The 48,975-nt window shown below is 64.6% G+C and carries 56 protein-coding genes, 1 tRNA gene and 1 pseudogene; 23 read left to right on the forward strand and 35 right to left on the reverse strand.

The annotated features are described in order from the left end of the window. Window positions 1–919 precede the first annotated feature (919 nt). From MKI88_RS15405 to hflK, 6 genes are all read right to left on the reverse strand, one after another. Window positions 920–2,863, reverse strand: coding sequence for an OPT family oligopeptide transporter (locus MKI88_RS15405; RefSeq protein WP_241632284.1), 1,944 nt, complete (start codon window positions 2,861–2,863; stop codon window positions 920–922). A gap of 57 nt (window positions 2,864–2,920) precedes the next feature. After that, window positions 2,921–3,562 carry a hypothetical protein gene (locus tag MKI88_RS15410; RefSeq protein WP_241632285.1) on the reverse strand — a complete coding sequence of 214 codons (642 nt, stop codon included), beginning with the start codon at window positions 3,560–3,562 and terminating at the stop codon, window positions 2,921–2,923. Beyond that, the gene (locus MKI88_RS15415) at window positions 3,562–5,181 is read right to left on the reverse strand and encodes a helicase HerA-like domain-containing protein (protein WP_241632286.1); all 1,620 of its coding nucleotides are present in this window, start codon (window positions 5,179–5,181) and stop codon (window positions 3,562–3,564) included. Before MKI88_RS15415 ends, MKI88_RS15410 begins: the two co-directional genes overlap by 1 nt. Before the next feature lie 79 nt (window positions 5,182–5,260). Then, window positions 5,261–6,793, reverse strand: a complete 1,533-nt coding sequence (locus MKI88_RS15420; protein WP_241632336.1) for a Do family serine endopeptidase — start codon at window positions 6,791–6,793, stop codon at window positions 5,261–5,263. 107 nt (window positions 6,794–6,900) lie between these two features. Further along, window positions 6,901–7,767 carry a protease modulator HflC gene (gene hflC, locus MKI88_RS15425; RefSeq protein ID WP_241632287.1) on the reverse strand — a complete coding sequence of 289 codons (867 nt, stop codon included), beginning with the start codon at window positions 7,765–7,767 and terminating at the stop codon, window positions 6,901–6,903. Further along, entirely contained in the window at window positions 7,764–8,867 is a 1,104-nt protein-coding gene (gene hflK / locus MKI88_RS15430) for a protease modulator HflK (protein ID WP_407073365.1), read from the reverse strand. The genes hflC and hflK overlap by 4 nt, the downstream gene beginning before the upstream one ends. Before the next feature lie 70 nt (window positions 8,868–8,937). On the opposite strand from hflK, the gene MKI88_RS15435 reads away from it, so the two are divergent. Both MKI88_RS15435 and MKI88_RS15440 read left to right on the forward strand, forming a co-directional pair. After that, the gene (locus tag MKI88_RS15435; protein ID WP_281063747.1) at window positions 8,938–9,906 is read left to right on the forward strand and encodes an Mrp/NBP35 family ATP-binding protein; all 969 of its coding nucleotides are present in this window, start codon (window positions 8,938–8,940) and stop codon (window positions 9,904–9,906) included. A gap of 31 nt (window positions 9,907–9,937) precedes the next feature. After that, a complete protein-coding gene (locus tag MKI88_RS15440; protein WP_241632288.1) occupies window positions 9,938–10,366 on the forward strand; it encodes a CoA-binding protein in 429 nt (142 codons plus the stop codon). Here the strand turns inward: MKI88_RS15440 and MKI88_RS15445 are convergent, their stop codons facing one another. The 4 genes from MKI88_RS15445 to ubiA are packed head-to-tail and all read right to left on the reverse strand — an operon-like array spanning window position 10,367 to window position 14,177. After that, window positions 10,367–11,152 (reverse strand): TSUP family transporter, encoded by a 786-nt coding sequence (locus MKI88_RS15445; protein ID WP_241632289.1) that lies wholly within the window; start codon window positions 11,150–11,152, stop codon window positions 10,367–10,369. Window positions 11,153–11,160: 8 nt separating this feature from the next. Then, window positions 11,161–11,940 carry a 3'(2'),5'-bisphosphate nucleotidase CysQ gene (locus MKI88_RS15450; protein ID WP_241632290.1) on the reverse strand — a complete coding sequence of 260 codons (780 nt, stop codon included), beginning with the start codon at window positions 11,938–11,940 and terminating at the stop codon, window positions 11,161–11,163. Next, a complete protein-coding gene (locus MKI88_RS15455; protein WP_241632291.1) occupies window positions 11,933–13,279 on the reverse strand; it encodes a TldD/PmbA family protein in 1,347 nt (448 codons plus the stop codon). The genes MKI88_RS15450 and MKI88_RS15455 overlap by 8 nt, the downstream gene beginning before the upstream one ends. Before the next feature lie 31 nt (window positions 13,280–13,310). Continuing rightward, a complete protein-coding gene (ubiA, locus tag MKI88_RS15460; RefSeq protein WP_407073366.1) occupies window positions 13,311–14,177 on the reverse strand; it encodes a 4-hydroxybenzoate octaprenyltransferase in 867 nt (288 codons plus the stop codon). A gap of 98 nt (window positions 14,178–14,275) precedes the next feature. Between ubiA and MKI88_RS15465 the strand changes: the two genes are divergently transcribed. Both MKI88_RS15465 and MKI88_RS15470 read left to right on the forward strand, forming a co-directional pair. Next, complete coding sequence (locus MKI88_RS15465; RefSeq protein WP_241632293.1) at window positions 14,276–15,028, forward strand: 16S rRNA (uracil(1498)-N(3))-methyltransferase; 753 nt, start codon at window positions 14,276–14,278, stop codon at window positions 15,026–15,028. A gap of 100 nt (window positions 15,029–15,128) precedes the next feature. Further along, window positions 15,129–16,502, forward strand: a complete 1,374-nt coding sequence (locus MKI88_RS15470) for a glutamate--cysteine ligase (protein WP_241632294.1) — start codon at window positions 15,129–15,131, stop codon at window positions 16,500–16,502. 91 nt (window positions 16,503–16,593) lie between these two features. Here MKI88_RS15470 and MKI88_RS15475 read toward each other — a convergent pair whose 3' ends face one another. After that, window positions 16,594–17,907 (reverse strand): isoprenylcysteine carboxylmethyltransferase family protein, encoded by a 1,314-nt coding sequence (locus tag MKI88_RS15475; protein ID WP_241632295.1) that lies wholly within the window; start codon window positions 17,905–17,907, stop codon window positions 16,594–16,596. 55 nt (window positions 17,908–17,962) lie between these two features. Next, window positions 17,963–18,742, reverse strand: a pseudogene (locus MKI88_RS15480) (N-acetylmuramoyl-L-alanine amidase); the annotation flags it as partial. 546 nt (window positions 18,743–19,288) lie between these two features. Between MKI88_RS15480 and MKI88_RS15485 the strand changes: the two are divergent. From MKI88_RS15485 to MKI88_RS15495, 3 genes are all read left to right on the forward strand, one after another. Further along, on the forward strand, window positions 19,289–21,970 hold the full coding sequence (locus MKI88_RS15485; protein WP_241632296.1) for an Rne/Rng family ribonuclease: 2,682 nt from the start codon (window positions 19,289–19,291) through the stop codon (window positions 21,968–21,970). Between the two features lie 97 nt (window positions 21,971–22,067). After that, window positions 22,068–23,441, forward strand: a complete 1,374-nt coding sequence (locus MKI88_RS15490) for a M48 family metalloprotease (RefSeq protein WP_407073364.1) — start codon at window positions 22,068–22,070, stop codon at window positions 23,439–23,441. Between the two features lie 23 nt (window positions 23,442–23,464). Next, window positions 23,465–24,187, forward strand: coding sequence for a DsbA family protein (locus tag MKI88_RS15495; protein ID WP_241632297.1), 723 nt, complete (start codon window positions 23,465–23,467; stop codon window positions 24,185–24,187). Window positions 24,188–24,197: 10 nt separating this feature from the next. Here MKI88_RS15495 and MKI88_RS15500 read toward each other — a convergent pair whose 3' ends face one another. The 21 genes from MKI88_RS15500 to MKI88_RS15600 all read right to left on the reverse strand — a co-directional run bounded on the left by MKI88_RS15500 (window position 24,198) and on the right by MKI88_RS15600 (window position 35,615). After that, entirely contained in the window at window positions 24,198–25,562 is a 1,365-nt protein-coding gene (locus MKI88_RS15500; protein ID WP_241632298.1) for a cell wall metabolism sensor histidine kinase WalK, read from the reverse strand. Then, on the reverse strand, window positions 25,559–26,278 hold the full coding sequence (locus MKI88_RS15505) for a response regulator (RefSeq protein WP_241632299.1): 720 nt from the start codon (window positions 26,276–26,278) through the stop codon (window positions 25,559–25,561). Before MKI88_RS15505 ends, MKI88_RS15500 begins: the two co-directional genes overlap by 4 nt. A gap of 71 nt (window positions 26,279–26,349) precedes the next feature. Further along, entirely contained in the window at window positions 26,350–26,946 is a 597-nt protein-coding gene (locus MKI88_RS15510) for an EF-hand domain-containing protein (protein ID WP_241632300.1), read from the reverse strand. A gap of 123 nt (window positions 26,947–27,069) precedes the next feature. Further along, window positions 27,070–27,143 (reverse strand) — tRNA-Gly (locus tag MKI88_RS15515). A gap of 115 nt (window positions 27,144–27,258) precedes the next feature. Then, window positions 27,259–27,552, reverse strand: a complete 294-nt coding sequence (locus tag MKI88_RS15520; RefSeq protein WP_241632301.1) for a hypothetical protein — start codon at window positions 27,550–27,552, stop codon at window positions 27,259–27,261. Then, the gene (locus MKI88_RS15525) at window positions 27,542–27,793 is read right to left on the reverse strand and encodes a hypothetical protein (protein WP_241632302.1); all 252 of its coding nucleotides are present in this window, start codon (window positions 27,791–27,793) and stop codon (window positions 27,542–27,544) included. The genes MKI88_RS15520 and MKI88_RS15525 overlap by 11 nt, the downstream gene beginning before the upstream one ends. Beyond that, the gene (locus MKI88_RS15530) at window positions 27,790–29,082 is read right to left on the reverse strand and encodes a hypothetical protein (protein WP_241632303.1); all 1,293 of its coding nucleotides are present in this window, start codon (window positions 29,080–29,082) and stop codon (window positions 27,790–27,792) included. Before MKI88_RS15530 ends, MKI88_RS15525 begins: the two co-directional genes overlap by 4 nt. A 341-nt stretch (window positions 29,083–29,423) precedes the next feature. Then, window positions 29,424–30,332: a hypothetical protein gene (locus MKI88_RS15535; protein ID WP_241632304.1), complete on the reverse strand. Its 909-nt coding sequence runs from the start codon at window positions 30,330–30,332 to the stop codon at window positions 29,424–29,426. Further along, entirely contained in the window at window positions 30,329–30,934 is a 606-nt protein-coding gene (locus MKI88_RS15540; RefSeq protein ID WP_241632305.1) for a hypothetical protein, read from the reverse strand. Before MKI88_RS15540 ends, MKI88_RS15535 begins: the two co-directional genes overlap by 4 nt. Beyond that, window positions 30,931–31,563 (reverse strand): HNH endonuclease, encoded by a 633-nt coding sequence (locus MKI88_RS15545; protein ID WP_241632306.1) that lies wholly within the window; start codon window positions 31,561–31,563, stop codon window positions 30,931–30,933. Before MKI88_RS15545 ends, MKI88_RS15540 begins: the two co-directional genes overlap by 4 nt. After that, entirely contained in the window at window positions 31,560–31,799 is a 240-nt protein-coding gene (locus tag MKI88_RS15550) for a hypothetical protein (protein ID WP_241632307.1), read from the reverse strand. Before MKI88_RS15550 ends, MKI88_RS15545 begins: the two co-directional genes overlap by 4 nt. Then, window positions 31,796–32,077: a hypothetical protein gene (locus tag MKI88_RS15555; RefSeq protein WP_241632308.1), complete on the reverse strand. Its 282-nt coding sequence runs from the start codon at window positions 32,075–32,077 to the stop codon at window positions 31,796–31,798. Before MKI88_RS15555 ends, MKI88_RS15550 begins: the two co-directional genes overlap by 4 nt. Next, entirely contained in the window at window positions 32,077–32,319 is a 243-nt protein-coding gene (locus MKI88_RS15560) for a DUF2312 domain-containing protein (RefSeq protein ID WP_241632309.1), read from the reverse strand. The genes MKI88_RS15555 and MKI88_RS15560 overlap by 1 nt, the downstream gene beginning before the upstream one ends. Before the next feature lie 14 nt (window positions 32,320–32,333). Continuing rightward, entirely contained in the window at window positions 32,334–32,822 is a 489-nt protein-coding gene (locus MKI88_RS15565; protein WP_241632310.1) for an ASCH domain-containing protein, read from the reverse strand. Beyond that, window positions 32,819–33,043: a hypothetical protein gene (locus MKI88_RS15570; RefSeq protein ID WP_241632311.1), complete on the reverse strand. Its 225-nt coding sequence runs from the start codon at window positions 33,041–33,043 to the stop codon at window positions 32,819–32,821. The genes MKI88_RS15565 and MKI88_RS15570 overlap by 4 nt, the downstream gene beginning before the upstream one ends. Beyond that, on the reverse strand, window positions 33,040–33,582 hold the full coding sequence (locus MKI88_RS15575; RefSeq protein WP_241632312.1) for a hypothetical protein: 543 nt from the start codon (window positions 33,580–33,582) through the stop codon (window positions 33,040–33,042). The genes MKI88_RS15570 and MKI88_RS15575 overlap by 4 nt, the downstream gene beginning before the upstream one ends. Then, the gene (locus MKI88_RS15580; RefSeq protein WP_241632313.1) at window positions 33,575–34,150 is read right to left on the reverse strand and encodes a hypothetical protein; all 576 of its coding nucleotides are present in this window, start codon (window positions 34,148–34,150) and stop codon (window positions 33,575–33,577) included. Before MKI88_RS15580 ends, MKI88_RS15575 begins: the two co-directional genes overlap by 8 nt. 295 nt (window positions 34,151–34,445) lie before the next feature. Then, a complete protein-coding gene (locus MKI88_RS15585) occupies window positions 34,446–34,625 on the reverse strand; it encodes a hypothetical protein (RefSeq protein ID WP_241632314.1) in 180 nt (59 codons plus the stop codon). After that, window positions 34,622–34,888 (reverse strand): hypothetical protein, encoded by a 267-nt coding sequence (locus MKI88_RS15590; RefSeq protein ID WP_241632315.1) that lies wholly within the window; start codon window positions 34,886–34,888, stop codon window positions 34,622–34,624. The genes MKI88_RS15585 and MKI88_RS15590 overlap by 4 nt, the downstream gene beginning before the upstream one ends. Before the next feature lie 89 nt (window positions 34,889–34,977). Then, on the reverse strand, window positions 34,978–35,247 hold the full coding sequence (locus tag MKI88_RS15595) for a hypothetical protein (protein WP_241632316.1): 270 nt from the start codon (window positions 35,245–35,247) through the stop codon (window positions 34,978–34,980). Further along, the gene (locus MKI88_RS15600; RefSeq protein ID WP_241632317.1) at window positions 35,244–35,615 is read right to left on the reverse strand and encodes a hypothetical protein; all 372 of its coding nucleotides are present in this window, start codon (window positions 35,613–35,615) and stop codon (window positions 35,244–35,246) included. Before MKI88_RS15600 ends, MKI88_RS15595 begins: the two co-directional genes overlap by 4 nt. A 151-nt stretch (window positions 35,616–35,766) precedes the next feature. Here MKI88_RS15600 and MKI88_RS15605 point away from each other — a divergent pair, with 151 nt between their 5' ends. Continuing rightward, on the forward strand, window positions 35,767–36,120 hold the full coding sequence (locus tag MKI88_RS15605; protein ID WP_241632318.1) for a hypothetical protein: 354 nt from the start codon (window positions 35,767–35,769) through the stop codon (window positions 36,118–36,120). Here the strand turns inward: MKI88_RS15605 and MKI88_RS15610 are convergent. Beyond that, a complete protein-coding gene (locus tag MKI88_RS15610) occupies window positions 36,117–36,524 on the reverse strand; it encodes a helix-turn-helix domain-containing protein (RefSeq protein ID WP_241632319.1) in 408 nt (135 codons plus the stop codon). The genes MKI88_RS15605 and MKI88_RS15610 overlap by 4 nt on opposite strands. Window positions 36,525–36,575: 51 nt before the next feature. On the opposite strand from MKI88_RS15610, the gene MKI88_RS15615 reads away from it, so the two are divergent. Further along, window positions 36,576–36,794, forward strand: a complete 219-nt coding sequence (locus MKI88_RS15615) for a helix-turn-helix domain-containing protein (protein WP_241632320.1) — start codon at window positions 36,576–36,578, stop codon at window positions 36,792–36,794. After that, window positions 36,791–37,033, forward strand: a complete 243-nt coding sequence (locus MKI88_RS15620) for a hypothetical protein (protein WP_241632321.1) — start codon at window positions 36,791–36,793, stop codon at window positions 37,031–37,033. Before MKI88_RS15615 ends, MKI88_RS15620 begins: the two co-directional genes overlap by 4 nt. Window positions 37,034–37,041: 8 nt before the next feature. On the opposite strand, the gene MKI88_RS15625 is transcribed toward MKI88_RS15620, so the two are convergent. Then, entirely contained in the window at window positions 37,042–37,257 is a 216-nt protein-coding gene (locus MKI88_RS15625; protein ID WP_241632322.1) for a hypothetical protein, read from the reverse strand. Window positions 37,258–37,466: 209 nt separating this feature from the next. Between MKI88_RS15625 and MKI88_RS15630 the strand changes: the two genes are divergently transcribed. From MKI88_RS15630 to MKI88_RS15690, 13 genes are all read left to right on the forward strand, one after another. Beyond that, window positions 37,467–37,682, forward strand: a complete 216-nt coding sequence (locus tag MKI88_RS15630) for a hypothetical protein (protein WP_241632323.1) — start codon at window positions 37,467–37,469, stop codon at window positions 37,680–37,682. Next, the gene (locus MKI88_RS15635) at window positions 37,679–38,092 is read left to right on the forward strand and encodes a hypothetical protein (RefSeq protein WP_241632324.1); all 414 of its coding nucleotides are present in this window, start codon (window positions 37,679–37,681) and stop codon (window positions 38,090–38,092) included. Before MKI88_RS15630 ends, MKI88_RS15635 begins: the two co-directional genes overlap by 4 nt. Window positions 38,093–38,210: 118 nt before the next feature. Next, a complete protein-coding gene (locus tag MKI88_RS15640; RefSeq protein ID WP_241632325.1) occupies window positions 38,211–39,347 on the forward strand; it encodes a toprim domain-containing protein in 1,137 nt (378 codons plus the stop codon). Next, window positions 39,344–39,682 carry a DUF3307 domain-containing protein gene (locus MKI88_RS15645; protein ID WP_241632326.1) on the forward strand — a complete coding sequence of 113 codons (339 nt, stop codon included), beginning with the start codon at window positions 39,344–39,346 and terminating at the stop codon, window positions 39,680–39,682. The genes MKI88_RS15640 and MKI88_RS15645 overlap by 4 nt, the downstream gene beginning before the upstream one ends. After that, window positions 39,682–41,610, forward strand: coding sequence for a hypothetical protein (locus tag MKI88_RS15650; RefSeq protein WP_241632327.1), 1,929 nt, complete (start codon window positions 39,682–39,684; stop codon window positions 41,608–41,610). The genes MKI88_RS15645 and MKI88_RS15650 overlap by 1 nt, the downstream gene beginning before the upstream one ends. Continuing rightward, complete coding sequence (locus MKI88_RS15655; protein WP_241632328.1) at window positions 41,607–42,797, forward strand: hypothetical protein; 1,191 nt, start codon at window positions 41,607–41,609, stop codon at window positions 42,795–42,797. Before MKI88_RS15650 ends, MKI88_RS15655 begins: the two co-directional genes overlap by 4 nt. Then, window positions 42,784–43,395 (forward strand): hypothetical protein, encoded by a 612-nt coding sequence (locus tag MKI88_RS15660; RefSeq protein WP_241632329.1) that lies wholly within the window; start codon window positions 42,784–42,786, stop codon window positions 43,393–43,395. Before MKI88_RS15655 ends, MKI88_RS15660 begins: the two co-directional genes overlap by 14 nt. Further along, window positions 43,392–44,948, forward strand: coding sequence for a hypothetical protein (locus MKI88_RS15665; RefSeq protein WP_241632330.1), 1,557 nt, complete (start codon window positions 43,392–43,394; stop codon window positions 44,946–44,948). The genes MKI88_RS15660 and MKI88_RS15665 overlap by 4 nt, the downstream gene beginning before the upstream one ends. Window position 44,949: 1 nt before the next feature. Continuing rightward, window positions 44,950–45,189 carry a hypothetical protein gene (locus MKI88_RS15670; RefSeq protein ID WP_241632331.1) on the forward strand — a complete coding sequence of 80 codons (240 nt, stop codon included), beginning with the start codon at window positions 44,950–44,952 and terminating at the stop codon, window positions 45,187–45,189. A gap of 8 nt (window positions 45,190–45,197) precedes the next feature. Beyond that, window positions 45,198–45,791: a hypothetical protein gene (locus MKI88_RS15675; RefSeq protein WP_241632332.1), complete on the forward strand. Its 594-nt coding sequence runs from the start codon at window positions 45,198–45,200 to the stop codon at window positions 45,789–45,791. 49 nt (window positions 45,792–45,840) lie between these two features. After that, entirely contained in the window at window positions 45,841–47,490 is a 1,650-nt protein-coding gene (locus MKI88_RS15680; RefSeq protein ID WP_241632333.1) for a portal protein, read from the forward strand. A gap of 44 nt (window positions 47,491–47,534) precedes the next feature. Further along, window positions 47,535–47,777: a hypothetical protein gene (locus MKI88_RS15685; RefSeq protein ID WP_241632334.1), complete on the forward strand. Its 243-nt coding sequence runs from the start codon at window positions 47,535–47,537 to the stop codon at window positions 47,775–47,777. Beyond that, a complete protein-coding gene (locus MKI88_RS15690) occupies window positions 47,767–48,681 on the forward strand; it encodes a hypothetical protein (RefSeq protein ID WP_241632335.1) in 915 nt (304 codons plus the stop codon). The genes MKI88_RS15685 and MKI88_RS15690 overlap by 11 nt, the downstream gene beginning before the upstream one ends. Window positions 48,682–48,975: the final 294 nt, after the last annotated feature.

The following is a 48,975-nucleotide window of genomic DNA, read 5'->3' on the forward strand; positions in this document are numbered from 1 at the left end:
AGCGTGATCAGCCCGGCCTGGCCGGAGATCGCCGTGACCGTCCCTGCGGACCTACACCATGGCGTGGGACACGATCCAGGCCTGCCGGTCATATAGAATCGAAGCTGCAAACGGCGGCCGCCGTTAGCCGAACTGGCAAGAGGGGTTCGGTGTCTGATCTTCGCTAGCGGCGGAACCTGATGCTAGCCGCTATGCCGATGACCGTCCGGCCCGACGTTCCGCCGAACCTGTCCCGCGGTTCGCGGAAATGCGAGATTCCGGGTTTCAGGGTGACGCCTTCCGATAAGGGGATTCTATAATATAGCTCGGCACTCTTGCGTATCATCTCTGGCCGAAGTGCCCGGACAGGGTCTTGCCGCGTGGTTTCGAATTGCCAGGGCGAAGGGCTGGGCTGTTCGACTAACTCAAAAGCGAACGGCGCAAGCGGGCTCTTCCTGACCGGCGATGCGGTTTCGGTCGGTGAGAGCGAAGGGGGACCAGCACGTGCGACGTATAGCGGGTTCACGGCCATCAGGATCGCTCCCATGGCCAACCCAATCACAATTCGGGCTAAAGGCCTATACATAATTTAATAACGGCCACTCCATCATGAAAGTTCCATTATTAACCATGCAATGAGAACGCCTAAAACTTCGAGTGTTTATTTTCCATTTTGTACCACAATGTTGACATAAGAATTTGTCGACCGACGTTCTAATACGCATCGCCTTTTGAAAGGCCTTGGATCATTTTGCATTTTTTGGCGCCAGCGTCCGTTACATCTACTTTCCGTCGAAAGCGGACTGTCGTTCCATCATGGTCAATGCGCGCGTTGCGACGCAATACAGTCCATGCGCCCGGCCCTTGCAGGATTGCTTCGTCGCTGCGCCGCTCGCTATGACCGCTGACGGTACCCCGAACGCACCTGCCGCCTATCCGATCAGATCCCCGCGGATCGCCGGGCGTTGCGGTAGAGCAGCGCGATGATTCCCGTGAACATCACCAGCCCGATCGGTAGCGCGGCGCCCCTAAAGCCCTCGCCGACGATCGCGAGCGGCGCGTCGCTGTTGGTGCTCCAGACAAGGCCCGCAAAGGCGACGCCGAACAGGCTTTCGCCCACGATTAGCCCCGTCGCCATCAGCACGCCCAGACGCCTGGCGAATTCGGGATCGGCGGAGCGTTCGGCGCGGCGTTCGTAGAAATAGCCGAGCACCGCACCGACAGGGATGAGCAAGGTCAGCGCCATCGGCAGGTAGATGCCCATGCCAACCCCCAGGGGCGGGAGCCGCATCTTGCCCGCTTTGCCCAGCGCCTCGTCGATCGCGATCACGACGACGCCAATCGTGGCGCCGAAGCCGATCAGGCTCCAGTCGAGATCGCCGCCGAGCACGCCCTTGGCGAGCGCCGAGATCAGCGCGGCCTGCGGCGCCGCCAGCGCATTCGCGCCCGCACCCGGGGCGCCCTGGAAGCCGAAGGCGCCGTTGAGCAGGCTCAGCACGGGCGGGATCACGAGCGAGCCGAAGATCACGCCGAGGACGAGCGCGAACTGCTGCTTCCACGGCGTCGCGCCGACGAGCTGGCCGGTCTTCAGGTCCTGGAGATTGTCGTTGGAGATGGTCGCGATCGAAAAGACGATCGCGGTCGTGAACAGCGCATAGGCGACGAGCGCCTGCGCGCGATCGGGATCGTCGTCATGGCCGTAGAGTATGGCGAGCAGCAGAGCCGCGCCAAGAACGGCAAGGATGCCGACGCCCGAAACCGGGCTGTTCGACGCTCCGATCAACCCCGCCATATAGCCGCAGACCGACGCGATCACGACGCCGATGAAGAGGATATAGACGAGCGTGCCCGCGATGATCGGCGCGGCGTGCTCGGCGATCGGCCCGCCTGCCGAGAACTGCCAGAGCAGGAAGGCGATCGGGAGGAGCGAGGCGAGGATCGTGCCGCCGACGATGCCGATCGGGAGATCGCGCTGCGTCAGCTCGAGCTCCTCTCCGTCCTTGCGTGCGCGCGCCGCCGCCATCGCACTGCGGATGCCGCTGATGATCGGTCCCATGATCTTGAGCAGCGTCCAGATCGCGGCCACGCCGATCGTGCCCGCACCGATGAAGCGCACCTCACTGCGGAAGGTGGTGTCGACGACATCGGACACCGCGCCCGAAACGCCGTGCATCGCGGTCATCACGGGGACGAGCCCGCCCCAGCTCAGCAGCATGCCGAACAGCATCGCCGCGCCCACCGACAGACCGACAAGGTGGCCGACGCCGATCAGTGCCATCGAGAGGCTGGTCGAGACGCTGGTCGCGCCCGCGCCGACGCGGAAATAGGCAGCGGCCTCGGCGGCGGCGAGCTTGGTCGCGGCGAGGATCGCGAAGCCAGCCGCAGCGAGCGAACTCAGAACGATCGCGCGGAGACCCTTGGCATTCTCCTCGGCCCCGCCTTCGGACGCGGCGCCGACCTTGAGCACCTCCGCGGCGGCAACGCCTTCGGGATAGGGCAGGTCCGATCCCGTCACGAGCGCGCGCCTGAGCGGGACCGAATACATCACGCCAAGGATGCCGCCGATCGCGCAGACCGCGGTCGTCGTCCAATAGGGGAAGCCCTGCCACCAGCCGATCATGACGAGCCCCGGAAGCACGAAAATGATCGCCGCCAGCGTGCCCGCCGCCGAGGCAATGGTCTGGACGATGTTGTTTTCGAGAATGTTGGCGTTCGAAAAGAAGCGCAGGATCGCCATCGAGATGACCGCGGCGGGGATCGAGGTGGCGAAGGTGAGGCCAACCTTCAGCCCGAGATAGACATTGGCCGCGGTGAAAACGAGCGTGATCAGGCCGCCAAGCACGATGCCACGCAGCGTCAGTTCGGGGAGTCGGATGGTTTGCATCAGGGGGTCCTAAGCGCGGACACGCACACTGTCATGCCCGGAGATAAGAGAAGGGGTTCAAGGCCGGGTGCGGCGGAAGCGGATCGTTCGGCCATGACGTTCGAACACGAGCGCACCGTCCTCGATCGCAAAGGCCTCGCGTTGGAAATCAGCCCTGCCTAGGTCGTTGGGTTCGAAGCGAAATAGCAGATCATGCCCGGTGTCGGGCGAGAGGGCGTGCGGCCGATAGGGAATTTCATATACCGGCAGATCGGGAACGACCGAGGTAACGACTGCACCGGGCTCGACGAGAAGCGAGCCATCCTCGTCGACATCGACATATTGCGGTCGGTCGGCACCCGCGATCGTCACAATCAGCGTCAACGGAAAACCACCCAGCGCATCGGGATCGGTGAGACGCGCCGAAAGCCGGCCGCGCGGTGCGGGCGTGTCGCTGACGAGCGCGAAACGCGGCGGGACGACCCTGGGCTCGCTCGTCAGATAGAGCGTTCCCTGTTCGACCGCCCATTGCCCCTCGGCCTGCTCGTCGAGCGCGCCATAGCTCAATCCATAGCGAAAGCGGCCATCGGGGCTCAGTTCAAGACCGGCAGCCATTTCCATCTGCCCGCCGTCATAGCGCCCCGCGATCGAGGCGGGATTTTCCGCATGCGCCAGGCCGGACGCCGACATGAGCGCGATCGTGAGCAGCGCGATACGCATCAGCGCCCCTTGAACAAGCCGCCGAGCAGGCCGCGCAGCAATTGGCCGCCCAGATTGCCGGCCACCTTTCGGCCTATGGATGTCGCCGCCGACCGCGCGGCGGATTCGACTATCTTCTCGGCAAAGCTGGGCTTGGCGGCTTCGCGCGCCTGCCGCGCAGCTTCGCGTTCGGCGGCAACGCGCTGGCGTTCGGTTTCCTTGGCCTGCCGGGCGGCCTCGCGCTCAGCGGCCATGCGCGCCTTTTCGTCTTCCCTGGCCTTGGTGGCGTCGAGTTTGGCCTGTTCGGCAGCCGCCTTGGCCTCTGTCGCGGCGGCCGCGGCCTCGGCCGCCTTCGCACCGAGCAGTTCCTCGGCGGATTCGCGGTCGATCAGCGTATCGTATTTGTTGCCGATGGCGTCGGTTTCCCTGATCACGCCGCGCTCGATCGGGGTGACCGGTCCGACGCGCGAGCAGACGGGCTTGATCAGCGTGCGCTGTACGGGAGAGGGCGCGCCATCGGCCTGGAGCAGCGAAACCAGCGCCTCACCCACCTTCAGCTCGGTGATCGCTGTGACGACGTTGACATCGGGGTTCGCGCGGAAGGTTTCTGCCGCCGACCTGATCGCCTTCTCGTCGCGCGGGGTGAAGGCGCGCAGCGCGTGCTGGACACGGTTGCCGAGCTGACCCGCGACTCCGTCGGGAATGTCGATCGGATTCTGCGTGATGAAATAGACGCCGATGCCCTTCGAACGGATCAGCCGCACGACCTGTTCGACCTTCTCGACCAGCGCTTTGGGCGCCTCGTCAAAAAGCAGATGCGCCTCGTCGAAGAAGAAGACGAGCCGCGGCTTGTCGGGATCGCCGATCTCGGGAAGCGTCTCGAACAGCTCGGAGAGAAGCCAGAGCAGGAAGGTCGAATAGAGCTTGGGGCTGGCCATCAGCTTGTCGGCGGCGAGGATGTTGACGACACCCCTGCCCTGATCGTCGGTCTTGAAAAAATCGTCGATATCGAGCGCGGGTTCGCCGAAGAACCTGTCGCCGCCCTGCGAACGGAGCTGGAGCAGCGAGCGCTGGATCGTGCCGATGCTCGCCTTCGATACATTGCCATAGGTGGTCGTGAGTTCGTCGGCGCGCTCGGCGCAGTGCGCGAGCATCGCCTGAAGGTCGTCGAGGTCGAGCAGCAGCAGCCCGTCCTTGTCCGCGACATGGAAAGCGATGGTCAGCACGCCCTCCTGCACCTCATTGAGGTCCATCAGCCGCGAGAGCAGCAGCGGCCCCATTTCGGAAATGGTGGTGCGGATCGGGTGGCCCTGTTCGCCGAACAGATCCCAGAACTGGACAGGGTTGTCCTTGTACTGCCAGTCGGTGTCGCCGATCTCGGCGGCGCGCGCAGCAAAGGGTTCGTGCACCTTGGCGGTTGGCGATCCCGCCATCGCCATGCCCGAAAGGTCGCCCTTCACATCGGCGACGAAGACCGGGACGCCGGCGCGCGAAAAGCCCTCGGCGATGCCCTGCAGGGTGACGGTCTTGCCCGTGCCGGTCGCGCCCGCGATCAGCCCGTGACGGTTGGCGCGCCTGAAATTGAGGATCTGGCGCTCACCGCCGCCGGCCCCGATGAAGATTCCCGTCTCGTCAGCCATGCAGCGCCTCCATATGCCCTGCCCTCTTAGCGGCAGGGCATATGGGACGACAAGCGCCGACAATCGGGCGCTTTTCGCGTCAGCGCGTCTTGAGCTTCACGCCCACATAACGCGCCGCACCATTGCCGCGCTGGACGAGCAACAGCACCGGGCGATTGGCCGTCTGCGACGCACGCACCTGGGCGTTGAGCTCATCGGGCGTGGTCGTCGGGCGCTGGTTGGCCGACAGGATCAGGTCACCGCGCTGGATGCCCGAGTTGGCCGCATCGCTCGACGGATCGACCGCACCGACGACGACGCCGCGCACATTGGGTGCGAAGCCGAGTTGGCGCTGGATCTGCGGGGTCAGCGCCATCACTGCGATACCGAGCGAATCGCGCGTCGCCTGTTCGCCGGTATTGCTGTCGGGCTCGGTGACGGTATCGCCATTGGGGTCAGCGAATCCGGCGAGCTGCTCTTCTGGCGGACGCTGGCCAACGGTCGCGGTCACCGTCATGCGCTTGCCATTGCGATAGATCTCGATCGGCACGCGGGCGCCCGGCTTCTGATTGGCGACGAGATAGGAGAGCGTGTTGTCAGGGGTGACCGCGGTGTCCCCGACCTTGGTGACGACATCTCCCTGCTGGATGCCCGCCTTGGCGGCGCCTTCGCCGGGTTCGACGCGTGCGATCAGTTCGCCGACATTCTTGGGCAGCCCTAGCGACTGCGCGATGGCTTCGTCGATGGGCTGGAGGCCGACGCCGAGATAGCCGCGCTGGACGCGCGCGCCGGTCTTGAGCGTTTCGATGATTGGCCTGGCCTGTTCGGCGGGGATCGCGAAGCCGATGCCGACATTGCCCCCCGTCGGCGAGAAGATCGCCGAGTTGATGCCGATGACGTTGCCGTTCAAATCGAACATCGGGCCGCCGGAATTGCCGAAATTGATCGCGGCGTCGGTCTGGATGTAGCGGTCATAGGCGCCGCCCTGCCCGGTGTTGCGGTGGATCGACGAGACGATGCCCGCCGTGACCGTGCCGCCAAGGCCGAAGGGATTGCCGATCGCGACAATCCAGTCGCCCACGCGCGTCTGCGTCGAATCGCCGAATTTCACGAAGGGCAGATTGGTCGCGTTGATCTTGAGCAGGGCAAGGTCCGACGCCGCGTCGCGGCCGATCAACTTGGCCTCATATTCCTTGCGATCGGGCAGCGTCACGGTGATCGATTCGACCACCGCACTGCGATTGCCCGGCGCGACGACGTGGTTGTTGGTGACGATATAGCCGTCAGCCGAGATGATGAATCCCGAGCCAAGCGACTGCGCCTCGCGCGTGACAGGACGACCATTGTTGTTGCCCCCGCCAAACTGGCCAAAAAAGTCCTGGAAGGGCGTGCCCGCGAAGGGGTTCTGGTTCTGGACCTGGACGGTCTGCTTGGTCGAGATGTTGACCACCGCGGGGGCAAGCCGCGCGGTGAGGTCGGCGAAGCTCATCGGCGCACCTGGCCGCGGCGCCGCCGCAAGCATCGCGCGTTCGTCGTTCTGGGCGGTCTGGGCACCCACTGGCGTGTTCGTGCCCATCGTGATCGCCGCCCCGCCGACGAGCAGGGCGGTGGTGATGGCATAGGCGTAGCGCACGTTCATAATCCTCCGGTCTTCCTTCCAATTGGCGCGATTTCCCAGTCTCGCGCGGTTTCCCGCGACGCTGGCGCGCGATAGCTTAACGCAGATTGAATGGGCGACGTTCAACGACGACCCTGGAACTCCTTGAGATAGGTATTGTCAGGCGAAAGGATGATCGACGACGAGCCTTCAGGCGACGAACCATCGGTCCCGAAGGTCCGTTCATAGGACTGCATCGCACGATAGAAGTCGTAGAAATCGGCATCCTTGCCAAAGGCTGCGGCATAGGTCTTGGCGGCGTCCGCGTCCGCCTGCGCACGAAGAATCTGTGCCTGCTTCAGCCCCTGCGCCTGGATCGTGAGCGCTTCCTGACGCCGCGCAGTGCGCATCCGCTCGAGCGCGCTTTCGAGCGGCGCACCGCTGGGCAGATCGGCGCGCTTGATGCGCACATCGACGATCTCCGCACCATATTGGCGCGCGACCCGGTTGAGACCCGCCTGGATATTGTCCATCACCTGGCCGCGCTCGGCGCTCAGCAGCGTGGCGAAGGGTCGCTTGCCCAGTTCGTTGCGCAGCGCCGAACCCAAGATCGGGCGCAGTGCGGAAGCGACATTCTCGCTGTTCTTGGCGGTGATCACCATCCGCAGCGGATCAACGATGCGGAAGCGTGCAAAAGCATCGACCTGAAGCCTTGCCTGATCGGTCGACAGCACCTGCTGGCGCTCCATCGGGACCGAAAGGATCCGTTTATCGATCCAGGTGATGTTCTCGACAAAGGGAATCTGCCAGATCAGACCCGCGCCATCCGCGCCGAAGCCTTCCTTCGAATCATAGCGATTCACGATGCGCACCGGCTCGCCGAAGCGCAGCACGACACCCTGTTTGGTCTCGGGCACGATCGAGAAGGTGCTGGTGATCAGAATCAGCAAGGCGATTGCGATCAACGCGGTCTGGACGGGATAGCGGCCGATACGATCGATCAGGTTCATTGCCCCGCCTCCACCGTGGTGCGGGCGCGCTTCTTGATTTCGGGAAGCGGCAGATAGGGCGTAACCCCAGGCGCCTCGATCACGGTCTTGTCCACCTTGGCGAGAACCTTTTCCATCGTTTCGTAATACATGCGGCGCCGCGTCACTTCGGGGGCAAGCCGATATTGCTCATAGACCTTGTCGAAGGCCGCGGCCTCACCCTGCGCTCTCGCGGTCACCTGCTGCGCATAGGCGCGCGCGCCGTTGAGGTTGGATTCGACCTGCTGCTGCGCGGCCGCCACTTCCTTGAAGGCGTCGTTGACCGCGCTCGGCGGATCGGCCTGATTGATCGCGATACCCTGAATCTGCACGCCCGCTTTGTAATCGTCGAGAATGCGTTGCATCGCCGCCGCAACCTGCTGCTCGATCTCGGTACGCCCGCGACCGATCGCGTCGTTCAGCGTGAAATTGGCAACGACCGCGCGCATCGCGCTTTCGGCAACTTCCTGGATCGTCGGCTCGGGTTCGGCGAGCTGGAAGAGATATTGCTCGGCAGCGCCCCGCTTGATGTTCCAGCGCACCGAATAGGCAAGGTCGATCAGGTTCTGATCGCCCGTCAGCACCAGATTGTCCTCGCCGCCGGCCTGACCGATCTGGATCGTCCGGATCGCCTGAATGTCGAGTTTTTCGACGCGCTCGATCGGCGCGGGCAACGAGAAGCCCACACCGGGCGCCAGCGTGCGCGAATATTTGCCGAACTGGGTAATCACACCCGCCTGTTCGGGGCCGATGCGATGAACGCTGGTCAGCGCGATCCATACCACGAAGAAGGCGAGGACGATCAGCGGCCATACCGGTTTGCCGCCCGGACGCGAGAAGCCGCCACCACCGCCGAAAATCTCGCGCAGCCTGGCCACGATCTGATCCAGCGCCGAGGGCCCGGGCCCGCCGCGCGGTCCGCGTGGGCGTCCGCCGCCTGGCGGCCGGCTCCACGGGCTTGGCGGACGATCGCCGCCGCCCCCCGAACCGCCGCCCGAATCCTTGCCGCCGCCCCACGGGCCGCCGCCACCTTCATTCAGCATCGCGTTCATCGACGCGAACCACCCCGATTTTTCGTTCATGCGGTCCATTATAAGAAGCGCTTTCCGGAAAAACAGTGGCATTGCCGGAAACTCTGCCTATTTGGCGCACATGACCGATACCGACAGGCTTCTGGCCGCCATTACGCCCATTTCCGGAAAACGTACTGCCGCCCCGAGACTCGCCGAGGGGCGCGCGAGTCTGATCCTCGACGTGACCGGACTTTCCGGCGAAGAGCGGTTGCGCATGGAGGCCGATATCACGGCGGCGTTGCTTGCGCTTCCCGACGTCAACGAAGTCCGCATCGCGATGACCAGCGAGAAGAAGGATCGCCGGCTGATTGTCGTCGGCAGTGGCAAGGGCGGGGTCGGCAAGTCAACAGTGGCCGCAAATCTGGCGATTGCACTCAGCCATACCGGCATCAAGGTGGGGCTCATCGACGCCGATATCTATGGCCCCTCTCAGCCGCGGCTGATGGCGACGGAAGGCGAACGCCCCCATGCCGAAGACCAGAAACTGATCCCCGTCGACAGTCGATATGGCATTCCGATGCTATCGCTCGGTCATCTGGTGAAACCCGGCCAGGCGATCGCCTGGCGCGGGCCGATGGCGGGCAATGCGCTCGGCCAGCTGATCGATGCGCAATGGGGTGATGCGGAGCTGCTGATCGCCGACCTGCCGCCGGGTACGGGCGATGTCCAGCTCTCCATGATCCAGAAGCACAAGCCGTCTGGCGCGGTCATCGTCTCGACCCCGCAGGACCTTGCCCTCATCGACGCGACGCGTGCGATCGATCTGTTCAATCAGGCCAATGTGCCGATCATCGGGATCATCGAGAATATGGCGGGATATCAATGCCCCCATTGCGGTGAGGTCTCGGACCCCTTTGGCAGCGGCGGCGCCGAAGCGGCGGCGGGTTCGATGGGCCATCCCTTTCTCGGCCGCATTCCGCTCGATATCGCGATCCGCAAGGCATCCGATGCGGGTACGCCCCCGGCCGCAGGTGACGCGCCGGAGGGCAAGGCGTTCCACCAAATCGCGGCGCGCCTGCGCGACTGGTTGAACCAACCCGTCAGCTGACCATTTAGGGCATGAGGCCAAGGAGATGGACATGCCCCTGACGCGTGACGAAGATATCGCCCAGCTGCTCAGCGAGACGCGCACCATCGCGCTCGTCGGCGCATCCGACCGCCCCGATCGACCGAGCAACCGCGTCATGCGCTTCCTTCAAAGCCAGGGTTACCGCGTCATCCCGGTCAACCCGCAGATCACGGGGGAGCATGTCCATGGCGAATTCGTCTGGCGCGAGCTTTCGCAACTGGGTGACCCGATCGACATGGTCGATATCTTCCGCCGGCCGGAAGCCGCGGGCGAGGCGGTGGATCAGGCGATCGCGATCGGTGCCAGGGCGATATGGATGCAGCTGGGCGTGATAAACGAGGCGGCCGCAGCGCGCGCCGAGGCCGCGGGGCTCAAGGTCGTGATGGACCGATGCCCGGCGATCGAGATTCCGCGGCTTGGATTGACTCCGGTAGGCTGATCAGCCCGCCCAGAGCATCTGCGCGATCGGGTTCTTCGGATCGGCGAGCAGCCGGATCGTCATTCCCACCGACATCACCACGAGCAGCGGCCGGATCAGCTTGCCGCCGAAGCGGATCGCGGTCATCGAACCTAGCCGTCCTCCGACAATGCTTGCTCCCGCCATGGCCAGACCCAGCGTCCAGTAGATATGCCCACCCGCCGTCATCACGATCAGCGCGCCGATATTGCTTGCGAAGTTCAGCAGCTTGGTATTGGCGGTCGCGCGGATCAGGCCGAAACCCAGCAGAGAAATCAGGCTGATCGTGAAAAACGACCCGGTGCCGGGGCCGAAAAACCCGTCATAAAAGCCGATCGCCGCTGCCACCGCGCTATAGGCGGGTATCTCGATGCGATGCCGCAGGTCGACCTCGCTCATTGCAGGCGAAAGCAGGAAATAGAGCGCAATAACGATCAGCAGGCCGGGGACGAGCCCCGCCAAGAACGAGGGGTCGATCCGCTGCACCACCAGCCCGCCCAAGGCGGCCCCGAGAAGCGATGCGAGCACGGGCCAGGCCATCCGCGCCAGATCGACATGGCCCGATCGCCAGAAGGTGTATGTCGCGGTGGCGGCGCCAAAGCTCGACTGGACCTTGTTGGTGCCGAGCGCCATCACCGGAGGGACGCCAGCACCGAGCAACGCGGGCAAGGTCAGCAGACCGCCGCCGCCAGCGATGGCGTCGATAAAGCCCGCAACCGCGGCAATAGCGACCAGAAACAGGAAAGTTTCAGTGGCAAGTTCAACCACGTCAGCGCCTAGCGGATGATCGCGGACTCGGCCCGCTCGCGCAGGCGCTCGACGGCGTCGTCGTGGATTCCCGGCGCCGCCGCAATGACGCCGAAAGCCTCGCCCCTGGTGCTGTTGAAGCGCAGCGCGCCTCCGAAGGCATCGGTGACCTTCACACCCGCCTCGCGCGCGATCAGCACGGCGGCGGCGATATCCCATTCATTGCCCCAGCGTATCGTCGCGACGAGATCGGCCTCATCCGCGGCAATCATCGCGATGCGCAGCGCGATCGAGTTGGGCTTTTCGACCGTGCTCAGATCGCTGTCGACCCGGGGCAACGCATCGGTCGGCACGCGCGCGCCCGCAAAACCTGTCCGGCTGCTGCCGACAAGGCGCTGGCCGTTGCGCCAGGCGCCCTGTCCCGCGATCGCACGCCAATGCTCGCCGCGCGCCGGCGCATCAAGCACACCCAGCACGGGCGTGCCGCCCTCGACCAGCGCCACCGACACCGCCCAGCCCGGGCGTCCGCGGATAAAATCGCGCGTGCCGTCGATCGGATCGACCACCCAGACCCGCGGGACGAGCAGGCGATCGGGGTGGTCGGCGGTTTCCTCGGAAAGCCAGCCGGCCTCGGGATCTATTTCGGCCAGGCGCGTCCGCAGTATGTCATTGGCGGCCAGGTCGATCTCGCAGACCGGGTTGCCCGGCGCCTTTTCCCATTGCGCGAACTCGCCGCGCCAGCGGCCATGCGCCATCGCCGCCGCCTCGGCCGCCGCCGCCGCCACGCGCTCGATCAGCGGCTCAGCCACCCGCCACCGTCATGCCGTCCACGCGAAGCGTCGGGACATTGCTGGAATAGCGGAACTCGAGATCGTTCGCGGGAACGAGCGCGCGGTACATATCCTTCAGATTCCCGGCCACTGTCAGCTCGGCGACCGGCCGCGTAAGTTCACCATTCTCGATGAGGAAACCCGCAGCGCCGCGACTATAGTCGCCGGTCACGCCATTGACGCCCATGCCGATCAGCTCGGTGACGTAGATGCCCTTCTTGATGTCCGCCATCAGTTCCACGGGAGTCGCGCTTCCCGGCAGCATATGGAGATTGCTGCTCCCCGCCCCCGGTGCGCCGCCGATGCCGCGCGACGCGTGGCCCGTCGGCTCGAGCCCGAGCTGGCGTGCGGCCGCGGTCGCCATCAACCAGCCCGTCAGCACGCCCTTGTCGATGATCGTCGTCTTGTGCGTGGCCAGCCCCTCCCCATCGAAGGTACGCGAGCGCAGGCCGCGAATACGGTGCGGATCGTCGATGATGGTGATGTCCGCGCCAAAGACTTCATGCCCAAGACTGTCGAGCAGGAAGCTCGTCTTGCGCGCGATTGCGGCGCCCGTGATCGCGCCTATCAGATGACCGAGCAGGCTGCTTCCTGCACGCGGATCGAAAACCACCGGCATCGGCCCACTGGCGGGACGGATCGGATCGAGCTTGGCGATCGCGCGCTCGCCCGCCTGCCGGCCGATGGCCGCCGCGCCATCAAGATCGCTGAGATGGCGCGCCGAATGATAGGCATAATCGCGCTGCATCCCGCTGCCATTGCCGGCGAGCACACTGGCCGAAACTCCGTGGCCAGTCCCCGCATAACCGCGTGCGAAACCCGTACTTGTTCCGAGCGCGATCGCAGTGCGGCTGGCGCTGGCGCCCGCGCCCTCGCTGTTGGTGACGCCTGCGACGCTGCGCGCGGCGTCCTCGCATTCGAGAGCGCGCGCCCTGAGCGCTGCGGGATCGACCTCGGCGCCATCGTCGATGTCGATCACCGGCAGGTCGCCCAACGTCAGTCGTTCTTCGGGTGCGAGCGCGGCATAGGGATCCTCGGGAGCCTCGCGCGCCATCGCAACGACGCGCTCGACGAGCAAGTCAAAGGCCTGGGGCGACAGATCCGATGTCGAGGCGCTTGCCGAACGCTGCCCGACGAACACGCGCAGGCCGATCTCCTCGCCTTCCGACCGTTCGACATCTTCGAGCGCGCCCAGCCGCATCTGCACCTGCGTGGAGGCGCCGCCGATATAGAGCGCGTCGGCGGCGTCAGCACCCGCCTTGCGCGCTCGCGCCACGAGATCGGCAACCTGATTTTCGGCTTGTGATACAGAGAGCATCAATCGCGCTTAGGCCGAGCCGCGCGAAGGTTCAAGCAGCCGATCCCACCGCAGCGCAGGCGAGAAAGACGAGGAAGCCCGCAAAGCGGTTCGAGCGGAACTTGATCAGCCCGTCGAGAGCATCGGCAGGATTGAGCGTCGCGACCTGCCAGAACAGGTGCAGCGCCGCGGGAAAAAGCGCGACGAGCGCGAGCGGATCGGGCCTGAGCGCCCAGATCGCGCTCCCCCAGAGCAGAACCGCGAACGCATAACAGGCAAGCACGCCGCCGCGCACCTGACTGCCCATGCGCAGCGCTGAGGAACGGACACCGATCAGCGCGTCATCCTCGCGGTCCTGCAGCGCATAGAGCGTGTCATAGCCGATCACCCAGAATATCGAGCCGGCATAAAGCAGCAGCACGGGGCCTGCGAGGTCGCCGCGGATCGCGGCCCAGCCCACAAGGGCGCCCCAAGTGAAGACGAGCCCGAGCCAGGCCTGCGGCCACCATGTGATCCGTTTCATGAAGGGATAGGCGGCGACGAGCGCGAGACTGCCCAGTGCAACGATTTGCGCGAAGGGCCGGAGCTGAAAGAGCACGATGAGGCCAATGAGGCAGAGCAGCAGCAGCCAGCCCCACGCAGCCTTCAATGAGATCAGCCCGCTCGCCAGCGGCCGGCTGCGCGTGCGCGCCACCTGCCGATCGAGATCGCGGTCGACGATATCGTTATAGACGCAACCCGCGCCGCGCATCGCGATGCTGCCGAGCAGGAACCAGAAGACCAGCGGCCATTGCTCGGCCAGCCCGCCCGCGAGCGCCAGTCCCCAGGCGCATGGCCAGAAGAGCAGCCACCAGCCGATCGGCCGGTCGAAGCGCGCGAGCAGCGCCAAGCCGCGGATCTTCTCGGGGAGGACGCGCATCAGCCCGCGATACTGGGTGTCGGGAACGATCTCGGGTTCTTGGGGCACGCTGTTCATGCTAGGCGGCGCAATCCATTGACGACTTTCCGAGCTTCCTTATGCCCGCAACCCCCGCATGGCCACCCGAAAGCGCGCCGCGGCTGTTCGTCGACAGCGAACTCGCCGACGGACAGGAGCTTCGTATCGATGGCGGGCAGGCGCATTATCTGATCTCGGTGATGCGGCTGAAGCAAGGCGAGGCGGTCAAGCTGTTCGACGACCGCACGGGCGAATGGCTGGCCGAAGCGATCGCCATCGGCAAACGCGACCTGATCCTTAAGGCAACCGCAAGGTTGCGTGACCGCGAGGCCGTGCCCGATCTGTGGCTCTGCGCAGCGCCGATCAAGAAAGGACGCGTCGACTGGGTGGCGGAAAAGGCGTGCGAGCTTGGCGTCGGCCGGCTCGTGCCGGTACTGACGCGACGCACCGTGATCGACCGCGTCAACACCGAGCGTCTGCGCGCGCACATGATCGAAGCCGCGGAACAATGCGGCCGCACCGCGCTTCCCGAAATGGCCGAGCCCGTGAAGCTCGCCATGCTGCTCAAGGACTGGCCCGCAGACCGGACGCTGTTTTTCGCGGATGAAGAAGGCGGCGCGCCTGCCTTCGAGGCAATGCGCGCGCATTCTGGCCCGGCAGCCATCCTTGTCGGCCCCGAAGGCGGTTTCGACGATGAGGAGCGCGCCGCAATCCGTGCGCTGCCGCAGGCGGTGGGAATCACGCTCGGCCCGCGCATCCTGCGCGCGGAGACCGCGGCGGCCGCGGCAACCAGCGTCTGGATGGCGGCCGCGGGCGACTGGAAAGACACGTAAGCGCCTCATAAAAAACACGTCCCCCTTCACAAGTCGATCGTCGCCAACCATCTGCACATCCGCGCTAGCCAATGGGGGACGGCGCGGCTAAGGGCGGGCAATGAGCACAAAGACGGTTTCAAATGGCAACGATCCGGTCATTGAGACCCGGGATCAGCTCGTCGCAGCCTTCGCCAAGGGTGAAAAGCCCAAGGAAGACTGGCGCATCGGCACCGAGCACGAAAAATTCGTCTATTGCACCAGCGACTATCACGCGCCCTCCTATGACGAGCCCGGCGGCATCCGCGACCTGCTTGGCTGCCTCACCCAATATGGCTGGACGCCAGTGGAAGAGAACGGCAACGTCATCGCGCTCGCGGGTCCCGACGGCACCGTCAGCCTGGAGCCCGCGGGCCAGCTCGAACTTTCGGGCGCACCGCTCGAGAATCTTCACCAGACCTGCGCCGAGACCGGGCGTCACCTCGAACAGGTGAAGGCGATCGGAGACAAGACGGGCAAGGGCTTCCTCGGCCTCGGCATGTGGCCCGACAAGACGCGCGAAGAGCTCCCGATCATGCCCAAGGGCCGCTACGATATCATGCTGCGCCATATGCCGCGCGTGGGCACGATGGGCCTCGACATGATGCTTCGTACCTGCACGATCCAGGTCAATCTGGACTATGCGAGCGAAGCGGACATGGTGAAGAAGTTCCGCGTCGGCCTCGCGCTGCAGCCGCTCGCCACCGCGCTTTTCGCCAACTCGCCTTTTACCGAGGGCAAGCCCAACGGATTCCTCAGCTATCGCAGCCATATCTGGTCGGACACCGATCCCGCGCGCACGGGCATGCTGCCCTTCGTGTTCGAGGACGGTTTCGGTTACGAGCGCTATGCCGATTACGCGCTCGATGTACCGATGTACTTCGTCTACCGTGACGGCAAATATATCGATGCTGCGGGCCAGAGCTTCCGCGATTTCCTCAAGGGCAAGCTGCCAGCGCTTCCGGGCGAGCTGCCGACCGAATCCGACTGGTCCGACCACCTGTCGACCGCCTTCCCCGAGGTTCGCATGAAGAGCTTCCTCGAGATGCGCGGCGCCGATGGCGGACGCTGGAACAAGATCTGTGCGCTTCCCGCCTTCTGGGTCGGGTTGCTCTACGACCAGACTGCGCTCGATGCCGCATGGGATCTCGTCAAGGACTGGTCGATGGATGAACGCCAGCTGTTGCGTGATTCAGTGCCGAAGCTCGCGCTGGACGCGCCGGTTTCGGGCGGCCGCACGCTCCACGATATTGCACCGCACGTGCTCGAGATCGCTGGCGCCGGTCTCAACGCGCGCGCGCGGCTCAACTCGTCGGGCGACAATGAAAGCGGCTTCCTCGACCCGCTGCGCGAAATCGTGGCGAGCCGCAAGGTGCCCGCGCAGCGCCTGCTCAACAAATATCACGGCGAATGGGGCGGCGACCTCAGCCGTATCTATGGCGAGATGAGCTTCTGAGCGCGGGCGGACGACTTTCGTCGGCGCATCCATTCAGGCGGTCAGCTCCTACCCCCCTCTAACCAACCGGGCTAGAATCGGTTGAACCGGCTCACTCAGCGGGTGCGAGATCCGCTGGCTTGCGTCCCGTAAGCCAGCGGATCAGCCGCGGGATAGGGCCGTTGCGCTCCATCCATTCGGCATAGGCGCGATAGGCGGGATCCTGCCCCAGATGCGCTTCCTCGGTGCGCGCGCGCCAGTAATAGACCCCCGAGACTATGCCCAAGATCGCGGTGTTGCGCGCGGCATCGACGAGGCTGCCCGAGGTCGCGAAAAAGGGAAGCAGCGACAACCACCAGAAAAGGTTTTTCGAGAGATAGGCAGGGTGCTTGGTCCACGCATAGGGTCCGTGCGTCAGCACGCCGCGATGCGTGAGGTTGGAAAAGCGCAGCCCGAAGGCCACGGTCGCCCAGGCATAGATGGCGGTCAGCGCGACCAGCGCGATCCCCGTGCCCACCAGAAAGACGGGATAGTTGGCGAACCACATCGCCCAGTCGCCCGCGGCCTTGTGATGATCGAGCGGGCCGCCGGGGTTCATCAGGATGAAGGGCGGGTAGCAGATCAGCGCCGCGGTCCAGCCTGCAGCATAGGGATTGGCCGAGCGGATATGCGCATCGAGCGGCTTCATCGTCACCGCATAGCCGACGGTCGCGAACATCACGTCGACGACGAACATCCCCGTTATCAGCCAGTTGATGAGCGACACCGGCCCGGAAAGCACCTCGCCGATCGGCGCGCGCACGAAATCGCCGAATCCGCCCGGCACGATGGAGAGCATGAAGGCAAGGAAGAAGCCCTTGACCGCCCAGGCGCGGAAATGGTCACAGAGCTTCTCGCGGTCGGCGATCCCCTGCCCCGCAAGCCACTGGCCGAAGACCCACGCGCCGTCGCGTGGATCAGTCAGCCGGCGATCGAGCCAGAGCACATAGGGGATGGACAGCCCGACCAGCCAGGGCGCAGCGGTGCCGAGCACCATCATCGAGAACTGGTAGTTGCCCTCCCAATACCAGCGCCCGATGCAATAGATCACCGCGATGATACCCCAGGTCGCCCAGAGGCCGGCGATCTTGCCGATCGAAATGTCGAGCGTGTCGGCAAGCGGCCGCGGCGGCATCGACCAGTCCATGCCCGTCGAGGGATTGCGGTGGACGCGGTCGACAAACAGCGACCAGGCGACCATCGGCAGACCGCACCACAACACCGCCATCAGTGCCGAGTGCGGCCCGTCCATCCCGAACTGCCGCGCGATCGCGATCCAGGCGAACAGCCCGGCCAATCCTGCGACGCCGACGCCATGGCTGACAGCCGAGCGTGGGCGCGCATCGGTGACCGCGGCGTCGGCCTGCATCTGGGAGTGGGCATTCATGGCGCCGGCTTAGCGGACAATGGTTAGCGCGGGGTGAAATCGCTACCGCTGTATTTCAGCGCGAGCGTGCCAGCGCGCCGCGTGCCAGATGCATCTCGATCGCGCGCGCGGTCCCGCGGGCGATGCGCGCGCGCCCCTGTTCGGAGAAGAGGAACTTTGTATCGTCCTGGTTGCTGAGATAGCCGGTCTCGAACAGCACCGAGGGCATGTCGGGCGCCTTGAGCACGACCAGCGCCGCAAAGCGGTGATAGAGCGTGCGGAAAGGCATATAGGGGGATGCCTCCCGGTGCAGGATGTCAGCAAAGCGCGTCGAGACATCCATCGTGTCGCGCTGTGAGAGATCGATCAGGATCGCGCTGACCGCCTGGCTCTGACGCCCGAGATTGACGCCACCCAGCACATCCGCGCTGTTTTCGCGCGCGGCCAGCCGCGCGGCCTCGCGGTCGGATGCGATCTCCGAAAGCGTGTAAATGGTGGCGCCGCTTGCTTCGGGATTTTCGGCGCTGTCCGCGTGGATCGAGATGAACAGATCGGCCTTCAACTGGCGTGCGATCTCGTAGCGCTGGGGCAGCGCGATGAACTGATCGTCGTCGCGCGTCAGCGCCACGCGGACGCGGCCCGAAGCGACGAGCGCGTCCCTGATCGCGCGCGCGATCGCAAGCGTCGCCGCCTTTTCGCGATCGCCGGTGTGCGGCGAGATCGCGCCAGGATCGTGCCCGCCATGCCCCGCGTCGATCACCACCAGCGGTCGCCCCTCCGGACCCGAAACCTGCGGCAACGGCGGCGCAGGCTTCGGCGCCCCGAGTGGCAGGGTGATATTGTAGCGGCTGCGCGGTTCGGGCGTATCGCCGCACGCGGCGCACAGCGCCGCGAGGAGCAGCGGCATGCCAGCCGCGAAACGCCTGCCCAAGATCACTGGAAGCTACCCGCCCAAATCCCCATATCCGCGAAATGACAGGCAATGCGCGATGAATCGAGCGAAATATTCGTTTCGACCGCATCGCCTGCGGGCGCAAGCGGCGTGAACCCGAACGGCTTTTTGTTGCCCCTTCGGTGTTCGGATGCTAGCGGTGCAAGTTGCCGACGGACCCATGGGTGCGCGCGGCGGTTTTGGGATCGTCCCTCGGGACGACAATTTCAGGTTGACGCTGCATGAGGCATTTCTCCCCCGCACCGCATTCCGCCCAAAGGGGCGGCGATGCTTCGGGCTTGGGGGCGGTTCCGGTGATGATCGCCGGACGTGCACGCGCAGCAACAGCACAGATTTACACTGCAACCCGGGCGAACGCGACGCGGAGTAACGCTTTCCGTGCGCCGTCCCCACAATTTGGCGCGCCGCCGGCCATGGATGCCGGCATCGGGCGCGCCCGGAGTATTTTTAATGACCATGCGCATGCTGATCGACGCGCGCCACCGGGAAGAGACCCGCGTGGCCGTCGTCAAGGGAAACCGGATTGAGGAGTTCGATTTCGAATCCGCCGAGCACAAGCAGCTCAAAGGCAACATCTATCTCGCCAAGGTAACCAGGGTCGAGCCGTCGCTTCAGGCGGCGTTCGTCGACTATGGCGGAAACCGCCACGGCTTCCTCGCCTTCAGCGAAATCCACCCCGATTATTACCAGATCCCCAAGGAAGATCGCGAAGCGCTGCTTCGCGAGGAAGCCGAGCACGCCGCCGAGGAAGAGGCACTGCGCGCCAAGCACGAGGATGAAGACGACGAGGCGCACGAGGGCGAGGACGGCGACGACCACGGCTTCGACGAAGTCGACAATGGCGATCCCGTCGATGAAGACGGCGAAGGCGACGGCAATGGCGAGTCCGGCAACAATGGCGATCGCCGCCGCAAGCGTGGCCGCGCCCAGGCCGACGACGGCGCGGTCGAGGCACTGCGCCAGAAGCGCATGGCGCTGCGCCGCCGCTACAAGATCCAGGACGTCATCCGCCGCCGTCAGGTTTTGCTCGTCCAGGTCGTGAAGGAAGAGCGCGGCAACAAGGGTGCGGCGCTCACCACCTATCTCTCGCTCGCGGGCCGCTATTGCGTGCTCATGCCCAACACGTCGAATGGCGGCGGCATCAGCCGCAAGATCTCCAATGCCGGCGACCGCAAGCGCCTCAAGTCGATCATGGCCGATCTCAAGCTGCCAAGCTCGATGGGCTGCATCGTTCGCACCGCGGGGCTCCAGCGCACCAAGACCGAGATCAAGCGCGATTTCGACTATCTCGCACGGCTATGGGACGAAATCCGCGAAAAGACGCTTTCGTCGAGCGCGCCCGCGCTGGTTTACGGCGATAGTGACCTCATCAAGCGCGCGATCCGAGACATCTACAACCGCGATATCGAGGAAGTGATCGTCGAGGGCGAGGAAGGCTATCGCCAGGCCAAGGATTTCATGAAGCTGCTGATGCCCAGCCATGCCCGGCGGGTGCAGCCCTATTCGGACGCGGTGCCGCTGTTCCAGCGCTCCAATGTCGAGGATCAACTCGCCGCGATGTATAACCCGACCGTCCAGCTCAAATCGGGCGGCTATCTGGTGATCAACCCGACCGAGGCGCTGGTCTCGATCGACATCAACTCGGGCCGTTCGACGCGCGAGCACGGCATCGAGCAGACCGCCGTCGCCACCAACCTTGAAGCCGCGCATGAGATCGCGCGCCAGCTGCGCCTGCGCGACATGGCTGGCCTGGTGGTCATCGACTTCATCGACATGGAGTCCAACTCCAATATCCGTAAGGTCGAGAAGGCGATGAAGGCTGCGCTCGCCAATGACCGCGCGCGCATCCAGGTCGGCCGGATCAGCTCGTTCGGGCTGATGGAAATGAGCCGCCAGCGCCTGCGTACCGGCGTCCTCGAAGCCTCCACGCGCCAGTGCCCGCATTGCGAAGGCACGGGCCTTGTCCGCACCGCATCGTCGGCGGGCCTGTCGGCGTTGCGCATGCTTGAAGACGAGGCCGCACGCGGCCGCGGCAGCCGCCTGACGCTGCGCGCCAGCCAGGAAGCGACGATCTACGTGCTCAACCGCAAGCGCGCCGAGCTCGCCGAGATCGAGGAGCGCTACGGCGTGACCATCGACATCCTGCCCGACGGCGAGACCGAGGGCGCGCGCATGAGCGTCGAATCGAGCGGCCCGCCGCCCGAGCACGCTCCGCGTTTCGAGCCTGTACTCATCGAGGAGGAAGACGATCTTCCCATCGAGGAGGAAGAGGACGAAGAGGAAGAGTCCGAGGAAACCGAGAGCCGTCGCGAAGAGCGTGGCGAGCGTGATCGCGAGGGCGGACGCCGCCGTCGTCGTCGCGGCCGTGGGCGTCGGGGCCGCCGCGAGGAGGGCGAAGGCCGTCCCGAGGGCGAGACCGAACAGGAAGCCGCCGCCGACGACGTTGAGGAAGCCGAAGGCGAAGCCGTTGAGAGCGAGGCCGAAGGCCAGGCCGAACGCGGCGCAGAAGACGAGGAAAGCCGGGAGGCCAAGCGCCGCCGCAATCGTCGCGGTCGCCGCGGTGGTCGCCGCCGGCGCGAGGGCGGCGAGGCGCAGGACGAATCGACCGGTGTCGGCGAAATGGCCGCATCCGGCGAGGCCGAGGCTCCGTCCGAGCCCGAAGTCGCGGAAGCAGCCGCTGAGCCTGAACCCGTGGCAGAGGAAAAGCCCAAGCGCACGCGCCGCCGACCGAAGGCAGAGGCCAAGGTCGAAGCCGCCGTCGAGGCTGCACCGGTGATCGAGGCGGAGCCGGCTGCGCCCGCGGCAGAACCAGAAGCCGAGGCAGCGCCCGCCAAGCCCAAGCGCACGCGCAAGAAGGCTGCACCAAAGGTCGAGGCAGAGGTCGAACAAGCCACCGCCGAGCCCGCCCCCGTCGTTGAGCCGGAGGCTGAAGCCGAGGCAGCATCTGCCAAGCCCAAGCGGTCGCGGAAAAAGGCTGCGCCCAAGGTCGAGGCGGAGATCGCGGCAGCAGCGCCCGTGATCGAGCCGGCCGAGGCATCCGTCGCGCCAGCCGCCAACGATGCCGACGCCGACGAGAATGACGATTCGCCGCGTCGTGGCTGGTGGCAGCGCACCTTCGGCGGCCAGGAATAAGCAAATTGGTTGCCGGGGCGCGGTCCTGCGATCGCGTCCCGGCCGCCCCTTTCGCTTTCATCGGGGGTTCATCTGCGGGGGAAGAGTTAGAGGGCACATGGCCGTTCCGTTCTGCTCCCTGTCCCATATTTTCCGGGCCGCCGTCGCGCTGCTCATGGCGGCCGTGCTGGTCGTCCAGCCCGCGATGGCCCAGTCGATCCTGCGCGACGCCGAAACCGAGGCGGTGCTCGAGGAAATGTCTGCGCCGCTGATCAAGGCGGCCGGGCTCGATCCCAGAAACGTCAAGGTCGTGCTGGTCGGCGACCCGTCGATCAACGCCTTCGTCGCGGGCGGGCAGATCGTATACATGAATTCGGGCACCATCATGCAGGCGGACAACGCCAATGAGGTGCAGGGCGTGATCGCACACGAACTCGGCCACATTGTCGGCGGACACATCATCCGGTCATCCGAGGGAATGAAGACCGCGACGGGTATCACATTGCTCAGCCTGCTCGCAGGCATCGCCGCGGTCGCGGCGGGGGCGGGCGAAGCGGGGATGGGCATCATGGCAGCGGGTCAGCAGGCCGCGCTCGGCAAATATCTCGCGTTCAGTCGCACGCAGGAATCCTCGGCCGACGCCGCGGGCGTGGACTATCTTGAAAAGGCGGGGATCAGCGGCAAGGGCTCGCTCGCCTTCTTCAAGCGCATCCAGAATCTCGAATATCGCCTCGCGATCCCGCAGGACGACAGCTATGGCCGCACCCACCCGCTAAGCGGCGAGCGGCTTTCGGTGCTCGAGCATCAGTATCAGGCGTCGGCCAACTGGGACAAGCCGACCGATGCGGGGCTGGAAGAGCGCTTTCAGCGCGTGCGCGCCAAGCTCAAGGGATTCGCATCGGAACCCGCGGCGACGCTGCGCGACTTCCCCGAACGCAACAAGGCCGAGCCCGCACGCTATGCGCGCGCCTATGCCTGGCACAAATCGGCCTATCCGCAAAAGGCGATGGAAGAGGTCGACTCGCTGCTCGCGCTGCATCCGCACGACCCCTATTATCTCGAACTCAAGGGCCAGATCCTGCTCGAATCGGGCAAACCCCAGGAGGCGCTGCCCGCGCTGCGCGAAGCGGTGGAGCGTACGCGCTCGCAACCGCTGATCGCGGCGCTTTTCGGCCATGCGCTGATCGCAACCGAGGATCCGAAGAATTTCGACGAAGCGCGTACCGTGCTGCGCGCCGCGGTCACGCGCGACAACGACAACCCCTTTGCCTGGTACCAGCTGGGCGTCGTCTATGAGCGCGAAGGCGATCTGCCGCGCGCGCAGCTGGCGACCGCGGAGCGGTACAACCTCGAAGGGCGCGCGCAACTGGCGCTTGCCAATGCGCGACAGGCGATGCAGGGGATTCAGGAAGGCACGCCTGACTGGCTGCGCGCGCAGGATATCGCGATGGTCGCGGAAGCCGCCGTACAAGAGGAACGCCGCAGGCGCTGATTATGTCCAAGGGAAAATCCATCATGATTGCTGTTGCCGCGTTTCTCGCGGGTGCTGCCGGCACCGCGCTCGCCACGGGTGCGCTTTCCGGCCCGCAGGTGAGCGACGCCGAGCGCGCGAAGATCGAGGCCGTCGTGCGCGACTATATCCTCGCGCATCCCGAGATCATCCCGCAGGCGATCGAGAAGCTGCAGAGCCGCGAGGTCGCCAAGTCGGTCGACGCAAGCCGCAAGGCGATCGAGACCCCCTTCGCGTCGGCATGGGCGGGCAATCCCAACGGCAATGCCACGCTCGCCGTCTTTTTCGATTATGCCTGCGGCTATTGCCGCCGCAGCCTGCCCGATATCGAGCGGCTGCTGAAGGAGGACAAGAACCTCAAGATCGTCTTCCGCGAACTCCCGATCCTGAGCGAAGACAGCGAAAAGGCCGCGCGCGTGAGCCTCGCGGCCGCCGAACAGGGCAAGTTCAAGCATTTCCACGACGCACTGTATGCATCGGGCCGACCGAGCGCGGCTGCGGTGGAAAAGGCGTCGCGCGATGCCGGGCTCGATGCGCAGGCCGTGCGTGCGTCGATCGGTTCCGAAGCTGTGCAACGCGAGATCGACAGCAATGTCGCGATCGCGCGTTCGCTTGGATTCTCCGGCACGCCAAGCTGGGTCGTAGGCGATCAGGTGCTTAACGGCGCCGTCGGCTACGAGGCGCTCAAGGAGGCCATTGCCGAGGCGCGCAAGTCTTCCGGCGATTGAGCCCTGCCCGCTAGACCGGCAGCCACAGCCGGGCGCGCAGGCCCCGCTCCGGGCGGTTGGCGAGCGTGAGGCGGCCGCCATGCTGGTCCGCGATCGCGCGTGCGAGCGCAAGGCCCAGTCCCGTGCCGCCCGTCTCGCGGCTGCGCGATTCCTCGAGCCGGGTGAAGGGTTCGAACATCGTCTCGATCTTTTCTTCGGGGATGCCGGGGCCGTCGTCGTCGATCATGGTGACGACGCCGTCATCCTCGGGCGCGACGGTCACCACGGCCCTGCCGCCATATTTGACGGCATTGTCGATCAGGTTGCGCACGGCGCGCGTGATGAGCGTAGGCCGGATCGTAACGGTCGTGCGCGGCGGATTTGTGAGCGTGACATCAGCGCCCAGCGCCTGAAAGTCATCGACCACAGAATCGAGCAGCGCGCCGAGATCGACGCGCGTCTCGGGCTCGTTCGGACGTCCAAGACGGGCGAGCGAGAGAATATCGTCGAGCGTGCGGTTCATCTCTTCGACCGTGGCGGCAGCGCGATCGCGCTCCCCCTCATCCTCTATCCCCTCGACGCGGACACGCAGCGAGGCGAGCGGGGTCCGGAGATCGTGACCGATTGCCCCGAGCATACGGTCCTTCTCGTCGAGCATGCCCGCGATGCGCTTTCGCATGCCGTTATAGGCGGCGATCAGCCGCCGGACGTCGCCGGGGCCGCTTTCTGGTACGGTGACGCCGCCTTCGGCGCTGCGAAAGGATTCCACCGCACCCGTGAGTTCCCGGAGCGGCCGGGCGATACGCCGCCCGATCCAGATCACGGGAACAAGCATCACTGCATAGAGGATCAGCGTCTGCGCGATCAGCCAGAAGACGACGCGATGATCGCGATAGGGCAGCTTTGCGGTGGCACTGATCCAGCGCTGCGGCCCGACCTGCGCCGCGACGACAAGCGTGGGACGCGGGCCGCGATCATCGCCCATCATCGCGCGCCGCGCGTGCACCATGCGCCCGAACCTGTCGATACGATGGATCTCGCCCTCAGCCGCCTCAATCCGGAGGACCGGAATCTCGAGTTCGGCGAAGGCCGCGCTGGCGCGCTCGACGATGTCGCGACGCGGCCGCATATCGGGGCGGATCACGCTCTGTTCGGTCAGTCGAATCCCGCGCGATGGCGGCAGATGGTGAAAGCGCCGCTCAAGCGGCTGGCCAGCGCGATCGCGCTCGACCGCGTCGATCAGACGCGAGATTGTAGGAGCGCTCACCTGCGTCAGAATCAGCCGTTCGCGCTCTCGCAGCATCAGCCCGAAATTGATTGCCTGCGCGACCAGCAGCGCGATCGCCATCAGGAGCGCGATCTGCCCCGAAAGGCTTTTGGGCCAGAACCGCGTCACAGACGCGTTACTTCGGCGGCTAGCGTATAGCCGCCCCCCCACACCGTCTTGATCAGCGCCGGGTTCCTGGGATCGAGTTCGATCTTGCGGCGCAGACGGCTGACCTGATTATCGATCGCGCGATCAAAGGCATTGGCCTCGCGTCCCTGGGTGATGTCGAGCAACTGATCGCGGCTCAGCACATGGTTGGGACGTGTGACCAGCGCAAGCAACAGGTTGTATTCGCCCGTGGAAAGCGGAACGGTGACCCCTTCGCGGTCGACGAGGATGCGTTCGCCCGCCTTCAACACCCAGTCCGCAAAGGCGTAGCTGCTGCTCTCGGGCGCCGACTGGCGCGATCCGCCATTGCCCGCGCGGCGCAGGATCACCTTGATCCGTGCAATGAGTTCACGCGGGGAAAATGGCTTGAGCACATAATCGTCAGCGCCCATTTCGAGCCCGACGATCCGGTCGGTCTCCTCGCTCCTGGCGGTAAGCAGGATGACGGGGATCTCACCGGTCTCGCGGATATGGCGGCACAGGCTCAGACCGTCCTCGCCGGGCATCATGATGTCGAGCACGACAAGGTCTATCGCATAGCCTGCGAGCCGCTGCCGTGCCGCTGCGGCGTCGCCCACCGCAGTCACGCGAAACCCGCTCTTCTGCAGATAGGCGGCAAGCGGCTCGCGGATCGAGCGCTCGTCGTCGACGAGAAGAAGGTGCGGTCGGTCGGTCATGCGTCGGTCGAACCTGTCATGGCGAAGCCGCAGACAGGATGCAAATCCGCCCGCGGCCCCGGGGATGAGACTTATTTCGCTTCAGTGCGCCTGGCCTTCAGAGCGGCATGCGCCGCCTCACGTTCCTGCTTGGTCACCTGGCCGTCCTTGTTGGCGTCGGCGCCGTCAAACATTGCCAGCGCGCGCGACTGGAACTCGGCCTTGGTCACGGTGCCATCCTTGTTGGCATCCATCATGTCGCCCATGCCGGGGCCACCGCGATGCCCGCCGCGATGCCAGCGCTTGCCCTCGCCGCGTTCGCCCATCTTCTCACCGCGAGACGTCTGGCGCTTTTCATGCGCGGCATCGAATTCGGCGCGGCTCACCTGGCCGTTGCCATCGGTGTCCAGCGCCTTGAAGCGCTCATCCGCACGCGCCTTGTGCTGCGCATCGCGCTCGGCCTGGGTGATCTGGCCGTCACCATTGGTGTCGAGCTTTGCAAAACGCTGGTCGAGCTGCGCGGTCAGTTCGGCGCGGGTGACGGTGCCGTCATTATTGGCGTCAGCGCCATGCATGCCACCGCCACGGTGCATGCCAGCCGGGTGAGCGTCGCCGCCCGGCTGCGCGATCGCGATGCCGCCCGCGAGCAACAGGGCGCCAAGGCTGGTCGCCGCAATCATCTTTTTCATGGTCAGGTTACTCCACACTTGCGGGCCCGTTGCCCACCGATGCTGTGACTTATGCGCAACGTCTGTCGCGCGAATATGTCAGCCGGGCGGAAAAGTGTCGCAAATTGTCGCTGTGGAAAAAGCTGGAGCGGGTGAAGGGAATCGAACCCTCGTCGTAAGCTTGGAAGGCTTCTGCTCTACCATTGAGCTACACCCGCAACGCCTTGTAAATCCTAAGATTTCTCGGCCGACCCCTTCGGCATTCTGACGGTCGTTTCGTCAGAATTCTGACGGGGTGCCGGTTTGATAGCTGCGCCGATCTCGTTCGGCAAGCTAGTTAGACATATAAATCCAGTAGTCGCAATCCTGCTCGAGTATGTCTGCCAGGTGCAACATGCGTTCCGGATAGGAGGTTTCGGCCGCGGCCGCGCGGAATGCTGTGAAGTCGGTCGGGCGCCAGTACCAGTCTTCGACGAAGCCGGGTGCGAGCTCGACCTGGTGATATTCGCCGGTCGCGATTTTCATGATATCCCAGAGCTCGCGATCGACGGAATATCTTGTGTCGTCCCAGTCGGGGTGCTCGTCGAAGCCGGCGCCGAGCTTGGTGACGATGACATTAAGGCCCATCGCGGCCGCCCGCAATTTCCCACGCGTTGCCGCTCGTGCTGATTACGCGATCGCGTTGGCCTAGCATGCATCTCGTGACCGGCACGCCCATAAAGGTTTTCCGCGTGGCTGATCGCTCGGGAAGTCTGTCGCGTGACATCTCGTCTAAAAGCTCGGGGCGAAGATAGATCCGCAACGGCTCGTGACCGTCTTCGCGAATGGCGGCAAGGATCTCCGCGATTTCACGCGCGATCGCGTTCAACCCTGCTTTTCCTTCTTCTCTTCGGCCTTTGCACTGCGCGCCTGGCTGAGCGCGATCGCGCGGGCGGCCATGCCTGTGGTGCGGGGCATGTAGGTTTCGAGGATTTCCTTGGTTTCGTCCAGCGTGTGACCGGTGATCGCAGCGATCAGGTGATCGGCGATGCCCATTTCGCCGAGCATGACGACGCCCGTGCGGCGGTAGTCGCGGAATTCGAGCTCGTCGAGTTCGGCCGCGATGTCGGGGCGCACGGCGATCGCGGCGCGCTTCACCTCGAGGAAGCGGCGCTGGAAATAGGTCTGGCCGTTCTTGCGGTCCCACGGCAGGCTGTTGCGATCGTCGATGAACAGCGTCGTCACGCCTGCCTGTTTGCGCTTGGCGATCTCGGCCTCGACGCGATCGCGGAGCTTGCCGACGATCGGCACCTCGACCCAGCGGCTCGTCTTCCCCTGGCGAAGGCTGATGCCCATGACGTTGCCGGCGTCGTTCATGCCGGCGAGCGCCTCGAAGACCTCCTTGTCCATCTTGAACGCGGGGATCTCGGCATATTGCCGGAGCTGGAACTTGAGCATGTCGCCCTGGCGCTGGCTCAGGAACGGTGCGAGCGCGATCGTGAGCGCCAGGCTGGGCGCGCCTTCCTTCTCGGCCTGGGCCTCCATAGCGTCGCGCGTGACCGGCCACCAGATCTGGTCGCGCGGCGCCGGCTGCGACAGCTCGAAGGCAACCGCAGGGTTCTCTGCGATCCATTCCTCCTTCTTTGCCCAGTCGAGCAGCGTCCGCAGCACGCGGAGCGTAGCATGCGCCATATGGTGGCGGACCTCGCCGGCACGCTCGCCGTCCTTGATCGGCGTCATCAGGGCATCGCGAAGCGCGAGCACGGCCTTGCGGTCGATCGCGAGGATGGAGAGCGCCCCTTCCCTGCCGTCACGCGCGGTCCATCGCATCAGCGTGCGAAACTTGGACGCATATTCGCGCTGAGTGCTGTCGGCCAGGCCGCCTTCCTTCACGGGCTTGAACCGCGCCTTTTTGTAGGCGTCGATCAAAGCGCACATGGTGCGCTGGTTGTGATGCGCCTTCACCTTTTTCGGCTTGGCGCCACCGAGTTTCCAGCTCTCGATCTGCTCGTTGAGCTTCTCGGCCGCCTTGATCGCGGCGGAGAGATCCTTGCCGAGTTTCTGGCCCTTCCATCCTGCGCGGCGAAGCGCTGGCGACGGGTTCCAGTAATAGGCATATCCGCCATTGGCGAGCCGCTTGGCGTCCAGATATTGGGGCGTACCGGGTAGTTTGGCCATGTTGCGGTTCCGTCGAAAACCAAGCGGGCGAAGCTAGGCTTCGCCCTCGGGCGGGGTCAAGTTTTCCTGGTAGGCAGCATAAGCGGATTCGAGGGCGGCCATGTTGGGGAAGCACCGTCCGCGGCCCCATTTCGTCATCTCGACGTATCCGGGGTGACCTGCGTCTTCATATCGCTGAGCGCCCTCCCACCACGGTTGCTCGCTTTCCATCTCGAACAGCATTGAGCCGCAGTGAGGGCAACAAGGAAGGCTGTGACCACTCGGTCCGGGCACTGTGCGCCCGACCTTGTCAATACTGTCCCACCAAGTGCCCTTGGCGCTGTATACGATGCGGGTATCGCTCATGGCGCCGGCACCTCGAAGCCAGCGGCGTTGCGATGACCGCCGCCGCCATAGCGTTTGGCGATCGCCGACACATCCTGCCGGTCATCGAGCGAGCGCAGGCTATAGGTGCGGCTGCCGTCGGCGCGATCATAATAGCAGGCGGCAAAGGGTGCGTCGGGATAACGCTCGAGGAGTTCATGCGCGACGTCGCTGGCGAACGCCCAGGAACAATTGACCACGGGTACCGTGATGCCGTTGATCGGCTTGAACTGCGCCGTTGTGACCATCTCGGCCGTCTTCTGTTTGTAGAAGGCCTCGATCGCGGTCGCCTGCAGCATCACGGCACTCCGCTGATCATCGTCGGCGAGCTGGGTCGCAAGGCGTGTCCAGGTATCGAAATCGTAGGGGTGCGCGCGCAGGTAGAGGCTGAAAGCCTTGGTTTCGGGCAGTGCGAAGCGCCAAAGATCCCGATCCTCGACGTACCGGATCAGGTCTGGGGCCGGCAGTCCCGGGTGGCAAAACTCCCAGACCAGGCGTGCGCCGGATTGATCCATGTCGAATAACGCGGCGACAGGCGGGCGATCGAGGGAATGGAGATCCCGTAGCACGTCGGGAACATCGCGATGACAAAACGGGAAATCGCCCGCCCAGCCAAGATTGAAAGGAGCGAGATCCTCCGCAGCGGTCTTATGGTGATCGAGGATGATGATGCTGGCGGCGCTCTGCGCGAGCTGGTCGAGCACGGTCCGCTTGTAGCTGAAGTCGCCGATGAGCACGTTTTTGCCGGCAACGTCGGGTGCCGATTTGCCATAGGTTGCTGGCCAATATTCGACTTCGCTGCCCCAGCATTGATGCACCTCCCAGGCGGCACCAAAGCCGTCATCGCAGGGCGAGTGATAGATAAAGATATCGGGCTTCCAGGTCATGCGGCTTCCTTCCAATCGGGCGGGGTGATGAACTTTGAGAGCGGGCGCGCGGCGGGATTGTCGGCGGCGCGGGCAGCGCGCTCCCATAGGTCGACCTGCAGGGCCTGTTCGCGGACGGGCTGTAGGCGCTCGGAGAGTGTCTCGCCGGCGCCCAGGCGTGTCCATCCAACCAGGTTGATCCAGAACTGCCAGTGCGCGGCCTCGAGGCCCTCAATCTGGCGGCGCGCGAGATCCTCGGCGAGGCGGCGATCGGCGATGCGCTTGGGATAGAGCCGCCGGCGCAGCATGATCTCGCGGCGCAGCTCGGCGACCTTCTCGTGCCAGCTGGGCCCGTCGAAACGGTGATTGCCGCGCAGATCCTCGGCGCAGGCCTCGAGCAGCTGCAGGTGCCGATCGGCTTCCTCCTGCGACATCGAGCGTCGGCGCACGAAACCGGGATAGGCGGCGCGCCGGTTTGCGAGTTCCTCGTCGACCGCGCGCTGGATCTCGGCCATCTCGATCGACCAGGGCGGGCGGATCGACAGGCGCAGCTGCATCGATGCGTCGAGCGGATGCGGCGCGTCGGGCGTCATCAGGTCGAAGTTGAAGTTGGGTCCGTTCATGATGATTTTCGCTTTGCTGTCCGCGCGCGATGCTCGAGCTTGGCGATCGCCATGATGGTGGGCTTGATCTCCGGCGCTGCGCTTTCGTAGTCGCGTCCGAAGCGACCATTAAGGCGGGGGAGCATGGCGCGCGGCACAGGCTCCCAATTTTCCGGGTCAGTGTTTTGCTTGTTGCCGTCGAGGCATTTCAGGGCGAGCTTCTCAGCCAGCGGCCCGTTCGCCAGCTCCCAAAGCCACTTGTGCTTGAGTACGTACCGGCGCCCGAAGCCGGTGTGCGGGTTCGTCTCGGCGATGCTTATTTCAACATAGCCGTCCTTCGATACGCGTTCATGGCCCAACCACCGGGTATTGTGGGGGAGATTGCCCTTCTTGAACTGCGTCCGGGCGCTGTTCGGGTTGTAGGGCATCTTCTTGCCCTTGTTGGCAGGCGGGATGCCCGGGGCAAAGCAGCCAGTGCGGCCCGTTTTCCATCCCCTGCGCAGGCATAGCTGCTTGATACTGTCGACGGTTACATCATCGCGGCCGAACGTCGTGCAGAACGTGCTGTGTAGCTCAGCGCGAGGCAGGAGGTGCCGCGCCTCGATCCACGCGAGTTCCGCGTCGCTGTAGGGGATCGGCCGTCCCTTCACGATGATTGATCCTCGATCATGCCGAGGTGCGATTTGAAGCGATCGCCATGATCGGCGACGATTTTGGCGGCGCGCAAGCGAAGGTCAAAGCCGCGTGCGATCTGGTCTGCGACCGCAACAATGGCATCGGCGCGCTTGACTTCTGTTTCGATCTGTTCCGGCCCGAGCTCTTCGTCGGAAAGGCGTTCGAGCTGCATGAACAGGTGGTTGTTGAGATCGGTGAGCTTGTTTTTCATGCGCCGTCCCTCGCGCGTTGCATGGCCTCTCCGGTCTGGGTGAGGTTCCAGAAGGGGATCGGCACCGTGCTGCCTTGCTCGAAAAGGAAAGTTTGCCGTGCCAAGCCGTCATGCGCGAGGCCGCGAAGCGTCGACACGCGAACCATTTTCCACTGCAATTGCGTCTGGTGGATCGGGACAGCGAAGTGCAGGTGCTCGAGCGCCCACTGTTTCTGGGTGCTCAGGCGGTGATACGCCGCCTTGAGCCCCTCGCGCCGCCTGAGATGGGCGTTGGGCATCAATCGAGCCCGAGTGCGGCTTTGTAGGTGTCGAGGAGTGCCTCGGCCTCGGCGCGGTGATGCGCCTCGAGCTTGCGGAGGCGGACGATGGTGCGCATGGTCTTGACGTCGTAGCCGTTGGATTTGGCCTCGCCGTAGACGTCCTTGATATCGCCCGCGATGCCGTCCTTCTCTTCCTCGAGGCGCTCGATGCGCTCGATGAACAGGCGCAGCTGGTCGGCGGCGACATTTTCAACGGTCATGTTCTTCTCCCTGGTTAAAACTGAGCGGCTGCGCTTGCGGCGTCGGGCCAATTCCAAAAGCCCTGAGCGCCGCGTATCTCGATCGGCGTGGGCCATTGTTCGATCTCGAGCATTGGCCAGCCCCAGTTGGCGTGCGCGTCGCGATCGCTGTCATTGACGCGGGCAAGGCCAAATTCAGCGGCTATGTCGTAGCCGTTTCTGGCTTCGCCAATCACGGCGGTTCCCAGCCCCGCTGCCAGTGGCAATCCCTCGCAGATGGCACCGCGCAGGATCCCTTCCGCCTTGTCGGCATGGAGGCATGTTGCCGCGCGCTCCTGGTCGCTACCGCGCAGTGCGTGAAGGATCCCAGCAATCTCGCCTGGCTTCATGGCTCGCGCCGCCGCATGGATCACAATCCGCTCGCCGACGATGACGCGTGGAGCGCGCCAACCACGAAACTCGTAGGGCTTCGCGCCGGCGACGATGAGCGACGCCCATGGCTGCCAGATGGTAAGCGCCTTCATGCCGCCGCTCCGCCGTCGTCGAAATCGATCGGCGTGTCGTCCAGGTGGATCTGTTCGACAGGGCGGAGCTTGCAGGCGCCGGCATGGTTGGCGGTGCGGACGCAGAAATAGTCGCCTGCAGCGAGCTTGTGGTGCCGGCAGCAATTGAGCCCGGGGCGGATCTTGAGCGGCACGTCGGGGTTGCGCGCATCCGGGAGTTTGTCGACCGCGGCGACCGTCATGCTGCCTGCTCCGGCAGAATGGCTTTCCGCATGTCGGCCTCGGCCTCGGCGATATCGTCGAGCATCGAGAGGGCTTCGCTCAGCTCGACGTGGGGCGCGGCGTGTTTGCCATCGCCGAGCTGGCGGGTGACGTCGCGGACGATCGAACGAATGCGGTGAAAAACCTCGTCCCGCATCTGATGGGTTTCGACACGCTCAGCTTCAGTGATGAAATCAAAGAAATCGTCGACCGTGCCGGGCTTGGCGATCATGTGCAGCGCCTCGACGGGACAGCGATCGACGTGCGTCACGCTCGATGGGCAAATGTCGATCGCGGAACCATGGGTGCTTACATGCAGCCGCATCGTATCGCTGGTCGGAAAGCCGCAGAGCATGCCTTCGCGGATCTCGGTGAATACATGTTCCTCGACAAAGCCGCCGCAGCGCTTGTGCGTGATGAGCGTGCTATCGGCCTCGAGGTACTGCTCGATCAGGGCGAGCGCGGCCTTGTCACGCTCAGCAAACTCCGCGCGCATGACTTCGCGCTCCTGGTCAGTCATTGACATTGGGGTTCCCTTCGAAGTCGGGGTCGTCGAAAATCAGATCATCCGATGCGACGCCGGCGACGGCATTGGGATCGCCGCCGGCGTCGATCTCGGCGCTCTTCGCCGGGATCTCCGTGATGGGAACGGGGGCGGCGGGTGAACAACCGGAGTGTGTGCCGCCCCCGATCGGCGCGCTGCTCGCACCGATGCTGTCTGGAAATGTGTCGAGCGCCGCGATCGCCATGGCGCCGGCGCGAATGAGGTTCTTGCGCGCGGCCTCGAGGCATTGGCGTTCGCCTGGCTGCAGCTGGTCGATCGCATAGCCGAGGAAGCGTCGCGCCTGTTCGGCCAGGTGCGCGGGGCCGCGCGCGATATCAGTCTCGAGGCTGTAGCCCAGGCGCGAGATCTGGCTCAGTCGCTCCTGGATGATTGCCGAGAGCCCGGGCCCGTGCAGGACCGCGACCTCGTCATCGCCAAAGGCGGTCGCGATCGCGGGGCCACGCGAGACGAAAAGGCCGGCGCCGTCCTTCTGTGGCGCTTGCGGCACGGCGCCGAAGAGATCCTGTTCCTGCTGGTTGCTCATGCGCGCTTCTCCGACTTGACGCCGAGCATGTGCGCCCGGGCCTTGATTGCGCTGGGGGACCGGTGGGGCAGCAGGCGATGAACGCCATGCATCCCGCGGGATGGATAGTGATCGCGGACAATCTGCAGCTCGCTGCGGCGCCAGTGCCAGGCCGACATGATTTCGTCGCTATCGGCGGCACGCCTGCGCGGCGGGGAATATGGGGGCAGACTGGCGATTAGGCCTTCGTGTGCACGGAGGGTCTCGGATCCCGTGCGGCCAGGGCGGCCTGCCAGCGCCCGATCGGTATAGCGTATCACTGGAACAGCCCCGCGAACTCGCGCGGGACGATCACCCAAAGCGCACGGACATTGATGCAGAGCACGACAAGGACCGCGACTGTCATCATCCAGTTGTCGATCTGCTTCCGGCGCGCGCGAATGGCGCGCACGAGTGGGGTGTCGTCGACCAGGTCCCAGTCGCCGGGGCGGTTCATGTGCGATCCTTTCGGGCTGCGCGCGCGAGAACGGCGTCGGTGGCGGCTTTCGCGCTCGCCTCTATCTCGTCCGCCTGAGCGATGAGGCTTTGGCCGATCGACCGCGCACTGTCGGGATGGAGGGTGTGGACCAGGGCGGACTGCCGACCGGTATCAAACATGAGGATGCCGATGCGGCCGCTCAGCGGGTCTGCCTCATCGGCAACGATCGTGATCACGCTGATGCCGTCCACCTCGAACACGAGCAAGGGCTGGCCGTTCATCTCTGTAGTGAAGGGGGCCATGCGCTCACGGGGCACAGGATTGCCAAGATTGTGGCAGTCGGGCGTGTACCGCGTGGGGAAGTGTGGGATCATACGCCGGGCACCGGGTCGCCGTCGGGTCCGCTGATCTCGACGGTTATGGGATCGAGTTCGGCGCCGATCGCGGCCGCGACCTGCTCGGCGGGCGCAGCAACAATCTCATGCCGATCGGAGCTCGCAACGATGCTGCGCTGTTCGTCTGCGCGATCGCGCCGGATGGCGAAGACCTGCAGCGGGTTGATCCAGACGGGCCCTGTGCCCTCGGCGCCTTCAAAGCGGAGCAAGCCGCCGTCGCGCGCTGCGACGTGGTTGTCGTTCATGCGACCAGGCTCGCAGCGTTGGCGGCGAGTGCGTCGTGCTGTGCGGCAAGGTCCGCCTGGTCGATCTTCGCGATTAACGCCGGCGGGGTGCCGTCATCCTCGAAGAAGCAATCAACCGCATCGCGGCGCCAGACACTCCTGGGCGTGACAGCGTCGGCCCCCTGCACGAGCTTGCCGCGCCAGCGGCGATAGCCGAGCGGCGGCGGAAAGCCGTGATCGCGAATGAGCTCGCGCACCAGGCGCACGACAGTTTCGGGGGTGCTGCGATCTCGGCCAAGGCGACGGCCGATATAGTCGATGCCGCACTGTTCTTGGCGCATCCGTACGGCTGCAGAGCCGATGAAGCGCGAATGCGTAAGGACGGTCAATGGTGCCTCCGTTCATTGTGAACGGGGCAATGGATATTTCCATTTTGGCTATGCCGTCAATAGTAAATTTCCAAAATGGATATCACCAAATTGGCAAACTGTCACTTTTGGGGCAGCCGTCGCATGTTATTCTCTCCTTTCGGAGGGGGCAATGGGCAAGAAATACGGCCGTCCGTGGTGGCGCCGCGACCCGTGGATAGGTCGTATTGTGGCGGGCATTTTTCTGTGGGTTCCCGCATGGCTTGCGCTCGGACTCGTGGTCGGCGATCGAGAGTTTGCGCTTGCATCGCTGTGGGTCGCGTTGGCGCCATTTGCAATCTGGGTTGGCGGTGCGCTCGCGGGCCTAGCTGCGACGATTGAAGGGCCGTGGATAGCCGTCGCGGCATGCTTCATATTTGGGATCGGGCTACAACAGGACGGCGGCGTCGGGGCGCTGGTCGGACTGGGGGCATTCGCTGGATTGCGGCTCATCGGCCATATCGTTTTGGCCGTTTCCGGCGACTAAGCGGCCTTCTCGTCCTTTTCCCCTCGGTACCCCAGAAGGCTTTCCGCTACGCGCTGGAAATCTCGTTGGCCACGCTGATCTGCGCGTCGAAATCCTTCGATTAGCCGCCGCTCCTCTTCCGTGAGAACATCCGGGTTATCGGTTCGGGGCAGAAGATCTGCAGGCGCAACGCCAAGGTGCGGCGCAAGACGGCGCATCCAATCCTGATCGAGGCCGCGCGAACCGAGCTCCACCTTGTTCAAGGCGGAGGGAGTAACGTTCGCCAGGCGCGCGAGTTCGGCCTGCGACATGCCAATGGCTTCTCGCAGTTCACGAATTCGGTTGGGTGTGTCGTTCTCGTTTGCCACCCGCCGAATATAGACAATTTGGCCACTTGCCATATTGGCGTATTGCCACAACGCCACGACTTAGGATAGCCATTTTGGAAATTTCCTTCCTCGTCGGGGTGCGCCGTTTTGAAACTGCTGGAATGGAGGAGGTCGAAGGGCCTGACGCAGCAGCTGGTTGCTGACGGGATCGATTGCGTGCTGTCGACCGTGGCGCGCTATGAGAAGGGTCTTCGCACTCCTGACGATGCAACCATGGTCCGGATCTACGTCTTCACCGAAGGCGAGGTGCAACCCAACGATTTCTATGAGCTCCCCGACCTGCGCGCGCAAAGGAAAGCCGCGTGATCGCGCTGACATCGGCGCACAAGCAGGCGCTCAAGTGGATGAGCGAACGAGGCGGTGATGCAGCTGTCGCGCGGGTTAAGGGTGGTGGGCGCATCTACCTGGCTCAAGGTGAACACGCGCCGTTCATGCCTTCGACCGCGCGAGCGCTGATCGATGCTGGGCTGGCGGAATACATCGACGTAAACGGCAAGAAGGCCGTCCGCTTTCGGTTGACGGATGCGGGAAGGAAAGCCGCGTGAGCGCGCTCTTATCCGCGCTTACGGATTGGCAAGGGGATCGGATCGCTCGCGCGTTCCTGATCTTCGAGATCGGCGACGCTGGCGAAAAGTGCCCGGGCGTAAGCCAGCGCGACCCAGCGGGGCATGATCGCGGGGCGGCCACCATCGGCGTTGGTGACGTGCACCATGCCGTCCATCGTGCTCACGCGCGGAACCGCGCCGACATAGGCCGTCGTCTCTCTCACAATACTCTACTCCCCTTTGAACTCGTAGGAATGTTCCCATCTTGTTCTCGTCCATTTCCTACAAGTCAAGGAAACGCGCGAGCAGTCTGCCGGTGTGTTCGCCGATCACTACAACCCTGTTTTTCCCCACATTTGCGGGTGTGCGCCACGCGGGCTTGCCAGAGCGTTAACCAATCTGGTGCCCAAATGATTTTGTTGGGCAGCCAAGTATGAAGGGCGCGACACATAAGGCGCTTCGCGACGCAACACTCGCGCGCAGTGCAATCGTCCAGCGCAACCGCAAGGCCGCGGCGCAGCGCAAGAAACTGCGCAGCGCGCGGCTTCCCGCGGTCGCTGGAGACGTGCAGCCAGGCACTGCCAAAGGCGATTATTCGATCCGCGAGATCCTCGATCGGCTCAAGGCGCGCGAGGCCGCGAGCCAATGAGCGACCTCGGCTTTCTTTCCAACATTCCTGATGGCTTCCGGGCTCGTGTGGGCAGCGAGCCGAGCCCGGAGGGTCGCGGGGGCGGTGTGCTTGTTTTTCCTCTTGGCGCGCCGCCCCCAATCATCCCGATCGAAGCCGAAGCGTTCACGGGCGCCGCGCTGGCACGCAATGGTGACGGGTCGCACGATCTGCTCGTGTTCGGCGACGGGCGTTGCCTGCGTATCTCGCGCTATGATGCCGAGCAGCTGCAGCGCCAGCTCGACCTGCTGCTCTGCCCGGTATTTTCCCGAACCTCCGATGCACCAACGCCTTGCCATGGCGCCCCCATTTGCCCAGCATCGGACAACCTCGGCGCGGGCGACATGCTCCCAGGCACGCCCGCGCCAGTTTCCTTCGAGGCCGCGGAATGATCGCGGCTCCCGTCATACATGAGAGCGGCGTCTGGTACGGCTCGCGAGGCCCCCAGCGGAATGTCATCGGGCATTCCCGTGCGGATCGAGGATCGCGCCGCGTGCAGGGGGCGGTCCATTGACCAGGGCCGCCCCAACTGCCGAGCAGCGCGCGGTGGCGCTCGCCGAAGTGCGCGAGATCTGCGCGCGATTGAACGACCAGGCCGACAGCTGGGCGACGCAATTGCTGCCCAATGGCAAATATGAGGGCAAGACGCGCTGGCGCGTCGGTGACTTCGCCAACGGCCCCGGGCAGTCGCTGTGCATCTATGTGGCCGGCACGTACCAAGGCAAATGGTGGGATTTTGCGGCGTCGCCAGGCATGCGCGGTTATTCGGGCGATATCCTCGACCTGATCGCTCAGGTCAAATATGGCGGCGACAAGGGCCGTGCGATAGCGCATGCGCGCTCGGTGCTCGGGATGGACAATCTGGATCCCGAGCGCTTTGCGACCGAAACCGCGCGGATCCAGCGACGCCAGAAGAGCGCGAGCGAGCAGGCGCTGCGCGAAGCGGAAAAGATGCGGCGCAAGGCCGTGGCGCTGTTCATGGATCCGCGCGCGGTGCCGATCGTCGACACGCCGGCGGAATGGTATCTAGCCGGGCGCGGCATCGATCTTTCGTGCCTTGAGATCCATGGGCAGCAATATGTGCCCAAGGCGCTGGCGTTCCATCCTGCAGTCTGGTGCACCGAGGCCGGATGCGACCTGGCCGCGTTGATCGCGCGCGTCGTTCTCAACGGCCAGCATGTGGCGACGCACCGTACCTGGCTCGTTGAGGAGCGCGGTGACTGGGTGAAGGCGCCGCTCGAGGCGCCCAAAAAGGTGCTCGGCACCTATGCCGGCGGCCATATCCCGCTGTGGAAGGGTGAATGTCGCGAGACGCTGATGCGGATTGCGCCCGGGACCGACATTTACAGCGCAGAAGGGATCGAAAACGGCCTTTCGGTTGCTTGCGCGCGGCCGACGCTGCGGGTGATCGCTTCGATCTCCGTCTCGAACCTAGGCGGCCTGGTGCTGCCCGAGCAGATGGGGCGCCTCGTCATCATCGGCGAGAATGACGCACCGGGCAGCAAGGCCGAAGCGTCGACCAACGCTGGGATCGTGAAGCACCAGGAGCTGGGCCGCGAAGTGGCAATGATCAGGATGCCCGCGGACGTGAAGGATGCGAACGACATCCTGCGCGGCGCCGGCGATGTGGGGGAGATGGCGGCGTGAATTGTATCGAGCTCTTGTTTGCGCTGCTGGTTGCGCACGCCTTGGCCGACTATGCTTGGCAGGGCGATTTCATGGCGGCCGCGAAGAACCGGGCCAAGCCTATTCCGGGAGTGCCGTTCTATCAGCCGCTGATCTCGCATTCTGTCATTCATGGCGGCTTCGTCGCCCTGATCCTGCTCAATCCGTGGCTGGGATTGGCGGAGGCCATTGCGCATGGGTTGATCGATGACGCCAAGTGCACCGGCAAGATAAGTTTCAATGCTGATCAGGCCTTGCATGTCGCCTGCAAGATCCTCTGGCTCGCGATCGCGATCCTGGTGCCGGGCCTCTGGTAATGGCATCTCGCGGCAAGACACCCAAGAAAGGGCTCGAGCAGCTGGCCGCCCTGGTCGACGGGGCGACAGTGGTTCCGTTCGCGCGCGGCGAGGCGCCGCCGGCGGATGATCCGCGCTTTGACGGCGCACCCGAGCCCGAGGAACCGCAATCAGGCGGTCGGGATCCCGACGATGGGCTCTATGGACTGCCGGACGATTGCCCTGTGATCCCGCTGGGCACGTGTAATGGCATGTATTTCTTTCTCGATGAGCTGAAGCAACTTCGCGAGTTGAAAGCGAAAGAACTTGAGAAGGGCAATATCGAGGCGCTGTTCGGCCGCAAGGTCGCGCAGGTCGACAAGATCTGGCCCCGCTATTCGAACAAAAAAGACATCAACGGTGATTTCATCATCACCGGATGGAAGCCCGAGATCGCGGCCAGGTCATTGCGCCTGGCGTGCGCGCGGCTTGGGATCTGGTCGGCGGAGGGCAAGGTGCGCGGCGAAGGCGCCTGGCGCGACGACGACGGCAATCTGATCCTGCACTGTGGCGACAAGATCTGGATCGCCGGCGCCGACGAAGGGCATCAGTGGCACGAGCCCGGCAAGATAGCCGACCTGGTCTATCCTGCAGGCCGCAAGCTCCCGCGCCCGGCGGTGACGCCTGCCGATCCAAGCGAGTTCGAGCAGCTCGAGGCGCTCATCGCCACCTGGCGCTGGGAACGGCGCGATATCGACGCGCGGCTGCTGCTGGGGTGGATCGCGGCGGCCCCGATCTGCGGCGCGCTCAAATGGCGCCCGGCGGCCTGGGTGACAGGTGGACGCGGCACTGGCAAGTCCGCGCTGCAGACGTTGATCAAGTCGCTGATGGGCGGCGATGCCGGCCTGATCGAGGCGGCGAGCGCGACGGAAGCCTATATCCGCCAGCTGCTCGGCAAGCGCACGCTGCCGGTGGCGCTCGATGAGCTCGAGGCCGATGCCGACGATCGCAAGCAACAGGCGATCATCCAGTTGGCGCGTTATGCGAGCTCGGGCGCGAAGATGGGACGCGGCGGATCCGATCACAACCCGCATGACTTCATAGCGCGATCGTCGTTCCTGTTCTCCTCGATCCTGGTGCCGCCACTGAGCCCGCAGGATCGCAGCCGCATGGCGATGCTCGAGCTCAATCCCTTCGAGGATAGCGATGTCGAGCCGAAGCTGGATCCGCGTGCGTTGGGCCAGCTCGGCCGCGCGATCCGCCGGCGCATGGTCGACCAATGGCACCGCCTCGCGCGCACGATCGATATCTACCAGGATTGGCTGGGCCATTACGGCCACGACGCCCGCATGAAGGATCAGTTCGGCACGCTGCTCGCCTGCGCGGACTGCCTGCTCTACGATCACGAGCCAAGCGACGAAGAAGCCGAGATCTGGGCACGCAAGCTCGACGCGCGGCACCTGGCCGAAAAGGCCGACGACACTGGCGAGGGCGAGCTCTGCGCCCGCTATATCGCCACGTCGCAGCTGCAGGGCCGTGGGGGCGATGAGCCCGAGAGCGTGGCCATGTGGATCGAAAAGACGCTGATCGCCGTGCCAATGCTGGTGGGCGAGCAGGACAGCGCCTGCGGCAAGGCGCAGCGCCGTCTCGAGATGAGCGGCATGCTGGTCGTTGCGGCCAATCTGGACGACGGCAAGGCGGTGAAGCGGCACACTGGCGGTCCCGGGCCCGCCGGCGCCAAACAGGATGTGGAGCGCGCGCTCTATGTCGCCGTGGCCAATAGCCATCGCGGGCTGGACGGGATGCTGCGCGATATGCGCTGGAAGGGCGGCGTGTGGAGCCAGGCGCTCGGTCGCGTCCAGGGCGCACACAAGCGCGTCAAGGTGCGGATCGGCGGGCGTGGCGAATGGGCGACGCTCGTGCCGCTGGCGGTGTTCTCCGACCAGGCGATCGAGGAGCCCGACGCATGAGCGCTGCGCTCGCCGCCTCGACCTGTTTGCCCATAGGCGCTGCGCCGGCAGCTTCGCGATCGCGGAGCGGTCGTGGAGCGGTGCGCCGGTGCTCTGCATCATCTTCCCGCATCGAGAGATCGTCTATCGACGTCTTTCGTTCGTCTTATTTTTTTGTTTTGCCGGCGCCCGTGCCCGCTGATATCAATCAGGACGGGCGGGCCATGCTGTTCGCTGCCCTCGGGCTCGGGGGGATGTTCCCAAGGTCAAATTGGGAACGCGGTTGGGAACGCGGGTTGGGAACGTCCAACCCATTGAAATCCCGCCACTATCGGCAAATGTTCCCATGTTCCCAACGTCCACGCGCGCACGCGATTTCGCGTATGCGCACTCGCGCACGCATTAGCGACTATCATCATTTCTTGGGAACATTGGGAACATTTGATTATATCATTGATATTCAGTGCGTTGGACGTTCCCAATCGCGTTCCCAATCGCGTTCCCACACTCAAGCGCTGGGAACATCGGCCCGCCTCGCCTGCCTGAAACCGCAGATTTCTGCCATTTCGAATAAAATAGTGGGTGGATATGCGCTCTCGGCATCGACGGGTGCCGATCTGCGGTCATTTGAAGCCGCTGCGCTGGAAAAACTTTCGGCCTGGTGCGCGTCGGCCGCGCCGATCGGCGCGCTCGAGCTCCTCGACCAGGGCGAGGCCGGCGAGCGCGGACTGACGGGAGAGAATGGCGGTTTTCTGCGCCTCTCCGGGGGTGCGCAACATGCCGTCAGAATGGCAGCGTCAGAATGCGAGGCGCAACGCCTTGGAAATGCGTCGATTTCTGGCGCTGGTCGGAAGCTTCTCAGGCTGCGCGCTGTCGACCTGGGCGCGATCGCGGCATCGAAGGGGGGCAGGCCCCCCTTCGCCGGCGCCGAGATCCGCTGCCCGCTAGCGCAGCCGATTTTCTGGATTTCGGTCGAGCTTCGCTCACCCCCTCGACCTGCATGCCATGCGGTTGCCGGGGACGGCCGCGAAATGGTGGCGGACGCCATGGGGCACGGGGCGCGGGTAGCCACCCCCGGCGAAGGCTCAGCGCGCGAAACGCGTAGACCGTCGGATTTGGGGCTCGGGGCTAGGGATCTCGGTTCGCCGTCGATTTCGAACGTGGAACTAACGACGCTATGGGCGGGGTCGCGGCATGTCAACGGCTGACAATGGCGATGCAAAAATCGTTGCGGACGTCGTCGCGAGCGCGAAGTCGCTGCTGGCGGACCAGGCGCGCGAAGCCGAGCAGCTCGACATGCTCGATCCAGTGTCGCCCGAAGAAATGATCGAGGCTCGCGAGGAGATGGGCCCCCAAGCGGGGAATATGTCGGTGCTGCGCCTGGCGCGCGAGCGCAAGCGTGGGCGGCCGCCGGGAGCTAGAAACAAGCGAACCGATGATTTCGCGCGATACATCCTCGGCTTTGGACAGCATCCCGCGATCACGATGATGCAGATCCAGGCGACGCCGGCGGAAGTGCTGATCGAGGCCTCGCGCCAGCGCAAAGTTCATAGCTTTCGCAAGGATGGCACGCCGAACATCGTGATCGAGCGTCTGTCGTACGAAGCGGCTCAATCGCTTCGGATCCGATGCGCGGAAGGGTTGCTGCCGTATCTCGAGAGCAAGAAACCCGTTGCGGTCGATCTGTCCTTCAACGGCGTCGCGGATCTGATGATCGAGGGCGTGACGCATACCCGCGAAGAAATGGGCGACATCCTCGAGGCGGATTTCCTGCCTGTCGATGGTGATGAGGCAGACGAGGCATGATGCAAGCGCCGATCAAGCCGCGTAGGCTGGTATCGCCAGGCCCGATCGCCGATGGGTTCATGCGCTCGCGCGCGTTCATCTGCGGCATCATCGGCCCGGTGGGATCGGGCAAGACGATGGCGGCGCTGCAGAAGGGCATCCGCGTCGGCGCAATGCAGCGCGGCATCCGCGACGATCGCGGCGTCACCTGGCGCAAGGCGCGCATCGGCGTCATCCGCGAAAGCTATCCCAGCCTGCAGTCGACGACGCTCAAGAGCTGGTTCAACATCGTCCCCGAAAGCGAGGGCAATTTCAGCTGGAAAGCGCCCTATACGCACAGTTTTCGCAAGGTTCTGCGCCGCGAGGGCAATGTCCGCGGCGGGCGTCCGATCGACATACTCGATATCGAATTCGAATTCCGCGCCATCGGCGATCAGTCGGTCGAAGAGGCCTGCCGCGGCTGGGAAGTAAACGCGGTGATCGTCGATGAGGCGGATCTCCAGCCTGAGGATCTCGTGTCGTTCCTGACGGGTCGTATCGGCCGCTTCTCCGATCTCGATCCAGCGCTGGTCGTGGATCCGCAGATCATCCTCTCGCTCAACATGCCCGATATCGACAACCACGTTTATCGGCTGCTGCTCGATCGCGATCTCGACGGGCTCAGTGAGGAGGACGCGGCGGATCTCGCCGAGGCGCTCAACGGCCGCGAGCTGATCGAGGCATTCGTTCAGCCTGGCGGCCGTGCGCACAATGCGGAGAACCTGCACAACCTGCCCGGTGGCCGCGGTTACTATGTGCTGCAGGTAGCGTCGAACAAGCACAAGCCCGGCTATGTCGACCGGATGGTCGACAACAAGCCGGTGCCACTGCAGCACGGGCAGCCGGTCAATGCGGGCTTCGCCTATACCGAGCATGTGCGTTCGCTCGAATGGGATCGCCGGCGCAAGCTGATCCTCGGCGTCGACCAGGGCCTATTTGCGGCCGCGGTAGCGCTGCAGCGCGATGAGCTCAACCAGATGCGGACGCTCGCCGAGGTGGTCAACATCGCGAAGGGCGGCAAATCGCTGCTCAAGGTCGGCCCGACTGCGTTCGGCAAGCGCGTTAAGCAGATGCTGGCCGACAAGTTCCCCGACATCGAGCCGCACCAGATCCGCGTGGTCGCTGATCCGGCGGCGTTCGCGGCGAGCGATCGCGAGGATAATGAGCAGGACTGGCTGCTGGCCTTCCAGAAGGCGCTCGGGCTCAAGGTCCACCGCGCGAAGTCGAACCGCCAGGGGCTTCGCAACGAGGCGATCTGGCAGGCGCAGGACCGCCGCGACGGCTATGCGGTCGATCCGGGCTGCAAGCATCTGATCAAGGCGCATGTCGGCGGCTATCGCTACCAGAAGGCAGAGATCGGCACGGGCGAGACGCGCGGTCATCTCGAGATCCAGAACACGATCTACACGCACGTCGCGGACGCCGAGCAATATGCCGCGCTCGAGGGCGAGCACGTGATCTCCGACATCCGCGGCAAGCCCAGGCGGAAGACATCGGTACGGATCGACGGCGATTACAACGAACTAGGAGGTTGAAATGGCTCTGTTGAAACCACTCGGAAAGGCCCTTGGCGGCGTGCTGAAGGGATTGGGGATCATCTCCACCCCGGGCAAGCCCCCCGCTCCGCTGCCCAGCGTCACGCGCGACGACGCCGCCGCCCAACAGGCGGCCGACGACGATCTGCGGCGGCGCAAGGGCGGCGCAGCCGACATCCTTACCGGTTCGGGGGGCGCCGAGGCCGCCCTGACCGGTGGCAAGCTCACCCTCGGCAGTTGAAAGGATCCATGATGACCGAAGGAACACAGGAAAAATCGCTCGAAGAGCAGTTCAGGGACGGCCTCGATAAGGATGGCGCCGTGCTGCTCGCCGAGCGCGTGGCGGCCACGGAAGCCGAACTTGCCACCAAGGGCGAGGAGATCGTCGATCTCCGTTCGCAACTCGAGGCTGCGAACGCGCGCGCCGATGCTGCGGAGAAGGTATCGAAGGAAGCGCCCAAGTCGGTGTCGAAAAAGCCGGCCAGCCCCAAGCCGCGCAAGTTTCCGGAGATCAAGGCCGATGACGCGCTCGAACCCGAGCAGCTGCGCGATGCGATCGGCGATGCCGAGGACGTCGAGATCGTCCTGGTCGATGGCAATGGCCGGGAAGTGCCAGGCAGCATGCCGATCAACGTCACGGGCAATGTCTGGAACCTGCGCCTGCAGGGGCTGATGCTCACCGAGCCCGTCGAGATCACGGCGCCGCACGAGGGTGCTGGCTACCAGGTGGCGGGCTACGCGCTGCTGCTCGACGGCAAGCTGGCCGCGCGGCGGATGCGGTCGGATCCCGTGAATGTCGCGGCGGGGCAGCGCGTCAAGCTGACCGACGACATCGTTTTCTGACCGGAGCGGGCGCGCTTCGGCGCGCCCCTCCATGAATGGGGATTTCAAAATGGCGGACGACAAGCTGCAGGACGATGATCTGGTGAAGGCGCATCTGCGCAATCACGAACGGCTGGCTGGCGAGCGTGCGCCCTATGAGAGCACCTGGCGCGAGATCGATGAGCGGGTCGATCCCGAAGGCCAGGGCGCGTTCGGCGGCGGCAAGACCGATGGCGTGCGCAGCGAACGCAATTTCGATGTAACGGCGAGCGAGGGCCTCGAGCGCTTCCAGGCGGCGATGGCGTCGATCACGGTCCCCCGTGCGACCCAGTATATCCGGCTGAAGTTCGCAGACGAAAATCTCAACAAGCAAATGTCGGTTCGTCGCTGGTGCGAGCGCACCGCCGATCGGCTGTATGCGATCCGCTATGCGGGGCACACCGGGTTCGAAACGCAGGCTGGCGCCGATTTCCGACAGCTGGGTAAATACGGCACCGGGCTGATCTGGACTGGCGTACGGCCGGGCGTCGGCCTGTTCTACAAGGCGCTGCACCTGTCCGAATGCTATATCGACGAAGACTATGCCGGCATGGTCGACACGGTGCAGCGCAAATATGAGCGCGATGTTCGCCAGATCGAGCAGGAATTCGGGCGCGATGCGCTGACGCCCAAGATGCGCAAGGCGTTTGACGGCAACAAGCTCAATGAGCGGTTCCAGCTGCTGCACATCGTCTGCCCCAATGGGGACCTGCAGCCAGGCGCTATGGATCGCCGCGGTATGCCCGTCGACAGCATCACGATCGCGGTCGACGAAAAGATGGTCCTACGCCGCAAGGGGTTTCGCTCAATGCCGATCGCGACATCGCGGCACGTGACGGGCCCATGCGACAAATATGGCCGTTCGCCCGCGGTCAAGGTGCTGCCGTCGATCCGCGGTCTCAACACCATGAAGCGAACGATCCTGCGCGCGGCGCACAAACAGGCGGATCCCGCGCTCGCCTTTTACGATGACGACGGGATCACCTCGATCGTCACACGACCGGGCGGCGCCAATCCCGGGCTCGTCGACGAAAGCGGGCGTGTGTTGGTCGCGCGCATGCCTGGCGGGGACGGCAATCTGCCGATCGGCATGGAAATGATCGAGCAGGATCGCCAGGTCGTGCGCACAGCGTTCCTCGAGGACTATTTCAAGCTGCTCACGGACGAAAAGGTCCAGCGCTCGGCCCAGGCCGTGCTCGAGATCGCGGCCAAGCAAGGTGTGCTCGTCGCGCCCTATGCGGGCCGGTACGAGACCGAAAAGCAGAACCCGATGACGCAACGCGACCTCGAGCTGTCGATGATGGCGGGGCAGATCGAACCCTTCCCGCCTGAAGTGACCGAAGCGGGCGCATATCCGATGATCGAATATGACAACCCGCTCAATCGGATGGCGCGGTCGCAGGAGGCGGCGGGGCTGACGCGCCTGATCGAAACGCTCACCCCGATGGCGCAGTCCGATCCGTCGGTGTTCGACGTCATCAACACCGATGAAGCCGCGACAGGTGTTGCGGACGTGCTGGGCGTACGACCGAGCTGGCTGCGTTCGAGGGATGAGATCGCGGCTGTGCGCAAGAAGCGCGCAGAGGACGAAGCTGTCGCCGCCGGCGTCGACCAGCTCGCCACGGTGGCGTCTGCGTATCAGGACATCGCCAAGGGCAACCAGATCGCGGAGGCCATATGAGCGATCGCCACGCCTTATTGAACAAGATGCGCTGGCGATCGGTGATGATCTCGCGCGCCTTCAAGCGTCTGTTCAAGTCGGAGCAGGGCCAGATCGGTCGGACCGCGCAGCGCGTGCTCGCCGACCTGGCCGGATACTGCTTCGCAGACAAATCCACCTTCCACGACAATGCGCTGATCATGGCGCGGCGCGAGGGGCGCCGCGATGTGTGGCTGCGCATCAAAGGCTACCTCAACCTGGACGAGGCACAGGTCCAGCAAATCATGGAGATCGACGATGAATATTGACGGCGACGGCGGCGATACGGGTGCGGCTGACGATCTGCTGGGTGGCGGTGCCGGCGGAGACCAGGGCGGTGGCGATCAGGGCGGCGATCAAGGCGGCGGTGACGCTGGTGCCGGCGGTGGCGACGCGGTGGATCCGGAATTCTATGGCCTTCTCTCCGCGCAGGGTGCCGAGGGCGATAATCCGTCGAACCGGGACTGGATTAAATCCGCCGGGTTCAAGGATATGGACGGCGTTGTGAAGGCGCTGCGCGACAACATAAAGGCGGTTCGCGACAGCGGGCGGGTGAAGGTTCCGGGAGAGGATGCCAGCGATGAAGATCGGGCCGCGTTCGCACGAGCGATCGGCGTCCCCGAAAATATCGATGGCTATGAGATCAAGGCGCCCGATGGGATCCAGCTCAATGAGCCCCTGATCGGTGCTCTCCGCGAAAGCGCGCTCAAGCATGGCGCGCCAAAGGGCGCCTTCGAAGGGCTGGTCTCGGACTTCATCCAGGCGCAGCTCGATGAGGCGGCGGCCGAGAGCAAAAAGCAGGATGACCTGGCGTCGGCCAAGGTCAAAGAATGGGGTGCCGGCGCGAACGAAAAGCTCTCTCACGTCAACAGCGCGGCGCGGCATCTCGGCTTCAGCAAGGCCGATATGCAGGGGTTGCGCAATGGTCTCGGTGCCGATCGCGCTCTCGACCTGCTCGCCAAGCTGGGCGAAGGGATGGCCGAGGACACGTTGATGACGGGCGGCCGCGGTCGCTTCGGCGTCACGCCTGCTGAAGCGCAGAGCGAGCTCGACAAGCTCAACAGCGATCCCGAGCACATGGCAGCGCTCGATCGCAGGGATCCGGGTGCCCTGGCGCGACGCCAGCGCCTCATCGATGCCGTCGCTGCAGGGCGATCGCAGAAGGCTGCGTGATCACAGAAACCCCGGTTGACGCGCGAGTCGGGGTATGAGATTGATTGCGCGACGGTTCGGGGGATCCGTCCAAAAACCCCCAAATTAAGTCCTGGCCTAGCCGCCTTCGGGTGCGCCCCAGGCCCAGCGCTGGATGGCGTCGCCGATCGCGGGCGTTAAACGATAGAGCGGCCCGGGGATCTGCCCCGCCTAGCCCTTCGAAATCGGTCACAACCTTTTTCGTGAGGGCAATTCCATGTCCATGTCAGTCAATGAGACCGCCCAGGTCGCTTTCGATAACAACGTCACGCTCGG

Origin of the sequence: Sphingomonas sp. LaA6.9 (assembly GCF_022601895.1) — a bacterium.
GTDB lineage: Bacteria > Pseudomonadota > Alphaproteobacteria > Sphingomonadales > Sphingomonadaceae > Sphingobium_A.

Excerpts from the sequence above, each read along its gene's own strand:
- MKI88_RS15520 (WP_241632301.1), bottom strand. The coding sequence starts at position 27,552 with ATGGGCCTTAATGTCATCGTCACCAAGCTCGGCGCCGGCTTCGACGAG.
- MKI88_RS15465 (WP_241632293.1), top strand. The coding sequence starts at position 14,276 with ATGCCCGCAACCCCCGCATGGCCACCCGAAAGCGCGCCGCGGCTGTTC.
- MKI88_RS15555 (WP_241632308.1), bottom strand. The coding sequence starts at position 32,077 with ATGCCCAACGCCCATCTCAGGCGGCGCGAGGGGCTCAAGGCGGCGTAT.
- MKI88_RS15490 (WP_407073364.1), top strand. The coding sequence starts at position 22,068 with ATGGCCGTTCCGTTCTGCTCCCTGTCCCATATTTTCCGGGCCGCCGTC.
- ubiA (WP_407073366.1), bottom strand. The coding sequence starts at position 14,177 with ATGCGCGTCCTCCCCGAGAAGATCCGCGGCTTGGCGCTGCTCGCGCGC.
- MKI88_RS15410 (WP_241632285.1), bottom strand. The coding sequence starts at position 3,562 with ATGCGTATCGCGCTGCTCACGATCGCGCTCATGTCGGCGTCCGGCCTG.
- MKI88_RS15405 (WP_241632284.1), bottom strand. The coding sequence starts at position 2,863 with ATGCAAACCATCCGACTCCCCGAACTGACGCTGCGTGGCATCGTGCTT.
- MKI88_RS15415 (WP_241632286.1), bottom strand. The coding sequence starts at position 5,181 with ATGGCTGACGAGACGGGAATCTTCATCGGGGCCGGCGGCGGTGAGCGC.
- MKI88_RS15435 (WP_281063747.1), top strand. The coding sequence starts at position 8,938 with ATGACCGATACCGACAGGCTTCTGGCCGCCATTACGCCCATTTCCGGA.
- MKI88_RS15665 (WP_241632330.1), top strand. The coding sequence starts at position 43,392 with ATGATGCAAGCGCCGATCAAGCCGCGTAGGCTGGTATCGCCAGGCCCG.
- MKI88_RS15680 (WP_241632333.1), top strand. The coding sequence starts at position 45,841 with ATGGCGGACGACAAGCTGCAGGACGATGATCTGGTGAAGGCGCATCTG.
- MKI88_RS15660 (WP_241632329.1), top strand. The coding sequence starts at position 42,784 with ATGTCAACGGCTGACAATGGCGATGCAAAAATCGTTGCGGACGTCGTC.
- MKI88_RS15685 (WP_241632334.1), top strand. The coding sequence starts at position 47,535 with ATGATCTCGCGCGCCTTCAAGCGTCTGTTCAAGTCGGAGCAGGGCCAG.
- MKI88_RS15590 (WP_241632315.1), bottom strand. The coding sequence starts at position 34,888 with ATGAACGGCCAGCCCTTGCTCGTGTTCGAGGTGGACGGCATCAGCGTG.
- MKI88_RS15475 (WP_241632295.1), bottom strand. The coding sequence starts at position 17,907 with ATGAATGCCCACTCCCAGATGCAGGCCGACGCCGCGGTCACCGATGCG.
- MKI88_RS15540 (WP_241632305.1), bottom strand. The coding sequence starts at position 30,934 with ATGAACGGACCCAACTTCAACTTCGACCTGATGACGCCCGACGCGCCG.
- MKI88_RS15535 (WP_241632304.1), bottom strand. The coding sequence starts at position 30,332 with ATGACCTGGAAGCCCGATATCTTTATCTATCACTCGCCCTGCGATGAC.
- hflC (WP_241632287.1), bottom strand. The coding sequence starts at position 7,767 with ATGAACCTGATCGATCGTATCGGCCGCTATCCCGTCCAGACCGCGTTG.
- MKI88_RS15650 (WP_241632327.1), top strand. The coding sequence starts at position 39,682 with ATGGCATCTCGCGGCAAGACACCCAAGAAAGGGCTCGAGCAGCTGGCC.
- MKI88_RS15550 (WP_241632307.1), bottom strand. The coding sequence starts at position 31,799 with ATGAAAAACAAGCTCACCGATCTCAACAACCACCTGTTCATGCAGCTC.
- MKI88_RS15495 (WP_241632297.1), top strand. The coding sequence starts at position 23,465 with ATGATTGCTGTTGCCGCGTTTCTCGCGGGTGCTGCCGGCACCGCGCTC.
- MKI88_RS15595 (WP_241632316.1), bottom strand. The coding sequence starts at position 35,247 with ATGAACGACAACCACGTCGCAGCGCGCGACGGCGGCTTGCTCCGCTTT.
- MKI88_RS15510 (WP_241632300.1), bottom strand. The coding sequence starts at position 26,946 with ATGAAAAAGATGATTGCGGCGACCAGCCTTGGCGCCCTGTTGCTCGCG.
- MKI88_RS15655 (WP_241632328.1), top strand. The coding sequence starts at position 41,607 with ATGAGCGCTGCGCTCGCCGCCTCGACCTGTTTGCCCATAGGCGCTGCG.
- MKI88_RS15635 (WP_241632324.1), top strand. The coding sequence starts at position 37,679 with ATGAGCGACCTCGGCTTTCTTTCCAACATTCCTGATGGCTTCCGGGCT.
- MKI88_RS15455 (WP_241632291.1), bottom strand. The coding sequence starts at position 13,279 with ATGCTCTCTGTATCACAAGCCGAAAATCAGGTTGCCGATCTCGTGGCG.
- MKI88_RS15560 (WP_241632309.1), bottom strand. The coding sequence starts at position 32,319 with ATGACCGTTGAAAATGTCGCCGCCGACCAGCTGCGCCTGTTCATCGAG.
- MKI88_RS15530 (WP_241632303.1), bottom strand. The coding sequence starts at position 29,082 with ATGGCCAAACTACCCGGTACGCCCCAATATCTGGACGCCAAGCGGCTC.
- MKI88_RS15675 (WP_241632332.1), top strand. The coding sequence starts at position 45,198 with ATGATGACCGAAGGAACACAGGAAAAATCGCTCGAAGAGCAGTTCAGG.
- MKI88_RS15580 (WP_241632313.1), bottom strand. The coding sequence starts at position 34,150 with ATGAGCAACCAGCAGGAACAGGATCTCTTCGGCGCCGTGCCGCAAGCG.
- MKI88_RS15605 (WP_241632318.1), top strand. The coding sequence starts at position 35,767 with ATGGGCAAGAAATACGGCCGTCCGTGGTGGCGCCGCGACCCGTGGATA.
- MKI88_RS15440 (WP_241632288.1), top strand. The coding sequence starts at position 9,938 with ATGCCCCTGACGCGTGACGAAGATATCGCCCAGCTGCTCAGCGAGACG.
- MKI88_RS15670 (WP_241632331.1), top strand. The coding sequence starts at position 44,950 with ATGGCTCTGTTGAAACCACTCGGAAAGGCCCTTGGCGGCGTGCTGAAG.
- MKI88_RS15575 (WP_241632312.1), bottom strand. The coding sequence starts at position 33,582 with ATGACTGACCAGGAGCGCGAAGTCATGCGCGCGGAGTTTGCTGAGCGT.
- MKI88_RS15585 (WP_241632314.1), bottom strand. The coding sequence starts at position 34,625 with ATGAACCGCCCCGGCGACTGGGACCTGGTCGACGACACCCCACTCGTG.
- MKI88_RS15485 (WP_241632296.1), top strand. The coding sequence starts at position 19,289 with ATGACCATGCGCATGCTGATCGACGCGCGCCACCGGGAAGAGACCCGC.
- MKI88_RS15565 (WP_241632310.1), bottom strand. The coding sequence starts at position 32,822 with ATGAAGGCGCTTACCATCTGGCAGCCATGGGCGTCGCTCATCGTCGCC.
- MKI88_RS15470 (WP_241632294.1), top strand. The coding sequence starts at position 15,129 with ATGAGCACAAAGACGGTTTCAAATGGCAACGATCCGGTCATTGAGACC.
- MKI88_RS15630 (WP_241632323.1), top strand. The coding sequence starts at position 37,467 with ATGAAGGGCGCGACACATAAGGCGCTTCGCGACGCAACACTCGCGCGC.
- MKI88_RS15505 (WP_241632299.1), bottom strand. The coding sequence starts at position 26,278 with ATGACCGACCGACCGCACCTTCTTCTCGTCGACGACGAGCGCTCGATC.
- MKI88_RS15570 (WP_241632311.1), bottom strand. The coding sequence starts at position 33,043 with ATGACGGTCGCCGCGGTCGACAAACTCCCGGATGCGCGCAACCCCGAC.
- MKI88_RS15690 (WP_241632335.1), top strand. The coding sequence starts at position 47,767 with ATGAATATTGACGGCGACGGCGGCGATACGGGTGCGGCTGACGATCTG.
- hflK (WP_407073365.1), bottom strand. The coding sequence starts at position 8,867 with ATGAACGAAAAATCGGGGTGGTTCGCGTCGATGAACGCGATGCTGAAT.